The organism is Maritimimonas sp. 2405UD52-3 (assembly GCF_056591715.1).
The window spans coordinates 1-57,671 of the sequence record NZ_JBWQOL010000007.1; the positions used below are offsets into that span (position 1 = coordinate 1).

Sequence of the window (57,671 nt, forward strand, 5' to 3'; positions counted from 1 at the left end):
GCACTTATCTTTTTTAGATAGGTGCTTTTTTTATGCAGAAAATTAAACTACAATAATTGCGTTATAAATTATATTTCTACTTTCTTTGTGTTTGGTTTGAATGAAAAGTTTTTCATAGTGGTATTTTTGATTTCTGCACTTGGTTTTTCGCAAGTTGGCGGTGAAAGTATCTTTAATTTTTTAAACGTAACTACTTCGGCTAGACAAGCCGCTTTAGGAGGAGAAACGTTGACATTGATAGATGACGTAAATCAACCTATTTGGAATCCATCCCTTATTAATCCTGAAATTGATAATCAAGCTTCTTTGAGTTATGTTGACTTTTTAACAGATGTAAATTATGGTTCCTTGTCATTTGCACATTTATTTAATAGACGATTAGGTGCTATACATGCGGGTGTTACCTACGTAAATTACGGAGAGTTAATAGCAGCTGATGAGCAAGGAAACGAAACAGGTAGGTTTAAGGCACGCGACCTAGCTTTTCAACTAGGTTATGCCCGTGAGTTACCTTGGAAAGATTTTTATGGAGGCATCAACTTAAAATTTATTAATTCAAGTATTGAAAATTATTCATCCAATGGTATTGCAGCTGATGTAGCTTTTACATATTATAATGAGTTTAAACCTTATATGTTTTCAGCTGTCATCAGAAATTTTGGGTATCAAATTGATGCTTTTGATGAAGAAAAAGAAGATTTACCTTTAGAGATTGCCTTAGGCGCATCTTATAAACTAGAGAATATTCCGTTGCAATGGCATGTAACTATAAATAGCTTACAACAATGGGATGTTTCTGCGCCAAACCCCTCAGATAGTCAAACGAGCATTGATGGAGAAACTTCAAATGATGATGCAACTTTTTTAGGAAATGCTATTCGCCATGTAGTAATTGGTGCAGAGTTTTTTCCTGATAAAGGATTTAACCTTCGGTTGGGGTATAATTTTAGAAGAGGGCGTGAATTACGATTAACCGAAAGTAGAACTTTTGCTGGATTAACTGCTGGATTTGGACTAAAGATGGGAAGGTTTAAATTTAATTATGCTTTTAGTAAATTCCATCCTGAAACTAATACGAATACATTTACCTTAAACATAGATTTGGCAAAAACCGGATTCAAACGCTACTAATTCATGAGTGAACATAAGAAGATCATAATTGCTATTGATGGTTTTTCATCTACTGGGAAAAGCACAATTGCTAAACACCTCGCTAAAGAGCTCAATTACGTATATGTAGACACTGGAGCTATGTATAGAGCGGTAACATACTATGCTATACAACAAGAACTTGTTGGTAGTGATTATCTGAAAAATCAAGAACTTATCAGTGAATTATCAAACATTCATTTAGAGTTTAAGTACAACGATACTCTAAAATTCTCTGAAATGTATTTGAATGGTATGCATGTTGAAAGAGAAATACGAACCATGGAAGTTTCTAAATTGGTAAGTAAAATCTCTACGATTTCTGAAGTGCGAAAAAAACTGGTTGAACAACAGCAACTAATGGGTAAAGATAAAGGTTTAGTAATGGATGGCAGAGATATAGGGACTGTTGTTTTTCCGAAGGCTGAACTTAAGCTTTTTATGACAGCTTCTCCTGAAAAAAGAGCAACACGTAGATATAAGGAATTATTAGATAAAGGCCATAAGGTTAGTTATGAAGAAGTGTTGGAAAATGTACAAAATAGAGATAGGATAGATTCTACCCGAAAAGATTCTCCGCTTACAAAAGCTAAAGATGCTATTGAATTTGATAATAGTGATATGGGCTTAAGAGAGCAATTTGAACGCGTACATAATTTGGCTTTATCAAAAATTTCAGAAGCTTAAATTTGCTTGCCTTAAAAAAAGGAATACTAATTTTAAATTGGTTGCAAATATAGTTTGCTATTAGCCCAGTCTATAGTTACTATATAGTTTTCTAAAAAACTGTTTCCAATTAACAAGTCAACTTCTTTTTCGATTATTAATTCAGGGTTTTTTACTTTGAAAGTATTGACTTTTAATTCATTTAATTTGAATTTTCGTTTACGAGAATGATTATTTACTGTTATTTCTTTTAGTGGGGTTTTACTATTTTCAAGGCGCTCTAGAAATTGATAATTTGCCGTAAAGCTGCCATAAGAACCAGTATCAAAAACAAAATTGTCAGTTACTCCATTTATGGCTAATTCAATTCTATTTAAACCCCAATTACCAGAACCTTTGGGTATCATAGAAATTTGATAAGCATTCTTAATAGATTTAAAGTTTTTAATTTCATTAGAAAACTTAATGATTTGTTTTTGATAATCTATTTGCCAATGAGACTTTCTCAAAACATTTGCACCAATAACGCCATAAATTTTTCTTCCATCAGGAAAAGGTGATTGTACAAAAGAGAGATCTTGCATGCCTACACCAATAGTTTGAAAATTTAAATCACCAATTTTCAAGTAAGGTATAATGCCATATTGTAATTTTATTTCTTTAAATGAGCTTCCACTTATTTTGTGTTTTTTTACTGGGGAAAATTCAATTTCTTCATAAAGGCTTTTATCGGTACTTGTGATATCCCAACCTGTATCAAATAAAAAGGTATAGGTCTTTTTATTTATAATCACATCTACAAAAAGATGTTTGCCAATGTAATAGAACGGAATTTCCTCATTATATTTTTCCTTAGATAGTGTTCCTTGGGTTGCTAAAGTCAAAATTTTAGAACTTGAACAACTCATCATGACTACAGCTGCAAGTACAAATATTAGCCTTTTCATTAAAGATATTTTTTGTGAAATTTTTATTTAATCTTTTGATCAAATAATATTCCAAATAAGTGATGTGCCTATACCGTATTGGCAACTGTATTTAGTTCATGTTCGTTTTTGTTTTAAAATCAGAATTTTTACCCATAGAATTTATTTTGTTTATAAAATCTTGCATCTCATTTGTTAAAGTTAATATATCGTGATTTTGCCAGTAACTTGGGTTGTAGTCACTTTTGATTTTGAACATATCTTTTTTTAGATTAATGTTGTTTTTTATACTGACATTTTTATTTAATGGACTGGAATTATAAATATATGTGAAGTCATAAATTTCTGTAGCATCATCTCTAATAACTTCTAGTTTGGCAACTATTTTTCCTTTATTCAGTTGTAGTTTACCAGTTTTTTTGTTTCTCTCAAAGTTAGATTTCCAGTTCATTTTTGTTGTCCTGTATTTTATATCTTTTACATTTTTATAAATCAAATTGTTATTTATGTAGGTAATGTTTGCTTCTTTAAAAGTATTATCTTGATTTAAAATATAATATCCTTTATAATGCGTTTTTTCTTTTTCTTTTGGTTGAAGAGTTATTTTTTTTGAATCCTTATCGGTAGTAGATTCATATGTTATATTGAATTTATCTTGATCAAAAGATAGTCTGATCAAATAGGTAAAAAAATCATTAAAATTGAACATTAGTATATCAAGATCTTTGTCGTCAAAACCAGCTTTTCTAATATTATCTATTTGAACTTTATAATTTTTCTTTGGCATAGGTTTTGACTCTGTGTCGAAAAGTGATTTTTTCTCTACTCTTCCAGAAAAGTCAATAATCTTATAGAGTTCATTATTTTTTCTGATTACCGCCCTCAAAAAAAATTCTTCTTTGTGAGGTTCTAACTCATAATCTGTCAAAACTGTTTTTAGCATTTGAGAATAAAGCCCATCTTTAGTTATTACAATTTCATCCAATTCATATATTAAAGGTTTCATATAAATGGTATCATTCGTTTTTAGAAAATCGTAATCAATTTTCAATATTTCATAAGCAACACTTTGAATAGTAATTTTATCCTCAGTTTTTTCAAATTCAAATACTCCATCTTCATTACTTATAGAGTGGTTTTTAATATCCTTGATCGTTGCATAAGGTATAGGCTTATTTTCTTCTTTATTCCATAAAATATTAAAAGTGGTCTGACTAAATAAAAAATTTGAATTTATTAGAAATAAGAGTAAAAGAGTTAAAAATTGTTTTTGATTTATTAAGAAATTATCTTTTGGCTTTGATATAAACTTTGTTTTCATAAATTTTAATCTAAAAAAATATTAAATTCTATTATTCTTTTAACCTTTCAACTATCATTGATGAGAAGTAGTTTATACCGGTTTTTATACATTCTTCATCTACAGCAAAGTTGGGAGCATGCGGCATAGAAATAATACCTTTTTCAAAATTTGAGCCTCCTAGATAAAAATATACTCCGGGTATATGTTTTTGAAAAAAAGCAAAATCATCACCGCGACCATCAGGCATTTCACCATATAAAAGAACAGTATTTTCTTTCCCATAAATATCAGATATGTTTTTTACTGCCTTATTCGTTAAATTTTTATTATTAAAGATATTTGCTCTCCCAGTATCTATGTAATCAACTTTAATTAAATCCTTTGAAAATTTTGAAGCACCAAGTTTTTCTTTCAATAATGGTAAAATTGTATCCAATTTTTTCATCATACTTGAACTAATATAAGTACTCATTGATAATACCTTGTTGGTTTCTTCAACAGAGAAGTTTTGATTTACTGTTATATAATTTTTGAAAATTGTATTCGGACTTGCTATGCCAATATTTGGGTCTAATAAGTTTCTATTATCCCAGAATTTACTTTCTGGTTCAACATTTTGAAAACTAGATAATATATTTTAGTATCATTAATAATAGCTTCATTATCATTAGAATTTTTGTAGGATATCTTTATTATTCGGTATTCAGCAAACATCCACTCTGGTTTAGTTGAAATCATTGTTGATGGCATAGGAGCAATATGGGTAGCGTAAATTTCATCAGGATGAATAATATTCAATAATCCATCATCAATCATTGCCTTGGCTCCTCTGAAATTTTCTTCAGATGGTTGAAATATAAAATATACTGTTCCAGCTAAATTTTCTTTTTGGCTTGCTAGTACACTGGCTATTCCAAGCCCAATAGTGGTATGTACATCATGGCCGCAGATGTGCCGAACACCTTTATTTTTTGATTTAAAATCTACCGCATCTGGAATATCTGATGGCATTGCATCAATATCCGATCGCCATGCAATCTTCCTTCCTGATTTATTTCCTTTTAAAATACCAACAACACCATGACCACCAATATTAGTTTTTATCTCTAAGCCAATTGATGATAAATACTTAGTTATTTTCTCTGAAGTTCTTTTTTCTTGTTGAGATATTTCAGGATATTGGTGAAAGTCTCTTCTTATTTTGACGAGGCTATCAAAAATAATTTCTGTTTGTTCTTGTATCCTTTTATGTATGGATACGTTCTCTTTAGAAGTTTGACATGAAATAGAAAACCCAAAAAATAGAAAAAGAGTTATCAATGTAAATTGAAACTTAGTATTAATTAGATACATATTTAAAGTATTGATACCACAAACATGAAATATTTTGAGGTTAAGTGCATGTCACATTTGTGACAAAATTATTTTTTGGCAAGTTTACTACGTATTCTGCTTAGTGATTGGCGTTCAATACCTAAAAATGAAGATAAGTGAGAGAGGTTAATTCTATTTATAATATCTTGATTGCTCTTAACAAAGTTTAAATACCTTTCTTCAGCTGTATTAAATAAAAAACCTTCTACTCTGTCATTTAATATGGTTAAAACTTCTTCAGCAGTTAGACGGCCATATTTTTCTCCGTTTTTAAATCTATTATAACTTGCCTGAATAATTTCATAAGGTAATTTAATTATAACAGAAGGTTCTAAGCATTTCATAAAATATTTTGATGGCCGTTGTTTTATAAAGGCAGGATAGTCGGTAGCATAACTGTTTTCTTTTGCAAAGCCTGTTGTAATTTTACTTCCTTTATCATTAATATAATACCTTCTTAAAAGCCCTTTACAAATAAATCCCATTTCTTTTTGAACCTCTCCGCTTTTAAGAAAAAAGTCTTTTTTTTTATACTCATGTATTGATATGTACGGTCGTATAAAATCTATTTCTTCTTTAGTTGAATTAGAGAATAATTTGATGTAAGAATCATAGTAGTTTTTGTATTCTTTTTTCATTTTATTCTTATTTGGTAGTTTAAGTAAAATTCTATTTGAGGTGGATATTAAAAAACAGAAAGTAAAAGCAATCTAAGGCTATGGTATATTCAAATATTTATGCGTTTGCAAAGATATTTTCCACTTAGGATGTTGCATCACATAATCTACCAAAAGAGGTGTCATTTTTTCCTGATTGCTCCATTCTGGTTGTAAGAAAAGTTCACAATTATCATTTACTTCAGCTGCTTGCTCTTCTGCAAATTGAAAATCATTTTTATTATAGATGATCATTTTTAATTCATGAGCTTTCTCATAAATTTCATCTAATGGAAGCTTTGTTTTCTTAGGCGAAAGGCAAATCCAATCCCAGCTTCCGGTTAATTGATAAGCACCTGAAGTTTCTATATGTGTTTTAATTCCTTTTTCATTTAGCTTTTTGGTCAAATAGGTCATGTCCCACATTAAAGGTTCCCCACCAGTAATAACCACAGTGTCAGAATATTTTTGAGTATTGGCTACAATTGTATCTGCTTCAGTCGGTGGATGTAAATCTGCATTCCAACTTTCTTTAACATCACACCAATGGCATCCTACATCACAACCACCTATTCGTATAAAATAAGCTGCAGTGCCTGTATGATATCCTTCACCTTGAATGGTATAGAATTCTTCCATCAATGGAAGCATCTCTCCTTTGTCAATAAGTCCCTTTGTTTTTGTATCCATTTATTTTATTGCCGCAATCACATCAATTTCAATTTTGGCATCAATTACCAAATCGGCCACAAAAGTAGTTCTTGCAGGCTTATTTTTAGGGAAATATTGACGAAAAACTTCATTAAAATTAGCAAAATCATTTTTGTCTGTTAATATTACAGTGCATTTTGCCACATGTTCTAGATCTGACCCATTTGCTTCAAGGACCTCTTTAATATTTTCTAAGGCTTGCGTTGCTTCAGCTTTTATTCCGCCTTGAGCAATCTTTAAAGAGTCATTATTAAATCCTACTTGGCCAGTTAAAAAAAGTAAATCACCTACTCGAACAGCGTCAGAATATGGTGCACTCTTTCTGCGCTCAATTTTTGATTCTAAAAACTCAATTTTTGACTTGGTCACAAGAACTTCTTCTTGTGCATTGTCATCATTCTTATGCTGCTTTGTGCAAGCGGAAAATGAAATTAAAAATATAATGACAAATAATAAAGGTAATTTCTTCATCTTGTTAAGATTTAATTGCAACGAAGATACAAAATAGGCGTATTTTAATTGTAGCGGTTAATTTTTGATTTGGCGTATTAAATCTTATTTTTAACACTTGAATTAAAATCAATAATTTCTGATGAGTCAAAAGGAAGAATTCTTTAATTATATAAATGAAGGATACAAGGCTAAAGGCGATTTTCTCACTTTGGGTGCTGCTATGTTAGGTGAAGAAACGGTTACTGAAGCCTTTGTAAATGTACCTTTAAAAACCTTAAACAGGCACGGCCTTATTGCTGGAGCAACGGGAACAGGTAAAACAAAGACATTACAAGTATTGGCCGAAAACTTATCAGAAAAAGGGATTCCGGTATTGCTAATGGATGTTAAAGGTGATTTAAGTGGGTTGGCAAAACCAAGTCCTGGACATCCCAAGATTGATGAACGCCATGAAAAAATTGGATTACCATTTGAACCGAAGCCTTTTCCTGTAGAAATATTAACAATTTCTGAGCAAGATGGTACACGTTTACGTGCAACGGTTTCAGAGTTCGGTCCTGTTTTACTATCAAGGATTCTCGACCTTACAGAAACACAAAGTGGTATTGTAGCAATACTGTTTAAATATTGTGATGATAAAAAACTACCACTTTTAGACCTTAAAGATTTTAAGAAAGTGATTCAGTTTGCAACGGCCGAAGGTAAAGAAGAATTACAGACCGAATATGGGCGTATTTCCACAGCGTCCACTGGTGCAATTCTTCGTAAAGTAGTGGAGTTAGAACAACAAGGAGGTGATCTTTTCTTTGGTGAGCGTTCTTTTGATGTACAAGATCTCACACGTATTGATGAGAATGGAAGAGGAATGATATCTGTACTCCGTTTAACGGATATTCAGGATAAGCCTAAGCTATTTTCAACATTTATGCTACAATTGCTAGCAGAAATCTATAGTACATTTCCTGAACAAGGCGATTCCGGAAGACCGGAATTAATATTGTTTATTGATGAGGCACATTTAGTTTTTGAAGAAGCTTCCAAGGCTTTGTTAGATCAGATAGAAAGTATTGTAAAGTTAATTAGATCTAAAGGTGTTGGTGTGTATTTCGTCACACAGAACCCTAAAGATATTCCTGGTGATGTATTGGCTCAATTAGGGCTAAAAATTCAGCACGCTCTAAGGGCTTTTACAGCAAAGGATAGAAAAGCTATTAAGCTAACAGCCGAAAATTATCCTGATTCAAAATATTATGACACCAAAGAAGTGCTAACCAGTTTAGGTATAGGAGAAGCCTTGGTTTCTGCGCTGAATGAAAAAGGTATACCAACACCCTTGGCAAGGACAATGCTACGTGCACCAATGAGTAGAATGGATGTGCTTACTTCAAATGAATTGGTTGAACAAATAGGGAAGTCAAAAATTGCTAAACGCTATAATGAAGAAATTGATCGTGAGAGTGCTTATGAAATGTTGAATGGTAAGATTGAAGAAATAGCTAAAGAAGAAGAGAAAGAGCGTAAAGCAGCTGAAAAGGCAAAAGAGAGTAAAAGAAGATCAACAGGTTCTAGAAGAAGTACGCGTATGAACCCGATATTAAAAGTTGTAACCAGTGCTACATTTATTAGAGGTGTTTTGGGTGTTTTGAAAAAAGTAATAAAATAAGAAATGAAGAAAATAGGAATAGTACTAGCTTGTATCTTACTTTTTATACAATGTAAAAAAGAAGATAATTTTACTTTGGCTAAAAACCAGATAGGAAAACTTACCGATAAAACACAAGTGCTTGAGCTTAAAGAGATATTCGCCAAAGATTCATTGGTAACGAACCTAGGAGAAGGCGATTTTGCCAATGCAGAGTATGATGAATACAAGGTCTATGCAAAAGGAGGTAAGCATATGCTTACATTGATTCCTAAAGAGCAGCATGACTCTACTTCTACTATTGAAAGTATTCAGATTTATGATAGTAGGTTTAAAACTATAAAAGGTTTAAATCTCAATTCTACATTTAGTGAGATTATTGATAATTATACGGTGAACAAAGTTGAATCCACATTTACTACGGCAGTATTATTTATTGATGAACTAGATGCTACCGTTGCCATTGATAAAAAGGAATTGGGCATTAATGAATTTGGTATTGCCAAAATTCAATTAGAACAGATTCCCGATATGGCCAAGATCAAATATTTAACACTCTGGTTTGATTAACCCGCAAGTCGCGGGAGACAGGGTTTATTAGCAGGACTTACTTTTTTTTTACCTAATGGAGGAAAATGAACTACTTGAAAACTTACCAAAAAAGGCCAAGGAAAAGTATACTGAAAACAAAAAATACTTCGCTAAACTCAAGAAAAAGAACCCTAAGCGTTTAGATGTACTCATGCAAGAATTGCATGATGAGGAATTTAAACAGACCGACTGCCTGACCTGCGCGAATTGTTGTAAAACCACCAGCCCTATTTTTACGAATAAGGATATTGCACGCATTTCAAAACACTTTCGAATGAAAGAGCATCAGTTTGTGGAACAATATTTACAACGCGATGAAGATGATTTTATGGTGTTGAAAAACGCTCCATGTACTTTTTTAGATGAATCAGATAATACGTGCTTTATCTATGATGTCCGGCCTAAGGCGTGCGCAGAATACCCTCATACCAATAGAAGGAAGTTTATTCAATTAACGAATTTGACACTAAAGAATACTGAGGTTTGCCCAGCAGTATTTAATATAGTAGAAGATTTGAAAAAGAAATTACCTTTATAAACTAAGCAACCAAACCATTTTGCACTCATCTTATCACCAAACATAAGTATGAAAAATATTTTATTTCTTTTTATATCCATACTCATCTTTACTTCATGTGGTTCGGATGATAATGGTCCAATTGATGAGTTGAATAAAAATCGTTCATTATGGGAATCTTCTAATATTGCAGATTATCATTGGACAGAAAATGTAGGTTGCTTTTGTGCGGGTATTTTGGAAGTAGATGTTTTTGTGGTGAATGGAGTAAAGGATAAAGTTGAATTTGGTGAAAGCCAACTATCAGCAGGACAAACCTACGAAGATGTGTTCAATAGTCGAAAGTCTGTAGAGGAGGCGTTTGATTTTATCGAGGAGTTAATGCAGCAAGATATAGCATCTTTAGAAATAAAATATAATGATCAGTATGGCTATCCGGAGTCAATCTTTATTGATTATATAGCAGATGCTATTGACGATGAGGTGAGTTATTGGTATACTGATTTCACAATCGATAACTAATCGTAGATCAAGTACTTTGCTCTTATTTTCTTAAATTTTTCGATATCCTCTTGCCAGGTTCCACTAATTTCTTCTGCCGATAAACCTTGCTCTATTTGCTGTTGCAATTTTGTATTTCCGGCATGAATGGTAAATGTAGGACCAAAGAATTTTTCTGTTTTTGGCGTCTTGTTATAAGCATCAATTAACCATTTTAAATCAACCTTGCCTAATCTATTTTCATTTCTTAGATCAACTCCATTACATAGTTCCCCTTTATGTTTGGGATATTTTGATCCAAAATTAGGTTCTGGGGTATAACTAAAATCTGTTTTATGAAAGAAAGGTGCTCCATAGATTTGAAATTGCATTTCTGTACCACGCCCTGCATTGATGGTAGTACCTTCAAAAAGCCCTAAACTTGGGTATAAATTGATAGCTTTGTCACTGGGTAAATTTGGCGAAGGCCTGATAGGCAAGCTATATTCGGTTTGATGCATATAATGTTTTAAGGGAATCACAGTTAAATCGCATTTCAAACCATTTGCTAGCCAGCCTTCCTCATTAATCATCGTAGCATACTCTCCTATAGTCATACCATATACCAATGGAATAGCGTTTAGGCCTAAAAAACTTTTGTGCTTAAGCTCTAATGTGGGACCATCAACATAATGTCTATTAGGGTTTGGCCTGTCTAATACCATAACAGGAATACCTGCTTCTGCGCAAGCTTCCATTACATATTGCAAAGTGGCGATATAGGTATAGAAGCGAACTCCTACATCTTGAATATCAAAAACAATCAGATCTAATCCCTTTAAGTGCTCTTGTGAGGGTTTTCTGTTTTTGCCATGCAAAGAAATAATCGGCAAGCCAGTTTGAGCATCCTTTCCGTCTTCAACATGTTCGCCGGCATCAGCTTTTCCGCGAAAGCCATGCTCGGGGGCAAATACTTTTTTTATATCAACTTCTAAAGACCACAAACTATCTATTAAATGTACATAAGCTAAGTCATTGCGAGGTTTCACTTTTGAAGCCGTGGCAATCTCATCTTTAAAAATAACCGAAGTCTGATTGGCAACGACAGCAATTTTTTTTCTAAGTATAAGGGGTAGGTAGGTGTCTAAATCATTGGCACCAACAATTACTTGTTTGGTTTGAGGAGTGTTTATCTCTGGTTTTGAAGTACTTTTTGATGTTTGAGACTTGCATGAAATCATCCCCGAAAGGGAAATTAAAACCAAAAAGAAATATGTACTTTTGAGCGACATTTTTATCATCTGCATTGAATTACGAGTTATTTATAGCCAAACGAATTATTGGATCTAAACAGTATAAAAGTAGTGTTTCGTCACCAATAATAAAAATAGCGATTACGGCCATTGCCTTGGGTATCATTATCATGATGATTGCTATTGCTACAAGCCTGGGTTTGCAGCAAAAAATAAAGGAAAAAATTTCGGGTTTTAGTGGGCACGTACAAATCACTAATTATGAAGATAATAACTCTTTAGTGACGATCAATCCTATTTCAACAAAACAAGATTTTTATCCAAATTTCAATTCAGTAGAAGATGTTAAAAATGTGCAAGTCTATGCTACTAAAGGAGGTATTATCAGAACAGAAACTGACTTTGAGGGTGTCATTTTTAAAGGAGTTTCAATAGATTATGATTGGTCCTTTTTTGAAGATTACCTGATTGAAGGAAAGTTGCCAGCTCTTAATGATGCGTTTTCTAATGAAGTTTTGATCTCTAAAACTACTTCTGATCGTTTAGACTTAAAAGTAGGTGATACCTTTAATACCTTTTTTGTAAAACAAGACCCTAATAAGGCGCCAAATGTTAGAAAGTTCAAAGTAGCAGGTATTTATAGTTCAGGTTTTCAGCAGTTTGATGAAAGTTATGTGATTGGTGATCTAAAACATGTGCAACGCTTAAATAAATGGGAGCAAGATCAAGTAGGAGGTTTTGAAGTATTGCTTGATGATTTTGATCAGCTAAAAGAAAAGGGAGATGCCATTTATGCCAATATTCCACCCACATTAAATGCACAAACCATAGGCGAAAAGAATGCAGCAATTTTTGAGTGGATGGATTTATTTGATGTTAATACTTATGTTATTATTGGTATTATGATTTTAATATCGGGTATTAATATGATCACAGCGTTGTTAGTACTCATTTTGGAACGCACGCAAATGATAGGTATTCTAAAGGCATTGGGTAATGCCAATTGGAGTATTAGAAAGATCTTTTTGTACAATGCTGCCTATCTTATTGCTGTAGGCATGTTTTGGGGTAATCTCATTGGAATAGGGATTCTTTTAACACAAAAATATTTTGGTCTTATTAAGTTAAATCCTGAAACGTATTATGTAAATCAAGCCCCGGTTTATTTGGACTTCACATATATCTTGCTGCTTAATGTTGGCACACTTGTTTTGTGCTTATTAATGTTGTTGATTCCGTCTTATATTGTTAGTAAAATTAGCCCAGTAAGGGCTATAAAGTTTGATTAGATTAAACACCCCTAAAGTCCCCTCAAGGGGACAATACTAAAGATTGAAATGGGTGAATGTCCCCTAGAGATGACAGAAAGCGAAGCTTTCAGGGGTGTAATTCAACAAAGGAAAAACAGGGGCAAAAACCCACAAAATTTCCCTAAATTTGTGCTTCTTAAAATGATTCAACCCCTGGTGATTATCAGGGCATATTTATAAAAAAACTAACTAATGAAATACGATATTATTGTCTTAGGAAGCGGTCCTGGAGGTTATGTAGCTGCCATTAGAGCTGCTCAATTAGGTTTTAAAACCACTATAGTAGAAAAAGAAAGTTTAGGTGGTGTTTGTTTAAATTGGGGGTGTATTCCTACAAAAGCATTATTAAAATCAGCACAGGTATTCGAGTATTTAAAACATGCTGAAGATTACGGATTGTCTGTAAAAGATGCTACTCATGATTTTGATGCCGTTGTAAAACGTAGCCGAGGTGTTGCTGATGGTATGAGCAAAGGTGTACAATTCTTAATGAAGAAAAATAAAATAGATGTCATTGAAGGTTATGGTAAGTTAAAACCAGGTAAAAAAATTGATGTAGATGGTAAAGAGTATAGTGCAGATCATATTATCATTGCTACAGGAGCACGTTCTCGTGAATTACCTAGTTTACCTCAGGATGGTGAAAAAGTAATTGGCTACAGAGAGGCTATGTCACTACCAAAACAACCGAAGAAGATGATCGTGGTAGGCTCAGGGGCTATTGGTGTTGAGTTTGCTTATTTCTATAATTCTATGGGTACGGAAGTTACCATTGTTGAGTTTATGCCAAGTGTGGTACCTGTTGAAGATGATGAAGTATCTAAGCAACTAGAACGTAGTTTTAAAAAGAACGGAATTAAGATTATGACATCAGCTGAGGTAACATCTGTTGATACTTCGGGTAAGGGTGTTAAGGCTACTGTAAAGACTAAAAAAGGAGAAGAAGTTTTAGAAGCTGATGTGGTATTATCTGCTGTAGGAATAAAAACTAATATTGAAAATATTGGTTTAGAAGATGTGGGTATTGTAGTTGACAGAGACAAGATCTTGGTGAATGATTATTACCAAACTAATATACCCGGCTATTATGCTATTGGAGATGTCACTCCTGGTCAAGCTTTGGCGCATGTTGCTTCTGCCGAAGGTATTTTATGCGTTGAAAAGATCAAAGGTATGCATGTAGAAGCTTTAGACTATGGTAATATACCTGGGTGTACCTATTGTACTCCTGAGATTGCTTCAGTGGGACTCACAGAAAAGCAAGCTAAAGATGAAGGTTACGATATTAAAGTAGGTAAGTTCCCATTTTCAGCATCTGGTAAGGCAAGTGCTGGTGGTAATAAAGAGGGCTTTGTAAAAGTGATTTTTGATGCCAAATATGGTGAATGGTTGGGCTGCCATATGATTGGTGCCGGAGTGACCGATATGATTGCCGAAGCCGTATTGGGTAGAAAACTGGAAACTACCGGGCATGAAGTGTTAAAAGCGGTACACCCACACCCCACCATGAGTGAAGCGGTTATGGAAGCTGTGGCTGATGCTTATGATGAGGTGATACATTTGTAGAACTGTAGGAAATTGAAATTTTAAAAAAGCCAAAATGAAAATTTTGGCTTTTTTATTGTACTATAGTGTTATATTTTTCTGTTTTAAAGCCCATAATGAATAAAAGCAATATAAAACTCAGCATAAAAATACCGTTTTGTAAAAATAAGTAGAATGAGACGGGTATATCTAACAATTGAAGTAAGCCGCCAGCAAATACAATACTTTGAGCTAAAATTCCCCAAACTGCCAGCCATTTAGGTACTAAATTAGTTTTTAATAGGAAGTAATACAATACAGAGCCACCAATAGCATAGCACATGAGTAACACAAAGTGTGCAAAATAGTATCCTTCATAGTGCATAGCCACTATGGTATTAAAATAGTGTGCCTCAGTTGATGCAATACCTACATATTCGTTTCCAATAGTTAACAATGACCAATGAATTACATTGCTAATGGTAATTATTCCAAAGTTTATCAAACCTATGCTTACATAAGTAATGGCTAATCGAGTGCTGTATTTTTTAATGATAGGATAGAGATAAATGGCAATAAAAACCGAGATAGCACTTCCCAGCATATCCAAACCAATGGCCAACTTCATATGTCCTGCATTTTCAACTAGGCTATTCAAAAATTCTGCGATGTTATCTCTAGCGCCAGATAATCCTCTAATAGAAGTACCCCAAGCACCCGCTATGGTCGCTAGTAAAAATAGAAACCCAAGTAGCCTACCAGTATTTTTTGTAATCTGCATAACGATATATTGATGTTAGTTATATTTATTAGTAGTCAATGGTCCGTAATTGTTACTAACCCGATTGGTTGTTTTAAAAAGATTACCGTGCTTCACAAGTTATCACCTTATTTTACAAAGACACGTTTTTTAATCATACCTCCTTTGGTATCTTTAATACTCTGCATAAAGACAAAAGCATTGGTGTCTATTTTATCAATCTCAGTTTGTAGTCTTGCTATTTCTAAGCGGGTAACGATGGTGTACAATATATCAAGATCACGACGGTCTTCACCACTTTTACCATACCCCCCTTTTCCTTTGTAAATGGTTACACCACGCCCTAAGTTTTCAGTTATCATTAATCGTAATTGCTCACTTTCCTTAGAGATAATGGTGATACCTGTGTATTCTTCAACACCCTCAATCACGAAATCTACTGTTCTAGAAGCCGCAAAATAGGTAAGCATTGCATACAATGCCACTTCTATAGATAAGACATAAGCACCTACTAAAAAGATAATCACATTAAAAATAAGAATAACATCACCAATGGTCAATCCAGTTTTCTTACTTAAATAAATGGCCAAGACTTCAGTGCCGTCAATCACTGCGCCCCCACGAATAGCCATACCAATACCTGCACCCAAAAAGAAACCACCAAAAACGGCAATCAATAATTTATCTGAAGTGATGATAGGGTAAGGTACTAGATATAAAATGAGAGCCAGCCCTAAAATGGCTAGAATACTCTTGATGGCGAAACGTCGACCTATATTAAAATATCCTAAAATGATAAATGGTAAATTGACCGCTACTACCAATAATGAAAGTGAAAGAGTAGTAGTTTCTGAAATCAATAAGGAGATACCCATAGCACCACCATCTATAAAATTATTGGGTAGCAGAAATCCTTTCAACCCAAAGCCGGCCGAAAAAATACTGAGTACAATAAAAAAGATATCATGTGTTTTATGCCAAATGCTTACGCGTAACAGTTTAGCTTCCTTTGCTAATTTTCTGTTTGTAGTGATATCTCTTTCTTTTTTGAATTTTCGCTTTGCTAGTGCAATGCTTATTCGCTGCCATATTGATTTCATAGAAGGTACTTTAAATACTATTTTTTAGTTCATTTCAGATTGTTACTAAGTTACCTGATTTTATCGAAATTTGATTCATTAGTATTTTAACTGTTGATTAAGATTATAAATGAATGATAAGAGCTACAAAAGTCTGTGAGTATTAAGTCTACGAGCGAGTTAATTTTTAAAGCTTTAACAAAAGAATTAGGAGAATGGTGGGGACGCATGGATGCCATTGTAGAACGAGAAGGAGCTATTTTTATAGTCTCGTGGGGTGAACCCTAGTATATGTTTAAAGTCACTAGTTATAAACCTCGCGAAGAGCTAATCTGGGAATTTGTAGATGCAAATCAGATTATTGAAGGCTTAGAAGGAGTGCAAAAGGAATGGGTGGGAATTAGTTTAAAGTGGGTAATAGAACCTATAAATGTTCACAAAACAAAAGTTACCCTGCTGTACCAAGGTTTAATTCCAACTTTTATTTGTTACGATTTTTGCTCATCTACTTGGGATCATTCTATTAGTGTTAAATTAAAAAAGTATTTAGAGAATTTATAAAAAACCCAAAGTCAGGACTTTGGATTTTATTTTTTAGTTGATACCTTCTACAGTTTTTATAGGACGTACTTCAATACGCCAAATACCCTCCTCAAATCTGGGATCTCCCTTTGCAATTTCTATTGCTTCATCTAAGTTTCTTGCCAACAAGTGATAATATCCAGATATAACTTCTTTAGTTTCATTGTAAGGACCATCTATAATTTTACCATTTCTATATGAAAGCATTGTGCCTTCCATTTCTAATGGCTGAGCAGATTTCATTTTACCTTCTTGAGCTAACTTTTTAATAAAACTACCTACCTTTTCAATATGAGCCTGTAATTGCGCTGGGGATAAATCGGCCTTTGGGCTTTCTTCACTTCTAATAAATAACATAAATTCTTTCATAATTATAAATTTTAATTGTTTATACCCTTACAACAATTGAAATCAGGAAATGGGGACAAGCATGGTTAACTTTTTTTGCAAAGCATTAATATCTCTTTGGTTTTTTGATAGAGAGATTGCTTTATTAAGACTATCTGTGGCTTCTTTTATTTTAGATTCTTCAGTATATAAAGCTGCCAAAGTTGAGTGAAAAAGGTAATGATTGTCAATATCTGATTTAGTACTTAATGTTAACAAAGCTTTAATTGCTTCTTGATTGCCATGTACTTGCGCTAAGGCAACACTTCTATTTAAACGCGTTATTGGTGAGTCTTCTATAAGTAGTAGATGATCATATAAGTTTAAGATGGCATTCCAATCAGTTTCTTCGAGGTTACGGGCAACACAATGATGCGCAGAAATGGTGGCTAATATTTGATATGAAGAGAGTGTATTGGTTGATGTACTTTTGTTCAGGTAATGAACTCCTTTAGTTATGAGTGTTTTGTTCCACTTTTTGCGATCTTGATTCTTCATTTCAATAAAAGCGTTGTCATGGTTGAAACGAGCTTCAAAACGGGCAGCATTTAAATGCATTAAAGCTGCTAAAGCATAACACTCAGATTTTTCTTTTATATTTTTATTTGAAATTAGAATTTTTGACAAACGTATGGCTTCAAGGCATAGATCATAATGGATCAATTGATTTTTTTGTGATGGACTGTAACCTTCATTAAATAAAATGTAGATGACTCTAAGAACAATGGGTAAATTTTTATTGAAATCATTTGGGATGCTAAAAGAAATTTCATTTTCTCTTAATTGCTTTCGCCCTCTAACTAATCGTTTGTTAATGGTGTCTGAATTTGAAAAAAAAGCATTGGCTATTTCTTGAATGCTAAATCCACAGAGTATTTTTAATATTAGAGAAATTTGTGAGTTTTCTGATATTGTTGGATGACAACATACAAACATCATTTTTAATTGCTCGTCTGTAATAATGTCGTCAGAAATCTCTAATTTTTCAAGTTCATCAGCAGTTTGTTGAATATTAAGTGAATTTTCAAAAAAACTGCGCTGTAGGTTTTTGCGTTTTAAAATGTTAATTGTATGATTCTTGGCTGTGGTATACAACCAAGCTTTTGGGTTTTCTGGCACTCCTTTTATTTGCCAATTGTCGGCTGCTTTTAATAGCGTATCTTGAACAATATCCTCTGCTGTTTCTACATTGGCCGCGCCCAGGTAACGCGTTATAACTGATACTAATTTTCCATACTCATTCCTAAAGAAATGTTCAGTGAATTCATGAATGTATTGTTTTTTCTTATTCACTATTAAAAACCTATAATACTTCAGTTAAGCTTAAACGAAGTTCGACTTTTTATTTTGACAAACAAAAAGTAGTAATTTTAGCTCGTGAAAATGTTCCAAAAAGAATTTAAACTACCGGCATTTAAAAGAGGTTACCATTTGATTACTAATTTGGTGATTGAACAACTTCCAGAGTTAAGTCAAATTAATCAAGGCATGTTACAGGTTTTTATAAAACATACATCTGCTGGTTTGACCATCAATGAAAATGCTGATCCTACTGTTCGACAGGATTTCGAAAGTCATTTAAACGTAATGGTTCCTGAAAATGCATCTTATTATAAACATACTTTTGAGGGTTCAGATGATATGCCCGCACATTTAAAAGCATCCTTAATGGGAGCTTCAGTACAAATACCGATTACAGAAGGTAGCTTAAATCTGGGTATTTGGCAAGGCATTTACCTTTGTGAACATAGAGACCATGGTGGTTCTAGGAAATTGATTGTGACAGCTTTTGGAGTCTAGGCGTCTTGAACTATAAAAATGGCGTTTTTGTTGAGATCATAAAATCCAAATTCATGTGTGCCCCAAGCGGTGTTCATCCGTAATTTATCTTTTGAGACAGCACCTCGGGCAACAAACTCTTCAAAAACAGGTCGAATATTTTTTACAAAGATTTTAATTACTGAGCCACCTAGCAGTGGATCATCTTCAGTATCTGCATGCCATTGCAGAAGCAAAAGCAATCGGTTTTGTTTCAAAGCAATATACAAATCTCTGTGATATACAAAATATTGTGATTAGTTTCAAGAGGAAAAATACTATTTCTAAACAGGAAAAACCCTAATATGAAATAGGGTTTTTCCTGTTTTTTTTCTAAAAAGGGCGCGTTATATTTGTTATTATCACATAGAGTTATTAATAAAAAAGAACCTCTGCTTACAGCGGAAGTTCAACAAGACATATGAAGCATGTTTAACTAAAACCTTAATGCCAATGAATTAAACTGACAAACCACAAACAGAGGAGTGCAAAAATAAGCCTTTTTGAGTAAAATGCCTCTACTTGACTTTGCATAGATTTTACGGTTTCAAAAAGAGCTTGCAATTAATTTTTAAATTTCAAACAATGAAAAAATATAAAATTTTGAAACTGTTGTTAATTATGCTTTGCATTGGCATATCACCAATTTATGGCGTGGTTTCTGGCACAATAAATGAAGTGAAGAATGAAGACTAAAGATAATCTAGAGACACAAAAGGCCATTTGGAATAAAAAAGTATTCCATAATCTCGTTGAAATTGAGAGTGATAGATTGTATAAAGTAATGAATAATATGCCTCTTATTAACGAAAGAAAAGAAATTCGTCTTTCTTTTGACCCTGAATATGGTGACGGTTATAACGCACCTGGTTGTGTCAATATTGAATATTCAGGTATTTCTTATATGTATGCGACCATGTTAGGCTGCTGCTCATGGTATGGATGGCAATCAGGGTGTATGGATACTGGTGTTTGCAATGGCGGTAGTGGCGATGGATGTGATCCTGCTAATGGTCCTTGCGACTTTTAATGTTATTGGTGCGGGTGTAATTTTACACCTGTGCCTATTTTTTTGCAAAAACTTAAAAAATGAAATTCAAATTAGTTATTTTACTACTAACCACAATCTTTTCTAATTATTTATTTTGTCAAACAAAAGAGTTGTATATTGAATATGACTTCTATTTTAAGGATAAAATGGTTGAAAACAAACAAATTCAATTAAAAGCTACGAAGAAAGAATCCGCAAGTACTATCATAAGAACCATTATGGTAGGTCTTTATAATAGTGAGACTCGTCAAACTAGCGAACCAGTGCCAAAAACGAGCTATAGGTATATCTATAAGAATATTAGTACTAATTCAATGCAATACAGTGAATATGTACCAGGGCAGAGAGCTAAAGTTTATGTAAAAGAAACATTAGATCAATTTAATTGGAAGTTAACTAGCAATAAAAAAAAGATTCTTAATTATGTCTGTCAAGAAGCGATTACTACTTATAGAGGTAGAGATTATACAGCATATTTTACCACTCAAATACCATTTAAAGCGGCACCTTGGAAATTTCATGGTCTACCGGGTGTAATGCTTGAGGTTAGCACTATCGATGGTAACATAAAAATGGAAGCAAAGACTTTGAAGATACGAACCGTTGACAAACCAATCATTAATCCGTTCACCAAAGTAAAATTTATAACCTCTTGGGATACTTTTAAAGATATTTACAAAGAAAAACTGAAAAAATCTATAAATAGGGAACGAAGCATGTCATCATCTATTTCTTTAGGCTCTGAACATAATGATAATTTTTTTATTGGAGGGGTTGATATGAAAATTGAGATTATTGTTCCTAACAATGCTATACCTATAAAAGAACAACGACAGAGAGGTAAGCATAAAAAATAATTTTATTATTTAAACTTATCCTTTGAAAATTCTTATGAGGCTTTTTTTCTTTTGTTTTATCTGTTGTCAGCTTAATGCACAAAAAGAAATCACCATTACAGGTACGGTAAAAGATACTGCCAATAGACCAATACCCTATATAGATGTTTTATTAAAGAAAAATGATAGTACAGCTCAAGTACTAGCTTTTGGAATCACCGATAATGCTGGTAGATATAAGATTATCAAACAAGTAAGACTTAATGAGGTAGTTTTAGAAACTTCCTCTTTAGCACATGATACATTTAAGAGAATCTTAAATATAAATCAAAATACCCAAAAATTCATTGCAGATATTACGTTGAAAGAAAGGACGGAACCTTTGAAAGAAATAGAAATTAAAGCGACGGCCAGAGTTAATATAAAAAATGATACTACCTCCTTTAACCTAGAAAAATTGATCAATGGTTCAGAAGTTGTTTTGGAAGATATTTTAGCAAAACTACCGGGTCTTACCTTGCAGGAAAATGGAAGATTGAAATTTAAAGGGAAAGACGTCACTAATATATTGCTTGAGGGCGATAATCTGTTTAATGGTAATTACACGGTGGGAACGAAAAATATAAACGCTAAGCATATTAAAGGTATTGAAGCAATAGAAAATTTTGAAAATAACCCTATGCTACAAGGCTTAACTCAAAACGAACGAGTAGCTTTAAATCTTAAATTTCAATCTGGACTTTCTTTATCTGGAAATGCAACTTTAGGCTATGGACAGAATGAACGTTATTATATCAATGGAACTGCCATTACAATTACCAAAAAACTCAAAGGTTTTTCTGTAATTAGTTATAATAATACCGGCAGGAGTCGATCTGACAAACAGTTTAATGCTTTGGGCTTTATCTCAAATAGTAGTGATAAAGAAATAAAACCTTTCCATGCTCTTGGCTATCTAAGTAGTGATAAGAACCTTTCTCTGGCGAGTAACAGTATTAAAAACAATGAATTTTTTGGTAGTCTCAATATCTTACCGAAAATATCTAAAACCAAAACTTTACGCATAAACCTTGATGCTCTTTCGGATAGAGCTATTGAACAAAGTAGCTCCACTACTATAATTAATGCAGACCCAAATAATCCTATTATTATCGAACAGTCGAACGAAAAAAAGTTAAGACCGTTCTATTTTAATAGTAAAACTATGTTTCAAACGTATATTAATAAGAAAAGCTCTTTCTTTACTCAATTTAAATTTTCTAAATTACGTAATAAGGATGAGCAGCTAGGTGTTCGAAATAATATTGAACAAGGAGAAAATATATTAAACAAGGAACATTTCTTATCCAACGAAACTAGGTATACCTTAAGGGTCAATAATCAAAGCGCAATAAATATAAAAGGCACTGCTTCATTTAGTGAGAAGCCTGAAAATTTGGTCTTAGTTTCAGGTGTTGATTTTAACAATAATACCTCTATTCCTAATACCACTAACAGGCAATCGATTTACTCAAAAAAACAAAGTTTACGATTAGAAAGTAGTTATTTTAAAAGAGATAAAAACGATAATAAATTTAATATTAAAGTTAGCACTGATTATTTTGAAAATACTTTGCTAAGTAATTTAATCGATATTAATAATGTAAGTATTTATAAAAATAACATAGATTATGTAGTCTTTTTACCTCAAATTTCTACAGATTATTATTTTAAGATTAAAAAATTCCGAATTCGTCCTAGTCTAAGTACAAAATTATATGCTTATAATTATAGAGATAAGATATCGCTAGACAATAGAAATAGTGATTTGTTTTTATTCGACGCTACTTTATACTTGAATTATAAGTTCAATGAAAAGCATACAATGACCAGTAATATTAGCCATAACAATACCCCCCCCGGTCAAAAATATCTATACACCAACTTTATATTAAGAGCTAATCGTTTATTGCAAAACAATCTACTAAGTTTTAACAAACTCACGATTAATAATTTTACAATTGCATATCGCTATACAAATTTATTTAACGACACCAATGCTAGTATAGGCTTTAGTTATCAAAAAGATAATAATGCTTATTTATCTTCCAATATTATTACTCAAGATGTATCATTTGTAACGTATCTGCTTCAAGATAGGGGTTCTGAAAGTCGAAGTTGGAACCTCTATATTGATAAATATATCAGTCCTCTTCGTACAACATTCAGATTAAATGGCTCCTATAGAAACAGCAATTATTTTAATCTGGTAAATAGCTCAGACTTAAGATTAAATAAAGGTGAAATTATTAATTTAAATTTTGCTATGGGTACCTCTTATATAGGGAAATTTTTATTTGGCAATAAACTATCCTACAGCTATACAAATTTTGTTTCACAAGGCGTTCAAAGTTTTAAAAATGAAAGTTTAACTAATAACTTTGATCTTACTTTTGTTCCTCATGATAGATATAGCATCAAAGCTCATATAAACTATATTATTCCGAACTTAAATCAATCAACGAATAGAACACTAAATTTAAATGCTTCTACCAGTTATGAAAATAAAAAGAGAACCGTTACTTATAGGTTGGAAGGTAGGAACTTACTAGATAGGGAAAATGTTAATCAAATCAACAATACTGATTTTTCTACTACAAGTAATACACAATCAATTTTTGAAAGGTTTTTTTTGTTTTCTGTTAGATTTAGGTTCTAGTTTAGATATTAAATTCAAACTTGTTTGTAATTGAAATTACAAGGTAGGAAAAGTTGTAAAGTAGCAGGCTAAAGCTTGTTGCATTCTTAAGTCACTAATTGTCCGTTAATTTTAGTGTTATACTGTTTTTCAATTTGGTAAAAGTTTATATAAGTTTTATAAATACGTTGAAAAATTGCTAAAATCAATATAATTTCTTTTTTTGTTTAAAAATGAAATAAAAACCAGCACTTCTCGTACTTAATTTCGCATCATGATCAATATCTTGAGATGGTAATACAGGTTCTATTTGAAGTAATTCGGTTTTCACAAAGTCTACTTTGGAAACTTATTGAGTTTTTTATAATTCATTTCAATATTTTTATTGCTATTAGAAACCCCAATGAGTTTTAAAGATGAATCTGTTATTTCTACGTTCCAACTTTCGGCATTACTATCTTTAGCGTGTGGTAAAAAGGTAATTTCTGGTTTATGCCCATGCATATACCAATAACCGGTAGCTCGTTCTCCTTTAGAAGTTCTTTTCATATAAATACGATCCCATCGTATAAAAATATACTGTTTATTTTCAGGATCATAAGCTTCCGTTTTATCTTCTCCTTCTTTGATAACAGATTCTAAATTCCATAAACCTACTACCTTGTCTGCAGTACTTTTAGGTACTTCATCAATTTTAATGAGGTTTACCGTGACAATCATTCCTTTTTCTTCACGTAACCAATTCATCCCCTCGTCCGTAAGTTCAACTGTAAATGGGCCAAATTCATCAATAATACCATTGGTTTCTCTAGGAGAAAATAAACTTTTTTTCTTATCGAAAGTCCATGTTCCTTCTGCATTTTGAAGCCAACCGTTACCGGATTTGTAAGTACCATCTTTATTAATTTGTGTCCATTTAGCAACAGGGTTCATAGTTTGTGTACCTACTTTTACTTCCTTCACTTCCCAAAGTCCAGTAATATCTTGAGCAGTAATAGTATAAATAGGAATGAAGAAAAGTAAAACGATACTTTGAAAACTGCTTTTCATGGTGAAATTTTTTACGAACTATTCTAAGGCTAAGTTACGTAATTGCTCATAATACGGTAGACATTCTTCTAAAAGAGGCTTTAAACGTTCAGGAAACAAATCTGCTTTTGGTTTATAGGGAATATATCCTGTTGAGGTATGGATATTCTTATAAAAGTAAGGTGCCCAAATACCATCTTCTGGCCGGGCACCTGCCAGCCAATTAAGCATAGCGGTATCAAATTCAATTCCTGCCAGATGGCATAATTTTTTTAATACCTTTTCAGGATTCAGCAATACCTTTTTAGCATCAAGAACAATAGGTTCTATTCCTTCAGTTCTCAAATAATTGAGAAGTTCTACACTTAACGCATAACCAACATCAATCATTTTTGGATTTTTGATCACTTTTTCAAACGAAGGTAACATCTCAATAGGATCTCTTGTTAAAATAACATTTACACAGTCTTTCATAAAACTACGATCAAGATTGAGCAAATGATGTGTCATGTTTTTAAAAAACACTATTGGTTTTTCAAAATCTCCCATCATCATATCAATTACCTTATTACCATCATTTTCCATAGTGGCTATGATATCATCAGCTACCGGATGGTAATTTTTAGCTTCGGTTTTACTTAAATAGTGTGCATATAAGGGTTCATCAAAAACTTGTGTGTCTTTGCGCTGGGCAAAAGAATACATTAAAGTAGTAGAAATGTTTCGAGGGCCTGACCATAAACAAATACGCTTAGTTGACATTGCTGTATTTTTTTACTTCACTAGCGATCAATTGATGATAAAGGTCACTTAATTTTCGGGTTAATGGCCCATAATTTCCTTCACCTATTACTCTTCCATCTATTTTTACTACTGGTGTTAGTCCACCAAAAGTTCCTGTAACAAAAGCTTCATCTGCACCATAGACATCAAATAGTGAAAAGTTCTTTTCAAAGTACGTAATACCATTTTCTCTGCAAACTCTTAGAGCATTGGCTCTTGTAATTCCATTCATGCAGTATTGCCCAGTTGACGTCCAGACTTCATTGTTTTTTACTATAAAAAAATTGGTAGCATTGCAGGTAGCCACGAATCCATGAATGTCTAGCATCAAAGCTTCATCTGCTCCTGCTTCAATGGCTTGAATGAGTGCTTGTACTTCATGTAACTTGCTATGGCAATTTAAACGTGGATCTAAATAGTCTGGCGAGCCACGGCGAATAGTGCTTGTAAACAGAGAAATGCCTTTTTCTTTTGTGTCTTCATCAGCCTTTTTATGTTCAGCAATAATGACTAAATTGGGGTCAGATATTGTTAATCTTGGATCTTGTGATGGTGTTTTTTTAATACCACGCGTTACCATAATACGAAGATGTACATCTGTAAACATGGCATTAGCATTTAATGTTTTCCAAATATTATCTATCAGCTTCTTACGGGAAAAATGGAATTGCATTCCAACTGTGGCTGCTGCCTGCCAAAGTCTGTCTAAGTGCTGGTCTAAAAAAACTAAAACACCATCATGCAAGCGCAAGGCCTCCCAAATACCATCGCCAACAAGATAACCACTGTCAAAAACGGAGATTTTGGCTTCACCTCTATTAAGCAACTCATTGTTGATGAAAATTTTTATAGACGCATTTCGAGGGTCATCTATTGCATTGTGGGTACCATGAACCATAAGGATAGTTTAATTATGATCCGTTAAAGATAAGAATAGTAACTGCTAAAAAAAACTAGCTAAAAGCTAACAGATTAGGCTCAAGATATTCCTCTTCTTTTTCTTTTTTGAAGAAGTCTAGCTTATAATGTGTTCTTAAAATTTCACAGAAATCATTTCTTAATTCGGGAAATTCAGAAAGCATGCCTTTAAAGTCTATCGCAGAGGTTTTTTTCATAAAATGCTCAACCACTTTGGCTGAAGCAATAGTTAGTCGTTTATTGAACTTTGTACCATCACCATATTTGTTATCCAAATTAATGATAAGCTTACTAATATTTTTGATAGCCTGTTTTATGCCGTGTTTCTTGATGTGTATGTAAGCAAGTCTAAGATGGGCCTCATGAGTAAAATAGCATGCAGGAAGCGCGCAGTTCTCAAATTTTTCTTCAAACTCATCATTGGTTAGAAGATGATGTTTTTCAGTCATTAAGTAGGGGTTTTAGTTTACTTAAGCTCCCTCATAGCCTGCACGAATTTAAAGGATTCTTTTTATAAAATCAAAATAAAGTTTTCAACATGCTGTTTTTTAGTCATTTATATTTTGTTAGTCGTTTGAGCTGAAACAACCGTCAATACTAGGAATAATTAAAGATTATAATGTCATAAAATTTATAAATTATTTGATGTTGAAACTTTGAAATCACTTAGTATATTTGCCGCTTAAATTTTTAAAAATCAAAAATTAAATGGCAGTATTAGTTGGTAAAAAAGCACCAGAATTTTCAGCACAAGCAGTAGTAAATGGAGGTGTGTTTGAAGAAAATTTTTCCTTAAATCAGTTTATAGGTAACAAATATGTAATACTATTCTTTTACCCAAAAGATTTCACTTTTGTATGTCCAACGGAATTACATGCGTTTCAAGAAAAATTGGTTGAATTTGAAAAGAGGAATACAGCTGTAGTAGCTGTTTCAACAGATACTGAACAATCACATTGGGGTTGGTTACAATTACCAAAAGAGCAAGGCGGTATAAAAGGTATTACATATCCTTTGGTGGCCGATACCAATAAAACCATCTCTAAAAATTACGATGTATTGACGGGAGATTATTACTACGATGATAACGATATGTTGCAAGCAGAAGGTGAATTAATAGCGTATAGAGGGTTGTTCTTAATTGACAAAGAAGGAGTGGTACGCCATCAAATTGTAAATGATTTGCCATTAGGTAGAAATGTTGACGAAGCCATCAGAATGATCGATGCATTACAATTTAATGAAGAGCATGGAGAAGCTTGCCCTGCTAATTGGAATGCTGAAAAAGAAGGTTTAAAAACAACGCATGAGGGTGTAGCTGAATATTTAGCCAAGCATTTGAATTAATTTTCAATACATTATAATTTAAAGCCGACATTTATGTCGGCTTTTTTAATTTTTAATCATAAGCGTTAGTAGTTGCGTATGATTATTTCTTATTTTTAGACTTCAATCTTAAAAAATTAGCATGGCAACAATTACATTAAAAGGCAATACAATTCATACACTAGGAAACTTACCAGCAATTGGCTCACAGGCTCCAGACTTTTCATTGACAAAAACAGATCTTTCAAAATCGACTTTGAGCGATTATAATGGCTATAAAGTTGTGTTGAACGTCTTCCCTAGTATAGATACAGGTACTTGTGCGGCTTCAGTACGGCAGTTTAATAAAGAAGCATCTGAACTAGAAAACACAAAAGTGCTTTGTATTTCAAGAGATTTACCTTTTGCTCAGGCACGTTTTTGTGGAGCCGAAGGCATCGAAAATGTGGTAAATCTTTCTGATTATGGTACAGGAGCCTTTGGAAAGAATTATGGATTGGAAATTACAGATGGCCCACTTGAAAATCTGCATTCACGATGTGTTATTGTATTAAATGAAGGTGGTAAAGTTGTTTATACCGAGCAAGTTCCCGAAATAGTAGATGAGCCTAATTATAAAGCTGCTCTAGAAGCTTTGTTAGATGAATAGATAGTAGGAAGGTGAATTTAAACCAGGTAACCGTTCCTTCACTAGACGTGGCAAAGTCTATTTCTTTTTACGAAAAGTTAGGACTGAAACTAATTGTGAAAGCTTTACCTCATTATGCACGTTTTGAATGCCCTGATGGAGAAAAAGCTAGCTTTTCTATTCATCAAGTTGAAGAATTACCTAAGGGTGATGGTATCTACGTTTATTTTGAATGCAATGACCTTGATGATCATGTAGATAGTTTAGTAGAAAAAGGCTTACAATTTGATGAGCTACCCAATGACAAAGGATGGCTCTGGCGAGAAGCTAGACTGAAAGACCTTGATGGAAACCAGATCATTCTATATTACGCGGGTGAAAATAGATTAAATCCACCTTGGAGGATATAAAGAATAACCATTGAATACTAAGAAAGATAATTTTCTGACAGGTAGAATTAAGAGTGTAAAATATGCTTTAAAAGGTATCTGGCTTTTAATAACTACAGAGCCAAGCATAAAGGTGCAGGTTGTTATTGCTATTATTATGACCATCATTGGTTTTGTGATGCAATTATCCGCTTATGAATGGATATTACAATTTTTAGCTATTGGTTTAGTATTGGTAGCTGAGTCTGCAAATACGGCTATTGAAAAACTGGCAGACTTTGTACATAAAGATTATCATAAAGACATTGGTTTTATAAAAGATGTTGCTGCCGGAGCACCTGCATTTGCTGCAATTATTGCAGTTATTATAGGATGCATTATCTATATCCCAAAATTTTATTAAACTGTTCTTTATAAGCATAGCACTCTTATAATTTTATGTATTTTTGCCTGATATTGAAATTTTGATGGCTAAGAAGAAAAAAGCAGCCTCCAAAAAGAAAAGGGGTAATTCAATAATACATTTTTTTAAGAGTAAGCAAACACATCTTATTTTTGGTGTGTTTTTAGTACTGTTAAGTACTTTTTTGTTGATTTCGTTTATCTCTTTCTTTTCTAACTGGCAGGCTGATCAGAGCCAATTAGAAACGTTTACAGAAAGAACGGATTCTGCTAAGAATTTATTAGGTAAGGTGGGTGCTCAGGTAAGCCATTTTTTCATTTATAAAGGTTTTGGATTAGCGACCTTTATCTTACCTGTTTTATTATTCTTGACTGGTGGTGTTGCTATCTTTCATTTACCTTTAAAACAATTGCGAAGAATATGGTTTTGGGGTATTATCAATATTGTTTGGCTTTCATTGGCTTTTGGTTTTTTCTTTTCAGAAAAACCATTGTTTGCGGGTGTTTTTGGTTTTGAAATGAATGATTTTCTCAATGATTTTATTGGGAGGGTAGGTGTTTTCCTAGTGTTGCTGTTTAGCTTATTGGCTTATTTGATATTCAAATTTAAGATCACACCAGAATTGGTAAAAGAAAAAATACCAAAGAAGAAAGCGAAAGTCAAAACTGCAGATACATTAGATGATACTACTGAAGATGGTTACATAACGCAAGCTGTTCACGAAGAACCTACCTCAAATATTGAACTGAATGTTAGTGAACCCGAACCTTTAGTTGAAGAAAAAGTTGAGAAAGTAAAGAGCCCTGAGCTTGAATTTGAACGACAATTAGAGCAAAAAGTTGAGGTTGAAGAGTCTGCTCCCGAAGTAAAAGTTGAAGTAGAACAAACGTTTGAAGAAGACCAGCTTGTTGAGAATTTATCAAATAAATTGGTTGAGGACTTTGGTGAGTTTGACCCCACATTAGAATTGGGTAATTATAAATTTCCTGCGTTAGACTTGTTGAATGACTACGGAAATGAGAATATTACCATAGATCAGGATGAATTAGAGGCCAACAAAAATAGAATCGTAGATACCCTAAGTAATTACAAAATTGGTATTGCCAGCATAAAGGCTACAATCGGTCCAACGGTTACACTTTATGAAATTGTTCCCGATAAAGGTGTTAGAATTTCAAAGATTAAAAATTTAGAAGATGATATTGCATTGTCATTATCGGCTTTAGGTATTCGTATTATTGCACCAATTCCTGGTAAAGGGACTATAGGTATAGAAGTGCCTAATAAGAAACCTACTATTGTTTCAATGAAATCGGTGCTATCTACTCAAAAGTTTCAGAAATCAAAAGCTGAACTGCCATTGGCATTAGGGAAAACCATTTCTAACGAAACTTTTGTAATTGACTTAGCCAAGATGCCGCACCTACTAATGGCAGGAGCTACCGGTCAGGGGAAATCAGTAGGTTTGAATGCCGTATTAACATCCTTATTGTACAAAAAACATCCTGCTGAAGTTAAGTTTGTGTTGGTAGACCCTAAAAAGGTAGAATTAACACTTTATAATAAAATAGAGCGTCACTATTTGGCTAAATTACCGGATTCTGAAGAGGCTATTATTACTGATACGAATAAGGTAGTCAATACATTGAATTCCCTATGTATTGAAATGGATGACCGCTATAACCTATTAAAGGATGCATACGTTCGAAACATCAAAGAGTATAACGAAAAATTTAAAGCCAGAAAATTAAATCCAGAAAACGGGCATAAATTTCTGCCCTATATTGTATTGGTTATTGATGAGTTTGCTGATTTGATCATGACAGCTGGTAAAGAAATTGAAGCACCAATTGCCAGATTGGCTCAGTTGGCAAGAGCAATTGGTATTCATTTAATTGTTGCCACACAACGGCCTTCGGTAAATGTGATCACAGGTTTGATCAAAGCCAACTTCCCAACTAGAGTTGCTTTTAGAGTAACGTCAAAAATTGACTCACGTACTATTTTAGATGCGCAAGGTGCAGATCAGTTGATTGGTAAAGGAGATATGCTTATTTCTACAGGTAGTGAATTAACACGTTTGCAATGTGCTTTTGTAGATACACCAGAAGTTGATAAGATCACTGATTATATAGGCTCGCAGAGAGCATATCCTGATGCACATTTATTACCTGAATATGTTGGTGAAGAAAGTGGCACAGGTCTTGATATAGACATAGCGGATAGGGATAGTCTCTTTGTTGATGCAGCTCATGTAATAGTAAATGCGCAGCAAGGATCAGCCTCTTTATTACAACGAAAATTAAAGTTAGGATATAACAGAGCAGGTAGAATTATAGATCAGTTAGAAGCTGCAGGTATAGTAGGACCTTTTGAAGGTAGCAAAGCAAGGCAGGTACTCATTTCTGATCCTATGGCTCTGGAAGAATTTTTAAAAAACGAAAAAAATCAATTGAATTAAAATGAAAAAAATTGTACTCTTATTGGCAGTAGTTTTAGGAAGTGCAACATTATTTGCACAGAGTGACTCTAAGTCAAAAAAGTTATTAGATGAGGTGTCGACTAAAATGAATGCATATGAAAACATTTATGTTGAGTTTAAATATGTGTTAGAGAATAAAAGTGAGAATGTGCATCAGGAAACGAGAGGCACAGCAACAATGAAAGGTGATTTATACAATGTACATTTCTTAGGTACAAATCAAGTATATGATGGTAAAAAAGTATTTACTATTATCCCTGAAGACGAAGAAGTGAATATTACAGATGCTGATGCCGATGATGATAATACCTTAACCCCTTCTAAATTTTTCTCATTCTATAAAAATGGATTTGACTACTCTTGGGATGCGTTGAAGAATTTGAACGGTAGACAAATTCAGTATGTAAAGCTGACTCCAATAGATAGCAATTCTGAAATAAGAAGTGTGCTTTTAGGTGTAGATACGAAGACAAAACATATTTATAATTTAATTGAAGAAGGTAATAATTCTACCATTACCACCTTAACGGTTTCAAATTTTAAGGCAAATCAGCCCTTATCTGATAAGTTATTTGTTTTTGACGAGGCTAAATACAAAAAAGAAGGATACTTAATTAATAGATTATAGGTTTTCTTTAGGGAAGCGTACATATGAAAATACTCTATAGGTACATACTTAAAAGTTTCTTAGTACCCTTTCTAGCCACATTTTTTGTGGTTCTTTTTGTTTTAGTAATGCAAACTTTATGGTTGCAGTTTGACAAAATAGCCGGAAAGGGAATTGACATTATTGTCATCTTAAAATTTTTGGGTTACATCGCTCAAATGATGGTGCCTACTGCATTACCTATTGCCATTCTTTTGTCCTCTATCATGGCCTTAGGAAATCTCTCAGAGAATTATGAATTTGCTGCAATTAAATCAGCAGGTGTTTCATTACAAAGACTCATTAGACCATTGGTAATTTTAATGGTGATTTTAAGTGGATTGAACTTTTTATTCTTGAATTATGCATTTCCTAGAGCAGCATTTAAGTTCAAGAACCTACTGGTAGATATGCAAAAGACTAAACCGGCTTTGGCGCTGGTTCCAGGCACTTTTAACACTGAAATACCAGGTTATAGTATAAAGTTTGCAGAGAAATATGGTGAAGAAGATAATCTTCTTAAAGATGTGCATATCTATTATGATCTTGATAAAGGAAATGCAAATGTTAAGGTGATTAAAGCTGAAGAAGGCGAAATTTCCTCAGAAGATGGGAGTAAGTATATGACCTTAGTGCTCAAAAAAGGGTATCATTATGAAGATTTAATTGGTAAAAACAGATCGTATAATAAGACGAGAAACATGCCTTTTACTAAATCTTATTTTGATCAATATACCGTAAATATTGATATTTCTAAGTTAAGTAATATCAATGCTGCTGAGTATAAGGAAGACAGAGAAATGTTGAGTTTGAACCAACTAGATTATTATAGAGATTCACTCAAAATACCTTATGATGAATTCATAAAAGTTAAAGCAGAGAGCTTTTATAAAAAAAATGCAGTCAAAGACATGTACTCAGATTCATTGTTTAAGGCTGACTTAAACAAAAATATTCTTGATAATTTTGATACTATTGGTAAAGTTGCTGTATTAAACAATGCTATTTCGGCAAGTGACAGAACGCTAAAAGATATAAAAGGGTTTAAAAAAACTTTAAAGGATAAACAGCGTTTTTTAAATGTATACGATACAGAATATCACAAAAGACTTGCTTTTTCATTTGCATGTCTTGTATTATTCTTTATTGGCGCCCCTTTGGGGTCCATTATTAGAAAAGGTGGGTTTGGATTGCCTATGATATTGGCAATCATTATTTTTGTTATCTATTTCTTCCTGTCTACACTGGGTAAGAATATGGCGCATTCTAGTAAGATTACAGCCATGTTTGGAGGGTGGTTAGCCACCATTATAACATTGCCATTTGGTTTGTTATTAATTCGTAGAGCAACAAGAGATAAAGGGGTGTTTAATATTGATTTATTTTTACAACCCATCACAAATTTTTTCAAACGATTTCGTCGTTCTAAAAAGGCAAAGGCATGATAACAACAGAAAAAGACATACTACAATTAAACACTATTAAAGAAGCCATTGCCGATATTAAAAAAGGCAAGTTGGTAATTGTGGTTGATGATGAAGATAGAGAGAATGAAGGCGATTTTATTGCCGCTGCGCAGGCCGTAACACCAGAGATGATCAATTTTATGTCTATGCATGGTAGAGGTTTGATCTGTGCTCCCTTAACTGAAGATAGGTGTAAGGAGTTAGATTTGACCATGATGGTGCAAAACAATACGGTATTGCATCATACACAATTTACAGTTTCTGTTGATTTAATAGGTCATGGATGTACAACTGGTATTTCCACGCATGACAGGGCTAAAACGATTAAAGCACTGGTTGATGATACAACCAAACCATATGATCTAGGGCGCCCAGGGCATATATTTCCATTAAAGGCAATGAATGGCGGAGTACTGAGAAGAACGGGTCATACGGAAGCGGCGATTGACTTGGCACGCCTGGCAGGATTCAAGCCTGCAGGAATTTTAGTTGAGATCCTAAATGAAAATGGCACCATGGCACGTTTACCGCAATTGGTAGAGGTTGCAAAAAAGTTTGATCTAAAAATCATTTCCATTGAAGATTTGGTAGCTTACAGAATGCAACATGACTCTCTAATTCAAAAGGTTGAAGATTTTAATCTACAAACTCGTTTTGGTGAATTTCGTCTTAGAGCCTATGAGCAAACTACTAATAATCAGGTACACATTGCCTTAACTAAAGGAGAGTGGGAGGAAGATGAACCAGTGTTAGTACGTGTAAATTCTACCTTGATCAATAATGATATTATACGGCTCTTAACAGCAAAACCTGATGACAGCTTTAGTCAAACGTTTAAATTGATTAATGAGAACGGTAAAGGCGCAGTAGTGTTTATCAATCAGGAAAATCAATCATTTAACTTGGTAAATCGCTTAGGTATGATTAAAGATTTACAGGAAGAAGATGAGACTGAAGTACCAAGAATTAAACTAGATGAAAAAGATTTTGGTATTGGCGCACAAATACTTCATGATATTAATATCAGTAAACTGCGCATCATTTCTAATAGTCCAAATGTCAAGAAACGCGTAGGTATTATTGGTTATGGATTAGAAATTGTGGATCACGTAGGTTATTAATCTATTCACTACCTTCGTTTTGTGAGTTTTTTACGGAAAATATTATATCCTTTTTCGGTACTATACGGAGAGGTCACTTCTGCACGTAATAAAATGTATGATAAAGGTGTATTGAAGTCTACTAAGTTTGATATTCCGGTTATTGTGGTTGGAAATTTAAGTGTTGGCGGTACAGGAAAATCACCTCAGATTGAATACCTGATTCGTTTATTAAAGAGTGATTACAAAATAGCTGTTCTTAGTAGAGGTTATAAAAGAGTATCTAAAGGATTTATAGTTGCTGATAAAAATGTTACCGCAGAGAGTATTGGTGATGAGCCGATGCAATTTTATACAAAATACGGTGATGAGATCATTGTAGCTGTAGATGCCGATCGTGTAAACGGAATTACACAATTGAAAGAATTGAACAACCCAGATATTGTTCTATTAGATGATGCTTATCAGCATAGAAAAGTAGAAGCAGGTTTTAATATTTTATTGACACCTTATGACAAATTATATGTTGATGACACAATGTTACCAACTGGTGAGTTACGTGAAAAAGTAGAAGGAGCAAATAGAGCTCAAATAATTATTGTAACGAAATGCCCTGAAAGCCTATCTGAAGAAGAACAGTTTGAAATTACTAAGAAGTTAAACATAGAACTAGAGCAAACCGTTTTCTTTACCAAAATTGGATATAATGATACAGTTATTGGGGTCAATAAAGAAATACCTTTTAAAAATTTGAAAAACTATACAGTTCTATTGGTAACCGGAATTGCGAAAACAATACCGTTGACGGTTTTTTTAGAACGGCAAGAGATTAATTTTGAACATTTAGCATTTCAAGACCACCATAATTTTTCTGTTAAAGACCATAACAAAATTGAAAAGCAATTTTCTGAGATACAGTCTGATCAAAAACTTATCCTTACCACCGAAAAAGATTATGTACGTGCTTTTTCTGGCAAAGAGTATGTTTACTACTTACCTATAAAAACGGAATTCTTGGAACATGGTAAAGATTTTGACGCAAAAATAAAAAAGTATTTATCGAATAATAAGAACTAGATTCAGCTAATTACTAAATAAAGGTTTTACGTTTTCAATAGGTGTTTTAGAAAACCAGGTCATCGTATGATTTTGGAGAACTCTTTTAATTAATGTATCATTTTCTCTATCATACCATATAGCATCAAATGTTCCTTTTGTAGTTATAACCACTCTCCATTCTTCCTTAAGTTTTGAAGCATCGCTATAATCAGCAGATAAACTATTCCAGTCAACTGAAGATAAAACTTGTGGATCTAAGTGGGCAATCACTTCTTCTTCATCTAAAATGGCTAGCCATATAGGTACACTTAAATGTTCTATCGTATGATTTTTCCCTTTAGAGCCCCAACCAATTTTTAGATCTGCCCCATTACGAATTGCATTAATGACATTTAATTTCGAACCTATTATTGTGTTCCCTTGTTTATCATTTTTATAAATGATTTCCCAATCACTATTCTGATTTCTACTAATACAACCAGTCATAATGAACAGTATTATGACGATTAAAAAAAGATTTCTCACATTTACTTTAATTACTTTCTTTCCATTTTTCCCAATTAGGAGATTCTTTTCTCCAGAGAGGTAATGCTTCTAGTTTTCGCTTTCTATTTGGGTATAAAACGTACCAGGTTGTAGCTGAATGCCTATCTGTTCCACCACCAACTATGGTATCATTAAAACGATCAGTCATTAAACCTGTTGAATAACCATTAGTGCCAGCAATTTTTGTCCAAGTATTTTGCATTCTAAACCTAATTTTTAAAGAATCATTGTCTATTCTAGGTTCTTGTCCAAGTATTGAATTTATTTGGGTAAAAACTTCCTTACCTTCAAAGATGGTAAGAAAGCTTGCATCTGCAACATGTTCTACTGTATTACCTCCCCATCCAATACGAACAGGATAACCTAACCTAACTGCATCGATAAGTTTAGATTTGCTACCGAATAATGCTTTTCCACTTGCATCATTTTGATATACCTTTTGCCAACCATTGTAGGACTCATTATGTTTATTGCAAGAAAATAGAATCAAAATAAATGCAATAAATAAGGAGGAACAAATTCTATTCATTGTTAAGCAATTTACCGTATCAAAGGTATTAATTTAACTTTTTATCATTTATTCTCTTAAAAAATAAACCATTTATTCCATCAGTAACTATTCTAAAACCAATAACCTCACCAGAATTATCTCTATTGAAATTTAAAGCATTAAAGAACATTGAGGTACTAGTAAAAACATCTTTTTTTACAGGTTTAAACTTAATTTCTTGATGATTTAAATTTCTAGCAATTAGCTGACCTTCTTGTATGTGAAAAGAAAATAACACTGCATATTCTTCATTATAATAAGTTCCGGTATAAGCTTGCAAATCTTGTTTAGACGGATTTACCGGCTCATATCGTTCCATAATATCGGGTCGACTTTCATTATATGTAAAGTAGAGTGTCATGTCTTTGCCTTCTTTCTTAAATTTAAAAAGTCGTGTATCTTCCATTTTTGCATATTGCTGAAATGTGTTGTCTGATAGCGGAATTAAAGTCTGATATCTATCTCTACCATTAAACAACCATTTAGATCTTAGTGTATCGTTTTTTACAAATATTTCTGAGGCATACCCTTCTTTAAACCAATAATGTCCTTCAAAATATTTTAAATCCTTAGTGCTTAATTTCTTTATTTTTTTAGTGCTAAAATTTATGTTAGCAGGTAACGGATACATATCCTCAACTAAAATATCTATTAAGTCATGAGCCAATCCACCGTTATACTCATTATTGTTCCCTAAAACAAATGAGATAATATTTTGATCCAGATATCTAAATACATTGGTACCATAGGCACCTTGAAATCCATAATTCCAAAATATAGGAAGCCCTCTTTCTGGGTGTGTAAACTCACGACCAATTGCCATATCGCCCCAGTAATAATTAAATATTTCGCCATTATCTAGAGTAACAGGTGTATCTAATTTTTGTATTAAATGACCAAGCGTTCCATTGGGTTTTGAATAATTTAAATACCATATCGCAATATCTTCTGCCGAGCTATAAGCATTAATTGCGCCAATAACATTGCTGCGAACTTCCAATTTTTCATAATCCTTACCATCTTCTTTTTGATAGGGTAGCGCAACATTAGAAAGTATTGTATTGTAGTTATCTCTAATAATAGAATTCTTCATTCCAAGTGGTTCGAAAATGTTTGATTTTACAAACTCAGCAAATGATTGTTCTGAAATTCTTGCAACTATTTCTGCCATTAAAACAGATTCTGTAACAGATTCATGAAATGAAAATTGTGTTCCTGGTTTAGAGGAAAGTGCTTTTTGAGAAGCAATTAACTTGAGAGCATCTGCTTGAGTACGTATGGGATCAGATCCGTTTAACACAATATTAATACGATTAATGTCATATAATCCGCTTGTGTGGTTAAGCAGATGTTTTATAGTAAGTGTGTGCTTATATTCTGGAAGTTCAGGTAGGTATTTATGCACATTTTCCTTTAAGTTAAGTTTTCCTTGTGATTCTAGAAGTAATATGGCTAATGTGGTAAATTGTTTTGACAATTCCCCTAACTGAAATTTAGTTTGCGGTGTAATGAGCTCATTTGTTTGCAAATTGGCAGCGCCAAACCCTTTTAAAAAGATTACTTTTCCATTTTGGATTAGTCCTGCAGCTACTCCTGGTTTTGTGGTATCGTTCCATGATTTGAAAATGCTGTCAAATGGTTGCTTAGGTTGAGCAATCAAGCTTAAAGAGCAAATAAATAGTAAGAAGGACAGTGAAAATTTCATTACTCAGGATAGTTTTTAAAAGTGAATGACTTATGAACGATTTTCCATTGTCCGTTTATTTTTAGTAGTAACATATAATCCGTGTAGATGCGTTTTCTAGCGGGCATTAAAATTTCTATTCTTGCCATAGCTGCATCACCTTCATAATCAATAGAAATAACTTTGCCAATACGGTTACTTTTTCTTCCCTGTTTTACGTTGCCAACATATTGTTTACCAGACCAAGTTTGAAGGGAATCGTTTTTAACAAAGTAAAGATTGAAATCTTCATGAAAGGCACGCTTTAAAAGATCTGGTTCACCATTAGCTGTGCCATCAATATAATCGTAAAGAACACTATTAATTTGTTCGATTTCTGATTGTGCATTTATTGTTAAAGATGTAGTTATCAAAAAAATAAGAGTGAATAGTTTTTTCATTTTTAATGAATATGAATTATTATTTATTAGGTTTTTAGAGTATTTAACTTATATTTTGCAACTACTCTATTTATTTTTTACTAAATTTTTGTCGAAGGTTGTTTCCTTTTGGAACCATATATCACCAATTCCACGTGTAACTAATTTAAATCCATTTATGGCACCATTCTCATCTCTTTCGAATTTAAGAGATGAAAAATTCCTTCTGTCCCCTGTGAAATGGTCAGGTAGTCTTGGGTCTAAATGTACTGGCTCTATTCTAGGATGGGTAAGAATCAGCTTTTCTTCTTCTATACTTAGAGAATATGATGTATCCAAAGTGGCAGCATAATAATTACCTGTGAATACTTCCAGATTTTTGGTCCAACTGGCATTAGGATCATATGACACTAAATGAGAAGTATTATCTCCAACAATTACATCCAGAGTTTTAGGAACATCATTTATATTAAAATTTACCGTTACATCTCCCCAAGTAATCATCTTAAAGGAGTTTTTTGTTAAAGGTACAAGGGCACTTTCATTTCCCGACCCTCTAAAATATCTCAATGTATCATTTGCAATATGAATTTTTCTACTTGTAAGGTTGGTTGTATCCCAATAGTTGCCTTCAAATTTTGAAAGTTGTTTTTTTGACAATTTTTTAGAAGTGATTTTTTCAGATGTATTTGTTGGGTTAGTTAAAAAATCTTCAATATAAAGAGCGCTAGTTGCTGTACCTGCATATCCATTGTAAGCTCCGTCATTTCCCATAATAACTACCGCAAGATTATGGTCTGGGTAGCGGATTAATTTATTGGCATATCCTCCAGCTACCTCTACATGGTATAACTTTTTTGTTCCTCTATAATTCCAAAAACGATGTCCACCGGTATACAGAGCTCTATTAGCTTCTTCAACCTCTTTGTTATTTACAACTGATAATCCATCGAATTTTTCTACGATTTGTTTAGTACCTATTTTGGGATCTAGAAGTTCTTTTGCCCAAAGGCACATATCTCCCACTGTGGTATATACATCTGATAATATGGTTTGATTTGTGTTCATGGTTGAACTCATGAAGTCATTGTTCCTGGCATAATATCCTTGAGCCTTATTAGTAATTATAGCTTCTTGTATATCAAAAACAGCATTTTTCATTTCAAGCGGCTCAAAAATTTCTTCGGTTATGAAATTAGTATAGGGCATTTTACTAACCTTAGAGATAAGATCTTCTAGAATCATAAACCCAGCATCTGTGTGTCGTTGTACACTACCACTTATAGGTAGGGAGCTTGCTTGATTTAATATCATTGTGTATGCCTGTTCCTTATTAAATACATCATTAGATTTCCATCCGGCGAGTGCTTTAACAACTTCTATATTATTTAAGCCACTTGTGTGATGTATGAGTTGCTTGATACTAATGTTATATGGAAGAGAAGATAACTTGGGAAAGTACTTGCGAATATCATCTTCTAAGGAGATTTGTCCTTGATGCTCTAACAATAGCAATGCATAAACCGTAAATTCTTTGGCCAAATCACCTACATAGAACTTTGTTTCAGGGTTGATAGAAATTTGATGCTCTAAATTGGCGAGCCCGTATCCTTTTGTGTATTCTATTTTTCCATCATTTAAGATACCAACAGCTATTCCAGGCTTATTTTGATTATCCCATTCGGAAAAAACAGTATCTATTTGGTCTGATGTTATTTGCTTTTTTTTAGGCTCTTGAGAAAAAGAAGTAACACTTATTATAAGAAGTATGAGAGTTGTAAATAGCTTATTCATTTGCTTTGATTCTTAATGTTTCTATGATTTTTTTTGCCACTGAAGCTGCTGCTGTTGGATCTTGCCCAGTAATTAACCGTCCATCTACTTGATAAAAGTTATCCCAACCTTCTTTTGAATATGTGAAGTTTCCACCACGTTCTTTAATTATTTCTTCTATTGAGAATGGGAAAGTTTTGTAATAGTCTGCTTCTTTATTTTCAAATAGATCAGGGAAGCCATTTACCTGTTTTCCCTTGTACAAATAATTACCATTTTTATCTTTTAAGTTTACAATACCTGCCGTGCCATGACAAATTGCAGAAAGGATTCCATTGTTTTTATATACTGAAGAAGCAATGTTTTGAATGTCTTCATTCTCTGGAACTCCAAACATAGCGGATCCACCGCCTCCATAATACACCGCTTTGTAATTCTCAGGATTAATGTCCTCTGGCTTGGAAGTCGTCTTCAACTTATTCATAAAACCAGCATCGTATAGATACTTTTTTTGAATTGAGTCTGAAGTACGTAAATATCCAATAGGTATAGCTCCGCCCTTGGGACTTACAAAATCTACATTATAGCCTTCTTTGATCAAAACATCGTAAGCTAATACAATCTCAGCAAAGTGATTTGCTGCATTCATATCTGTTTCACCGTAAGTATCTTGATTAGAAACAATGAATAAAATATTGTTTTTTGAAGACTGTATTTGTTGCTTTTCTGCTTTTGCAGAACAGCCAAAAAATAAAAGTGTGAATCCAAAAATAATTAAATACCGCATTGCTGAAATTTTTAGTTCAGCTAATATGGTTTTTAGTAAATTAAAATGATTTTTAACTTATAAATTAGAAGTTCGGATTTATAAATTTGAACCGTTCTTGAATTTTGAAGGTGTGGCCCCCACCATTTTTTTAAACGTGGTAAAAAAGGTAGATTTTGAGTTAAACCCACATTCATAACCTATGGCCTCGAGTGTTAAGTTGTCACTTTGGTTTAACATTGCTTTAGCAGCTTCAATACGGTATTCATTAATAAAAACTGAAAAGTTCTTGCCCAAATTATCATTGAGTAGCTGTGAGAATTGATGTGTGGTTAGGTGTACTTTTTTTGCAACGTCAGAAGATTTAAGATTGGCATTTTTATAGAGCTCTTCTTCAGTCATTACCCTATTTAGTTGTTGTACCAATTCATTGGCTTTACTTGAATCAATCTTTTTATCGGCATACTTATTTTGAGAGTTTTGCAAAAGTGTGTTTCTGTTTTTACCAAAGAATAAGAATAGTATTAATAGGTAGAGTAAAAACGAAAACGCTAAAGAACCCGAGATATAGTTAATAAAACTGGTAAAATAATACGAACTGAGAATAAGTAGATTGCCTATTATAATACTTAGGAGCCATATATCTAATTTCTCAAGTTTCTCATTTTTATCAAAAAGCTTGTTAATAATTGGTTTAATTACATAAAGAGAAGCTAAAATGTATAAGAACCATTGAATGTAAATAGCTTTTATAATATAGGGCCTCCATAAATATACATTGTCTCTAAAAGGATATAGGTATCCTACTAATAATGCGATAGGCACTAATATTGAAATATGGTATCTCCATGTAGTTTTGATATTGCTTTTGGGTTCAACTACCGATTTGATGTAGAAATATAAAAAAGGACCAATAAAAAAGCAAGCAGTTAAGCCAAATTGTAAATAGTTAAATGAAAGATCATGATTGAAATAAAAGAATACTGATTTACCAACACGTATACTTATCATTAACAAGAAAAAACCTAAGAATTTATTAGAAATGCTTTTAGGTTTGGCAAACAACAAAAAATATAAGCTCAGAACAACTCCGTTAAAAGCTCCCAAGGCACTAAAGAAAAAAAGTAACTCTCTGCTGAATTCCATTTTAAAAATAATCTAGGCTAAGATATTAATTTAAGAAAAAGATATATTGATCTGTCGTGCATTTTAACGTAAACTCGTCAATTCGAGTGATCCGCCAACGGCGGATTGTATCGAGAATAGAGTTTTTAATATAAAACCTTGTTCTCGATACTTTTTCCAAGGAAAAAACTCGAACTGACGGTTTTGATAAGTACATTAGAAAAATACTTAGTTGCAGTATACATTAGAACTAAAAAACGCCCTCAAGCGAGGGCGTTTTAAATTAACTAACTCAAATAATTCATACAATGAAACAAATTTTACTTTGCTTATTTTATAATAAGCAATTCCCGTGCCAAACTTTTTTAGATCATTTTTATCCATAAAAAAACGCCTTTGTGAAGTAAAGGCGTTTTCTTTTAACTAACTCAAATAATTTATACAATGAAAACAAACTTACGTCTGCTTACAATTCTATAACGCAAAGATCGCAACAAAATTGTATGCCTCTCGTTAACAAAAGGTTAAACAGTGTTATAAAACTGTTAATTCAGCCTATAGTATATGTTTTTGTGCTTTATATGAAGATCTGACTAAGGCGCCACTTTCAACATGTCTAAAACCCATTTGTAGACCTATTTCTTCATATTTTTTGAACTGTTCAGGTGTAATAAACTCCTTTACAGGCAAGTGTTTTTTTGTAGGCTGTAAATATTGCCCAATGGTAACCACATCTACATTATTATTACGAAGATCTTCCATTGTTTGAATAACCTCTTCTTCGCGTTCACCTAAACCTAACATGATACCAGATTTGGTTCTATTAATACCTTGATCTTTTAAGTACTTTAAAACAGCTAAACTACGGTCATATTTTGCTTGAATACGCACTTCACGAGTTAAACGACGAACTGTTTCCATATTATGTGAAACAACTTCTGGAGCAACTTCTATAATTCTATCCAGGTTTTTATGAATTAATTGAAAATCAGGAATTAATGTCTCTAATGTAGTTTCAGGGTTTGCTCTTCGAATAGCTTTCACCGTTTCTGCCCAGATGATAGAGCCTCCATCCTTAAGATCATCACGGTCAACAGATGTAACAACAGCATGTTTGATCTGCATAATCTTAATAGAACGTGCTACTTTTTCAGGTTCTTCCCAATCTACAGTTTCAGGACGCCCCGTCTTAACACCACAGAAGCCGCAGGATCGTGTGCAGATATTTCCTAAGATCATAAAGGTTGCTGTACCCTCACCCCAGCATTCTCCCATATTTGGACAGCTACCACTGGTACAAATGGTGTGTAGGTTATACTTATCTACTAAACCACGCAGTTCAGTATATTTTTTACCTACCGGTAATTTTACACGCAACCATTTCGGTTTCTTTACAGGTGGTATTACAGATACTTCGGCCATACATAAAATTGGAGTTGCAAATTTACAAAGAATAAAATTTAAGTACTTCCTTAATTAGATTAGAGGTTTATTAAATACCAAATGCTAAATCCTATTAAAAAGATAATCCCTAGATAGCTTAGAATTTTCAACTTTAACGATGGACGCCACTCTTTAGGTGTATGCTTCCCAGAGATCAACATGAAATTTGCAATAGCATAAAAAGGTGCAGTTAAAAAGGATAAAATTGTCGCAATTTTAACCATAGTGATCATATTTGAAATAAAATAAGTCAAGATGATAATAGTACCAGAAGCCAATAGCAAAATCCATAGTAGATAATTGGATTTAAACTTTTTGTCAAATAGTAACTCTGTAGACTTAGCCATTGCACGTGGTGAAGCATCTAAAGTGGTAAGTGTGGTGCTAAACATGGTAGTAAAAGCCGCAATAGCAACAAAAATAGATGTTTCTTTACCTAAATTTTCTGTATATAAGTTGATCAATTGTTGGGCGAATTTTCCGGCAGAACTGTCAAATGTTTCTCCTGAACCAAACATTACTAAGGCACCTAAGGTAATAAAACAGATACCTAAAAAGACGGTTCCGACGTATCCAATATTAAAATCGAATAAAGCTTTCTTTATATTAAAATCTTCAACTGTCGCCTTTTGTTTTTCAAGTGCCCAAAGCGAGTGCCACGCTGAAATATCCAAAGGAGCAGGCATCCACCCTAAAAAGGCAATTAAAAAGGTAATTTCTAAGCTTCCTTTAGGCAAAACCTGAGTAAATTCAACAGAAGAACCTGAATTAAAAACTGCTATAATTACAGCTGCTAGCGTACTAATAGTAAGTGTAATGATAATAACCTTGATTAAATTATCTAATACCTTGTATTTACCAATCATCAGTATTAAAAAACAAATTATGGTGATAATTATGCTCCATATAACTGGGCTGGCAGTAATGCCAAATAAGTTTGCTGCTAATCCTGCTGTTACAATTGTCACTGCTGCTTGAATGGTAAACATGGTGGCAAAAGTCAATATATAATATGCCCATAAAACTCCACTGCCTAATCTTTTATAGCCGTCTATTAAACTTTCACCCGTAGCAGAAGCATAACGGGGACCATATTGAAAAAAAGGATATTTAAATAAATTAACTAGTAGTAATGCCCAGAGTAGTCCAAAACCAAAATCAGCACCGGCTCTTGTGCTCTGTACTAAATGTGAAACACCAATGGCGGCACCCGCAAATAGAAGACCAGGACCTAGAGATTGTAGTAGTTTTTTCATTGTCTAGCCATTCATAAATTCAACAAATTCCTCATCTGTCATATCTAAACTTTTCAAAATTTCAACTTGTTTTTGAAAAGATAAAGTAAATTTTAAAACTTTAAAATAAGTTGCTTTTTTGATATCAGAAGGAAATGACCAATGATTTTTATTTTTACCTACATAAAAACCTCTTTTCTTTAACTCATCTGCATGTTTTAAAACTTCTATAAATTCACTTACTTCATTTTCACTTAAGTTTATTTCATCATATGAAGTTCGTAAGAAAAATCCCCAGACTGTAAATCTATTATTTTTAGCTTTCGAAGACTTTTCACCGAATTTATTTCCCAGGAGTACGTCCATCACATAATTCTCATAGCTTTTTTCAAAATCTGATAAAAAAGTCTCCTGAAATTCCATAATTAAATTGAGCTTGGTTCTATGATCACTAAATATTTTTTTTATTTCTAATTTACTAAACTCTCCTTCGTCACATAAACTATCTAAATAAACACGATATTTAATGAATTCTTCTAAAGCTAATATCAATAAAGAGATGGCCGTTCCGTAGTTTTTAATTTCTGCTAACTTCTTTGCAGACTCTATTAACGATTCGCCGTTGAAGTAAATTTTTTCATATTTGTTTCTGATATTTTCCTCCATAAATTAGAGCATTATTTAGGTGAAAATAATAATTAATTATAAATGTCATTCCGCACTAGATGCGGAATCCATATCAACCCTTCGACTGCGCTGAGGTTGACAGTGGAGTTAAGATTTAGAATTCTTAATGATCTCGGCCAATAATTTCTTAGCGCGTAACAATTTTACTTTTACATTGTTCATGGGTTCACCTGTTTCTTGAGCAATTTCCTTATAACTCATTTCCTGAAAAAAACGAAGATGAATAATCTCTTGATAATGGGGTTTTAATTGTTTGATATACGCTAATAACTGTGCTAAGTTTTGCTCTATGATTAGTTTATCTACCGGAGTAGGCTCTCCATCCTTTACTTTATAAGCTTCAGAATTTTCTTTATGGATTGAAATCGTTTCCTTTTTCTGTTTACGAAGCTCGTCTATTAGTAGATTATTTGAAATGGTCAATATCCAGGATTTAAACTTGTATTTTTCGTTGAAGGTCTCAATTTTATCAAAAGCCTTTGCAAAAGAACGGATGGTGATATCTTCTGCTTCATTTTCATCAGTAGTCTTGCTTGAAATAAATCGATATACATCTTTCCAATAGGTATTTAAAAGAAGGGTGTAGGCAATTTCTTCTCCATCTTTAGCACGCTGAATTGCTTCTGCTATTTTTCCTTTTTCACCCATTACCAGTGTTTTGGTTTTTGAATACGATTTGCAAAGAATAATGCTAGTTGGGTAAAAACTAAAAGAATATCCAAAATAGGGGTAAGTACTACCAAATCTTGCTCATCTAATTTAGAAGCTGATTTTGATATGATACTGTATTGTATAATGAAACGGATAACGATCAATAAGATTACGAATTGCCAATTTAACGAAAAAGTCAATAATAATATTGCCAACAACCAAAATAAGAGTTGGCTTAAATAAAATATACCTAATAAAAATTGATGAATGGGCTTGTAATGTGAAGCTGTTGAAATGTGCCTTCGTTTCTGTTGAAACCAAGATTTAAATGATTTCTTAGGTTCAGAAATGGAAAAACTGTCCTTTGAAAAGCAAATGCTTGTATTTTCTTTGTTGGCTATTTGATTGATTAATAGATCATCATCACCGGATTTTACTTCTGAGTGCGATTTAAACCCTTTAATTTGTTCGAAGAGTTCTTTTTTATACGCTAAGTTGCGTCCAACGCCCATATAAGGTAATCCTACCTTTGCATACGAAAAATATTGAATAGCGGTAAGTAGTGTTTCATAACGAATGAGCTTATTTAAAAATGTGGGCAATTTCTCGTAAGCTCCATATCCTAAAACAATCTTTGTATCCTTCTTAAATGATGTGACCATTTTAGTAATCCAATTTGCTGAAGCTGGACTGCAATCAGCATCCGTAAAAAGTAAGTAGTCATTTGAAGCTGCTTCGATTCCTTTGGTAATCGCATTTTTTTTATTTCCTGTGTAGTTATAAGTAGCTTGCAAATAAATTGCCTTTAGATTTTTATAATCTTTTTGGAAATTCTTGATGATCTCTGTTGTATCATCTGTAGAAGCATCATTTATCAGTATGACTTCAAAATCTGGATAATCTTGCTTAAGAATTTTAGATAGGTTTTTTTTTAGATTCGCTGCCTCATTTTTAGCAGCAATGATTATAGAAACGGGTTTGGTAGTTCTTTTTGAGTCTACCTGATGTCCTAGTAAAAAAGCAAACTTCCCGTAGAGGAATAACCAATACAATAACTGGATAATAACTACAAAAGTAAATAGAATAAAAAGCCAGGTTAGTAGCATATGCTACAAACTTACTTATTTATGTTGAGGTTCAGCACAGGTATCAAATTGATCAGGAGTTTTGCCACAAAAACCACAGGCTTCACCATCTTTATTCAACATGGGGTTTTGACTTGCGCAAGTACCGGCAAATTCTCCATCTTTTTTTGCCCATATTTTGATAGCAATCCCTGCAAAAGCAATAGTTAACAAGCCTAATGTGATCAAAAATAACTTCATACATAAAAGTTTGTGCAAAGATACAAAAAGCAGTATGAAAGCTCATTGAAATATTATGCTATTTTTGTTGAGTTGTGACTTTAATGAATTTTAAGTGTCTCAATAATAATCAATTAATCTAAACCCTTATTATTATGAAAAAATATGTTGCTGAATTATTCGGAACTTTTTGGTTAGTATTTGGAGGTTGTGGTAGTGCAATTTTTGCTGCTGCATTTCCTGATTTAGGAATCGGTTTTACCGGAGTTGCTTTGGCTTTTGGTTTAACTGTTTTAACAATGGCCTATGCCGTAGGGCATATATCTGGAGGGCATTTTAACCCTGCTGTTTCTTTAGGATTGTGGTCTGGCGGAAAGTTTGAAACAAAAGAATTAGTGCCTTATATTATTGCGCAATTAGCAGGTGCTATCATAGCTGCTGTAGCATTGTATTTAATTATTACAGGTAAAAGTGATTTTACAGACATTGGAGGTTTTGCAGCGAATGGATATGGAAATTTATCACCAGGAGGTTACTCAATGACTTCAGCCTTTGTAGCAGAATTTTTACTGACGATGTTTTTCTTATTGATCATCTTAGGAAGCACCAATGAAAGAGCTCCAAAAGGATTTGCACCTATAGCTATTGGTTTAGGACTTACATTAATTCACTTAATTAGTATTCCTATTACTAACACATCTGTAAACCCTGCACGTTCTACAAGTCAGGCTATTTTTGCAGGAGGTGAATACTTAACTCAAAGCTGGTTGTTCTGGGTAGCACCTATTGCTGGTGCACTAGTAGCAGGAATTATTCATAAAGCATTTTTTGATAAAGAATAGTATATTCAAGATAGAGCAATTTTAAAATACCAGTCGTTTTCGGCTGGTATTTTTTATTTTAGCCTAAATTACCACCAAAGATTGACCAAAAAAGATTTGATAGAAGCTTTAAAGCAAGGCAAGCGTTATGCTTATGAAGAATTGTTAGATCAGTTTCAAGATGTGGTTTTCAATAGATGTTTGTCTTTTGTACCCAATAAAGAAGATGCAGAAGATATAGCACAGGAGGTGTTTGTAGAAATTTATAATTCAATTAATAAATTTAAAGGTGATGCAAAATTATCCACATGGATCTTTAGGATCACCACTAACAAATGCCTGGAATTCATCAGAAAGAAAAATGCAAAAAAACGTTTTGCTTTTATGCAAACTATTTTAGGAAATGAAACACCTGTTGATAAAACGAACTACTTTACTGAGTTTAACCATCCAGGTATTGAATTAGAAAATAAAGAGCGAAGTGAAATCTTGTTTAGAGCCATTGAGCAGTTACCAGAAGGTCAACGCGTAGTTTTTACCTTGCATAAGATTGATGGACTAAGTTACAAAGAAGTAAGTGCTATCACTAAGAAAAGTATTTCTTCAGTTGAGTCTCTATTATTTAGAGCAAAAAAGAATTTGCAGCAGCGTCTAGAAAATTTTTATAAAAATGATAATTAACACAAGTTTTTGACGGAAAATACATCTAAAAATTAGAAATGAATAAAGAACATAACATATACAAAGAAGTAGAAGCTACTTTTGATTCAATAGAGAATATTGAACAAGTAAAAGCATCACCTTTTTTTAAAGGGAAAGTGTTGAACAAACTATTTGCAGAAAAGCAAGAACAAGTGCAAACTTTGTTTCCTTGGTTTACTCCAAAATTGCAATTGGCTACATTGGCGGTTTTTGTTGTGATAAATATGGTTGCTTTATTACAAATGAATACAAATGAATATACCACCAATGTGACAGATTTTGCTGAAGCTTATGAATTATCTTTAGATACAGAATTAAACTTATTTGAATAATATGAAGAAAAATTTACCTATCTATATTTTACTGGCTTTTTTGATAGTGATGAACGGATTTTTTCTGTTTAATCATTTAAAGAAGTCTTCTAAAAAAAAATCTATAAAAGCGGTACAATTTGTAGAAAAACGACTGAACTTCACAAAAGAACAAACCGAACAGTACAAGCAATTGTTTTCTGAGCATCGAAAAATCATGAACGCGTTTGATGCTGATATAATGAATGCTAAAGAAGAATTTTTCAGTAATGTTTCTAATACTGTTTTTGAAACTTCCGCAATAGATTCAATGACTTCAGTGATAGCTAATCTTGGTAAAAAGAAAGATTTAGAATTGTTTCGTCATTTTAAGGAAGTTTACAAGATGTGCGATGAAAAACAAAAAGAAAATTTTCAAATTCTTGTAAAAGATGCCCTTAAACGAGATGGGAAAAGCAAAGGTAAAAGAAGGCATAAGAGACTTCATAGGTAGATAATTCTTTGCCTTAACCTTGTTGGAACTTTCAATTTTGAAAGCTCTTTTTTGATAAAATTGCGCTCTCATTTTTAAACCCATATGACCTCAGAATAGAATTATTCTGTTAAATAATTTGCTAGATTAATTTATATTTTTAATTTTGGTAAACCAATCTGGTTAACCAATTTAAATATGAACAAATTTTTCTTCCTCTTATTTTTCAGCTATTTTTTACTATTTGCTGGATGCAAACATCAAACCAATAATTCTGAAAAGGCCGAATTAAATAAAGTACCGAGCGAAGTAATATCATTTTTTCAGCATTGGAACTTAATTTTAGGAGATGGTTCAAATGTCGGGCAAGCAATTAATTACAAGAACAAGGATTTCTTTTACAGCGAAAATGATGAGCAAGGTGATTGGGTAGTGTTTAAAACACCAAATGCAGGAAGTACTCATGGTACTTCAAACAATACAAGAACCGAGTTAGCTCAGTTAAAAAAATGGTCACCTATGACGGATGCTAAAATGATCGCAACCCTCAAAGTTATGAATGTTTCGACCACAGGTGATGCCCGAGTTGCTTCTACCTATTCAGTAGTGGTTGGTCAAATTCACAGTGCAGATGGGCATGAGAACGAACCGTTAAAAATATTTTACAAAAAATTCCCTGGTCACAAAAAAGGCTCTCTCTTCTGGAATTATGAAATTAATACTGCTGGTGTTGACAATTCTCGTAGATGGGATTATTCGTATCCTATTTGGGGCTATGACTTTTCCGTTGTTGGAACTGATGAAAATATCTATCCACCAGAACCAGAAGATGGGATTGCTTTGGGCGAAGAATTCAGTTATGAAGTAGAAATAAGAGAAGGTATGATGTATCTTACTTTCTCTAGTGAAGGACATGAAACTAAAAGATTTACAAAAAATCTAATCTCATCTGAATATTCTAAACGTTCAGATATACCTGAACAAGTCAAAGATTTGTTTGTACCTATTGGTCAGGATGGAGTTGAGCGTGAGAATGCTTATGCCGAGGAAGGACTTTTTTTCAAATTAGGTTGTTACAATCAAACAAACGGGAAAGACCCCAAAGTAAATAAAGTGTGGTGTTCTGGTGCCGAAACTCATGGAGGAGATATTCAAAAACAGTATGCAGATGGAAACTATGCTGAAGTTTGGTTTAAATCAGCAAGTATCGAAATAAGTGAGGATGCAATCTCAAATGCAGGCTATTTCGAAGCTAACGATGGTTTAAGCAAGAAAACGGTCTATCCAAGTGAAGTGATTCCTTTCATGGATAAATTTAAAATATTGATGGGAGATGGCACTAATGTAGAAGACCTTGTCAACTTTGAAAACAAAGATTTTTTCTATACTGTAATTGATGGCACAAGACGTTGGGTAGCTTATAAAACACCAAATTCTGGAGTAACTTCAAAAAACTCTAGTAACACAAGAACGGAGTTACATGAAAAGCGGGAATGGACACCTGAAGAAGGAGGTAATCTTACAGGTACTTGTAAGGTTATGCAGGTTTCTGTTTCTGGCGATGCTAGAGTAGCTGCTTCTTATTCTGTTGTAGTTGGCCAGATTCATGGTGGTGAAGGCCATGAAAACGAACCCCTAAAAATATTTTATAAGAAGTTTCCAGGTCATACTAAAGGATCCGTATTCTGGAATTATGAGATCAATACAGCTGGTGATGATAATTCTGGAAGATGGGATTTTTCTACTCCTGTATGGGGCTATGATATGTCGGTAATTGGAAAAGAAAAAAGTGATTATCCAAATGAGCCTGCAGATGGAATAGAACTAGGTGAAGAATTTAGTTATGAAGTAAATGTTTATAAAGGTATTATGTACCTCACATTTAAAAGCGAAGGTCATAAAATCAAAACATTTACTAAAAATCTAATTGAATCTGAATATGTTAATAGAGCAGATTTGCCAGCTCAGGCAAAAAAATTATTTGTGCCAATAGGACAAGATGGTACTGAACGTGCTACTGCTTATAAAGGTGAACTTGGCTATTTTAAACAAGGGGCATATAACCAAACCAACGGAAAAGACCCTAAAACAAATATGGTTTGGTGTGCAGGTGCAGAAACCTATGGAGGTGATATTGCAAAGCAATATGAAAATGGCTGTTATACAGAAGTATGGTTTAGAGAGGCAACTGTTGGCCCGGGTGTACCGCTTAAGTGAAATAATCTAGGAGAAAAAGATAATTAAATCAAAAACAATTCAAAAATTATGCAACGATTTAGTGAAAAGTACATTATAACAAAAGAAATCGAATGGGAAGAACTCGGCGGTGGAGTATCAAGAAAGTTCTTAGGTTATGACAACCAAATAATGATGGTACAAGTAAGGTTTGAAAAAGGAGCATTAGGTACACCACATCAACATTTCCATACACAAGCTACTTATTGTGTGTCGGGTAAATTTGAATTCGAAATAGATGGTATAAAGCAAATCGTAGAAGCAGGTGACGGAGTGTATATTGAACCTAATTTATTGCATAGTGCTATTTGCCTAGAAGAAGGAATGCTAATTGATACATTTAGTCCTGTAAGAGAAGACTTTTTAAGTGGGGGAAAGGTTTCTTATTTTGGTAATCAAAAATCATAAAAAATTTGCAAATTCTATCTATAAATACTTCGCGTTGCTACCTAAATAAAAGAAGGAGTTATAATAGTTGTTGTTTAGCCCAATTCGGGAAGATTTTATGGAGTTAAAATTATGATTTCTAAAATTTTAACAATTAAATTTTACGAAAACCTTGTAGTTAACAAATATTTATATATATTTGGAAAACCAATCTGGTAAACCAATTTGGTAAACCAATAAAATTGAAAACAAAAAAAGGACAGGTGCACACCTATCCTTTCAAACTTACTTCTTTGGAGGGAAGTAATAAGCATGTAGTATTTATCAACATGCCTACTGCAAAAATAATAAATTGTTTGTTATTTTCTGTCATGGCCTGTTTTTAAGTGACTACGACAATTCTAATTCAGTTTAATTAAACAATGTATTATGAACTTAAAAACTAAGCTAATTTTAGTTGTTGCACTTTTGATCAACCTAACTCTTTTTGCGCAACAAAGCTTTTTAGTAAAAGGACAAGTAACTTCAGCATCAGATGATTCTCCTATACCCGGAGTGAATGTTATTGTTGAAGGCACTACAACAGGAACTACCACAGATTTTGATGGTAATTATGAAATTCAAGTAAAGAGTGGAAATGTGTTGCAATTTTCTTTTGTAGGATATGCTACTCAAAGTATAACTATTACAAACCAGACGACACTTAATGTTGTGCTTGTAGAAGATGCAAGCCAATTAGATGAAGTTGTTGTCGTGGGTTATGGTACTCGTAAAAAATCACATCTTACAGGTGCTATTGCACAGGTAAAAGGTAATGACGTTGCGGCTATTCAGGCTAATCGTGTAGACGATGCGTTAGCTGGTAAGCTTTCAGGTGTGCTTATTCAAAATCAAAGTGGTGAACCCGGTGCTGATCCTAAAATTCAGGTTAGAGCTGCGTCTTCTCTTTCAGGTGATTCAGGTCCACTAATCGTTGTAGACGGATATCCTATATCTGGTAACTTGGCTACTGTAAATCCTAATGATATTGAGAGCTTAGAGGTGCTCAAAGATGCCGCTTCAGCAGCTATTTATGGATCAAGAGGAGCTAACGGTGTTATTCTAGTGACAACGAAGAAAGGAAAATCAGGTCAATTAAGTTTTAGCTACAATGCCTTTTATAGTACTTCAAGAAAATATGTAGATGACATTGAAATGTTAAAAACATCTGGAGAATGGGCATCTGAATTACAAACAAGTGCTTATGACCTTTCTCAGGTAGATCCACAGTTATTAAATTACAGGTTAAATGCATTTGCTAACGCTCCTGATGTAATTAGTGTAGAAGATTGGTTATTTAAAAATGGATCTACTAACAGTCACGACCTTAGCGTAAGTGGTGGCTCTGAAAACACAAAATTTTTTGGGTCTATTGGGTATTTAAATACAGATGGTATTGCACAAACCCAAGGGTTTGAAAGGTATAATGCACGTATAAATCTTGATACTAATTTAGGTGATAAATTAAAAGCAGGAATTGCTTTAAACGGATTCTACAGTCATCAAGATATATTAGCTTGGGATCAAAGAGATTTGTTAAGAGCTTACAGTATTAGTCCTATTTATCACACAGAGGCTTCCATAGCCTTTGTACAACAATTAGATGGACAAAGACAAGCCCTTGCTGATGGGGGATTAACCATTGCTAATTTAGGCAGAACTTTCGACCGAGATAGAAGAGGTATTGGTTTAGATCCAACTAGTATTTATTTATTACAGCCAGGGGATATTGTACATGATTGGCATTATGGTAGAAACCAAAATGGTATTGGTGGAACAGGGGATGCTGGTGTGGCTGCCAAGCTAGATAACTCTGACCGATGGGTGAAAACCTATTTTGGTAATATGAATTCGTATTTACAATATAACATCATAGATGGTTTAGATATAAAAACGGTTTTTGGTGCAGATATGAGAGACAGAGAACAATATTTCTACAGAGGAATATTATCTGACGGTAGACAACGTTCTACAGCAACTAATTTAGATATATTATCAACTAAAGTTTCAACAATTCTAAGTGAAACTACTTTAAATTATGCAAAAGTAATTGGTAAACACGATATAGCAGCTGTTGTCGGTATAGAATTCCAAAATACTTATAGAAAAGGAACTTTTACAGAAGGAAATAATGTGCCTTTTGGAGTGCCTTTAAATTATGACTTATTTGATGCTGCAGATGTGCTTGTGACTCGAATAGATGAAACAATATCAAGAAGAAGTATTTTTGGTAGAATTCAGTATGCTTATGACAATCGTTATTTGTTCTCAGCATCTCTCAGAAGAGATGGCGATTCTCGCTTTGGAGCGAATAACAGGTACGAAGTATTCCCAGCAATGTCAGTAGGATGGAACATGCATAATGAATCCTTTTGGAATTCAGAAGCTTGGAGCTTATTTAAACTGAGGTTTAGTACAGGATCTCTAGGTACTACATCCTTTTTAGGTGCTTACGATGCTTTAAGTTTATTGAGCGTTGGTCAAACAAGTTTGGGGACAGGCTTCTTAATACCACAAAATTTAGCAAATTCAGACCTAACATGGCAAACCAATACAGAAACTAATTATGGTGTTGACTTAGGATTTAAAAATAATCGCTTTAGGTTTAGTGCAGACTATTATACGTCAGATATTGAAGATATGTTAATTAACCAATCTGTGTCTGAAGTTATTGGTACACCTCAAATAATATTGAATCGAGGGGACGTTACAAGTTCAGGATTGGAATTTGAATTAAATGCTAATCTAATTAATAGTGATGATTTCTCATGGAGTATTGGGGCCAATCTATCTACAGTTGAAACAGAAATTACCAGTTTAGGTGCTGTTGATGAGTTACCGCGTCAAGTTTATGGTGGTCCATCTGGGAGAGGTCCAGAATTTAGAAACTATGTAGGTGGTGAAATTGGTGAAATGTGGGGATATGAAGTGGTTAGCGAGGTTGAAGCTGTACATATGGCAGACCCAACTAGAGCCGTTGGAAATGGTAGTGGCTATTGGTATGTGGTAGATCAAAATAATGATGGTGAAATTACATATGAAGGAGATTACGTAAAATTAGGTTCTGCCAATCCAGACTTTTATTGGGGTTTAAATAGTAATATGAATTATAAAGATTTTGATTTGTCTTTCCAATTACAAGGGTCACAAGGTGCAGAAGTGTATAATATTGACCCGATTTATTGGAAAACACAATTTGGAAGAGCATTACAACCTGATTTTGATGCTAACGACGATGATATAGCAGATGCTAATGGTTTACATTATGAACAAACAAGAAATGCGCATGGATCCGGAATTCAAGATGCTTCTTATATCGCTTTAAGAAACTTGACTCTAGGTTATACATTTAAACCGGATCTTATTGAAAAAATCGGCTTAAATTCAGTTAGAATATATGGGGCAGCTACGAATTTATTTTACATTTTCGGGGACGATTATACTTCATTTAACCCAGAAGGTGTGGAGACAACCAACACTGGTTATGGGGGGCCTACGACTTATGGTTACCAAGAAGGTGCAAGTCCTATTGTAAGAAGTTTTACGTTAGGTTTAAATGTTAATTTCTAAATAAAGAAAAATGAAAAAAATAAAATATATAGGTTTGGGGTTAATTGCTATTTTGGCAATAACCGCATGTGATAATGACTTAGATCAAATACCACCATTACAAGTTGAATCGAGTACGTTAACAGATTATGCAAATATTTTAAATGCGGCCTATCAATACCAAACAGGCACATGTACACCATTAGCAGTGATGGGAGACTTTAGAGCAGATAATATGCTAATGGAAGAAGAACCTTATCCAGCATTTGACAGGTATGATAGTGATTTAGCTGGTGGTGATTTAGTTGAGCAATTTTTTCGCCCATTTTACAGTAATTTGTACAAGGCTATTTTAAGTGCTAATAATGTCATTCAAAATTCAATGGATACTAATGAGGTGGCAGAAGCTAAATTCTTAAGAGCTCTATCTTATTTTAAATTGGTTAAAGTTTTTGGTGATGTTAGCGTAATACTAACACCACAGCCAGATATTGAAGAAATTGGAAACATAGACTTAACAAGGCGATCATCAGCTAGTGTTTACACAGATATTATAATTCCAGATTTACAAGACGCTATAACAGATTTAACAAATAGTGTTGGTAGTGGTCGTGCAAGTGTATTAGCAGCGCAAGGAATTTTAGGAAAAGTATATATGTACCTGAGAGATTTTGGTAATGCTGAAACTCAGCTTGCAGCTGTTATTGCTGATGCTAGCGCACAAAGTGTAATGTTAGAGCCAAATTTTGTAGATGTTGTTACAGACGCAAGTTCAGAAATAATTTTTGCAACACAAAGGTCATCTTCAATTTCAGATGAATATAATTTCACTGAGTTTACTGGATGGTTTAAAGGTGATGATACTAAAGCACCACTTCCTTTGGATGCGGATTTAACGGCAGCTTTTGATGCAGCTGGTGATACGGTAAGAAAAGGACTTTCAATAGATATTGCAAATAGTGTTGGTATAAAGTATAATCTTTTCAATGACGATGGCG

Annotated in this window: 61 protein-coding genes (1 of these 61 running past the window's edge); 31 read left to right on the forward strand and 30 right to left on the reverse strand. The window is 33.3% G+C overall.

The genetic code is table 11. The features are described from left to right. Positions 1 to 117 precede the first annotated feature (117 nt). Positions 118 to 1,131 (forward strand): type IX secretion system protein PorQ, encoded by a 1,014-nt coding sequence (gene porQ / locus AC1EU5_RS14280; protein WP_480193090.1) that lies wholly within the window; start codon positions 118 to 120, stop codon positions 1,129 to 1,131. A gap of 3 nt (positions 1,132 to 1,134) precedes the next feature. Continuing rightward, a complete protein-coding gene (cmk, locus tag AC1EU5_RS14285) occupies positions 1,135 to 1,836 on the forward strand; it encodes a (d)CMP kinase (RefSeq protein WP_480193091.1) in 702 nt (233 codons plus the stop codon). 32 nt (positions 1,837 to 1,868) lie between these two features. Here cmk and AC1EU5_RS14290 read toward each other — a convergent pair whose 3' ends face one another. The 7 genes from AC1EU5_RS14290 to AC1EU5_RS14320 form a co-directional block, all read right to left on the reverse strand. Further along, on the reverse strand, positions 1,869 to 2,762 hold the full coding sequence (locus tag AC1EU5_RS14290; RefSeq protein ID WP_480193092.1) for an aspartyl protease family protein: 894 nt from the start codon (positions 2,760 to 2,762) through the stop codon (positions 1,869 to 1,871). A 91-nt stretch (positions 2,763 to 2,853) separates the two neighbouring features. Further along, positions 2,854 to 4,062 carry a peptidase associated/transthyretin-like domain-containing protein gene (locus AC1EU5_RS14295; protein WP_480193093.1) on the reverse strand — a complete coding sequence of 403 codons (1,209 nt, stop codon included), beginning with the start codon at positions 4,060 to 4,062 and terminating at the stop codon, positions 2,854 to 2,856. A gap of 31 nt (positions 4,063 to 4,093) precedes the next feature. Then, complete coding sequence (locus tag AC1EU5_RS14300) at positions 4,094 to 4,489, reverse strand: M20/M25/M40 family metallo-hydrolase (RefSeq protein WP_480193094.1); 396 nt, start codon at positions 4,487 to 4,489, stop codon at positions 4,094 to 4,096. A 125-nt stretch (positions 4,490 to 4,614) separates the two neighbouring features. Further along, positions 4,615 to 5,397, reverse strand: a complete 783-nt coding sequence (locus AC1EU5_RS14305; protein WP_480193095.1) for a M20 metallopeptidase family protein — start codon at positions 5,395 to 5,397, stop codon at positions 4,615 to 4,617. Between the two features lie 68 nt (positions 5,398 to 5,465). After that, a complete protein-coding gene (locus AC1EU5_RS14310) occupies positions 5,466 to 6,056 on the reverse strand; it encodes a Crp/Fnr family transcriptional regulator (protein WP_480193096.1) in 591 nt (196 codons plus the stop codon). Between the two features lie 78 nt (positions 6,057 to 6,134). After that, positions 6,135 to 6,764, reverse strand: coding sequence for a 7-carboxy-7-deazaguanine synthase QueE (locus tag AC1EU5_RS14315; protein WP_480193097.1), 630 nt, complete (start codon positions 6,762 to 6,764; stop codon positions 6,135 to 6,137). Further along, positions 6,765 to 7,256 carry a RidA family protein gene (locus tag AC1EU5_RS14320; protein ID WP_480193098.1) on the reverse strand — a complete coding sequence of 164 codons (492 nt, stop codon included), beginning with the start codon at positions 7,254 to 7,256 and terminating at the stop codon, positions 6,765 to 6,767. Between the two features lie 121 nt (positions 7,257 to 7,377). Between AC1EU5_RS14320 and AC1EU5_RS14325 the strand changes: the two genes are divergently transcribed. From AC1EU5_RS14325 to AC1EU5_RS14340, 4 genes are read left to right on the forward strand one after another with little or no spacing between them, the layout of a single operon-like run. Continuing rightward, the gene (locus tag AC1EU5_RS14325) at positions 7,378 to 8,901 is read left to right on the forward strand and encodes a helicase HerA-like domain-containing protein (protein ID WP_480193099.1); all 1,524 of its coding nucleotides are present in this window, start codon (positions 7,378 to 7,380) and stop codon (positions 8,899 to 8,901) included. Positions 8,902 to 8,904: 3 nt separating this feature from the next. Then, a complete protein-coding gene (locus tag AC1EU5_RS14330; RefSeq protein WP_480193100.1) occupies positions 8,905 to 9,450 on the forward strand; it encodes a hypothetical protein in 546 nt (181 codons plus the stop codon). A gap of 55 nt (positions 9,451 to 9,505) precedes the next feature. Further along, positions 9,506 to 10,009: a YkgJ family cysteine cluster protein gene (locus AC1EU5_RS14335; RefSeq protein WP_480193101.1), complete on the forward strand. Its 504-nt coding sequence runs from the start codon at positions 9,506 to 9,508 to the stop codon at positions 10,007 to 10,009. Positions 10,010 to 10,057: 48 nt separating this feature from the next. Beyond that, positions 10,058 to 10,510: a DUF6174 domain-containing protein gene (locus AC1EU5_RS14340; protein ID WP_480193102.1), complete on the forward strand. Its 453-nt coding sequence runs from the start codon at positions 10,058 to 10,060 to the stop codon at positions 10,508 to 10,510. On the opposite strand, the gene AC1EU5_RS14345 is transcribed toward AC1EU5_RS14340, so the two are convergent. Further along, the gene (locus tag AC1EU5_RS14345; protein WP_480193268.1) at positions 10,507 to 11,769 is read right to left on the reverse strand and encodes an exo-beta-N-acetylmuramidase NamZ family protein; all 1,263 of its coding nucleotides are present in this window, start codon (positions 11,767 to 11,769) and stop codon (positions 10,507 to 10,509) included. The genes AC1EU5_RS14340 and AC1EU5_RS14345 overlap by 4 nt on opposite strands. Positions 11,770 to 11,774: 5 nt before the next feature. Here AC1EU5_RS14345 and AC1EU5_RS14350 point away from each other — a divergent pair, with 5 nt between their 5' ends. Together AC1EU5_RS14350 and lpdA are read left to right on the forward strand one after the other, a co-directional pair. After that, on the forward strand, positions 11,775 to 13,010 hold the full coding sequence (locus AC1EU5_RS14350; protein WP_480193103.1) for an ABC transporter permease: 1,236 nt from the start codon (positions 11,775 to 11,777) through the stop codon (positions 13,008 to 13,010). Positions 13,011 to 13,223: 213 nt separating this feature from the next. After that, the gene (gene lpdA, locus AC1EU5_RS14355; protein WP_480193104.1) at positions 13,224 to 14,597 is read left to right on the forward strand and encodes a dihydrolipoyl dehydrogenase; all 1,374 of its coding nucleotides are present in this window, start codon (positions 13,224 to 13,226) and stop codon (positions 14,595 to 14,597) included. Between the two features lie 52 nt (positions 14,598 to 14,649). On the opposite strand, the gene AC1EU5_RS14360 is transcribed toward lpdA, so the two are convergent. Beyond that, a complete protein-coding gene (locus AC1EU5_RS14360; RefSeq protein ID WP_480193105.1) occupies positions 14,650 to 15,336 on the reverse strand; it encodes a DUF4386 domain-containing protein in 687 nt (228 codons plus the stop codon). Positions 15,337 to 15,443: 107 nt separating this feature from the next. Further along, positions 15,444 to 16,415, reverse strand: a complete 972-nt coding sequence (locus AC1EU5_RS14365; RefSeq protein WP_480193106.1) for a YitT family protein — start codon at positions 16,413 to 16,415, stop codon at positions 15,444 to 15,446. A gap of 135 nt (positions 16,416 to 16,550) precedes the next feature. Here AC1EU5_RS14365 and AC1EU5_RS14370 point away from each other — a divergent pair, with 135 nt between their 5' ends. Both AC1EU5_RS14370 and AC1EU5_RS14375 read left to right on the forward strand, forming a co-directional pair. Further along, positions 16,551 to 16,682: a hypothetical protein gene (locus tag AC1EU5_RS14370; protein WP_480193107.1), complete on the forward strand. Its 132-nt coding sequence runs from the start codon at positions 16,551 to 16,553 to the stop codon at positions 16,680 to 16,682. 3 nt (positions 16,683 to 16,685) lie between these two features. Then, positions 16,686 to 16,955 (forward strand): hypothetical protein, encoded by a 270-nt coding sequence (locus AC1EU5_RS14375; protein ID WP_480193108.1) that lies wholly within the window; start codon positions 16,686 to 16,688, stop codon positions 16,953 to 16,955. Between the two features lie 33 nt (positions 16,956 to 16,988). Here the strand turns inward: AC1EU5_RS14375 and AC1EU5_RS14380 are convergent, their stop codons facing one another. Then, a complete protein-coding gene (locus AC1EU5_RS14380; protein ID WP_480193109.1) occupies positions 16,989 to 17,345 on the reverse strand; it encodes a YciI family protein in 357 nt (118 codons plus the stop codon). Positions 17,346 to 17,387: 42 nt separating this feature from the next. Further along, positions 17,388 to 18,656, reverse strand: coding sequence for an RNA polymerase sigma factor (locus tag AC1EU5_RS14385; protein WP_480193110.1), 1,269 nt, complete (start codon positions 18,654 to 18,656; stop codon positions 17,388 to 17,390). A gap of 84 nt (positions 18,657 to 18,740) precedes the next feature. Here AC1EU5_RS14385 and AC1EU5_RS14390 point away from each other — a divergent pair, with 84 nt between their 5' ends. Beyond that, positions 18,741 to 19,163 (forward strand): secondary thiamine-phosphate synthase enzyme YjbQ, encoded by a 423-nt coding sequence (locus AC1EU5_RS14390; protein ID WP_480193111.1) that lies wholly within the window; start codon positions 18,741 to 18,743, stop codon positions 19,161 to 19,163. On the opposite strand, the gene AC1EU5_RS14395 is transcribed toward AC1EU5_RS14390, so the two are convergent. Next, positions 19,160 to 19,384, reverse strand: coding sequence for a hypothetical protein (locus AC1EU5_RS14395; RefSeq protein ID WP_480193112.1), 225 nt, complete (start codon positions 19,382 to 19,384; stop codon positions 19,160 to 19,162). The genes AC1EU5_RS14390 and AC1EU5_RS14395 overlap by 4 nt on opposite strands. A 482-nt stretch (positions 19,385 to 19,866) precedes the next feature. Between AC1EU5_RS14395 and AC1EU5_RS14400 the strand changes: the two genes are divergently transcribed. From AC1EU5_RS14400 to AC1EU5_RS14410, 3 genes are read left to right on the forward strand one after another with little or no spacing between them, the layout of a single operon-like run. Next, positions 19,867 to 20,211: a hypothetical protein gene (locus AC1EU5_RS14400; protein WP_480193113.1), complete on the forward strand. Its 345-nt coding sequence runs from the start codon at positions 19,867 to 19,869 to the stop codon at positions 20,209 to 20,211. Between the two features lie 59 nt (positions 20,212 to 20,270). Next, positions 20,271 to 21,089 carry a GLPGLI family protein gene (locus AC1EU5_RS14405; protein WP_480193114.1) on the forward strand — a complete coding sequence of 273 codons (819 nt, stop codon included), beginning with the start codon at positions 20,271 to 20,273 and terminating at the stop codon, positions 21,087 to 21,089. Positions 21,090 to 21,123: 34 nt separating this feature from the next. Next, positions 21,124 to 23,766, forward strand: coding sequence for a hypothetical protein (locus tag AC1EU5_RS14410; protein ID WP_480193115.1), 2,643 nt, complete (start codon positions 21,124 to 21,126; stop codon positions 23,764 to 23,766). A gap of 315 nt (positions 23,767 to 24,081) precedes the next feature. Here the strand turns inward: AC1EU5_RS14410 and AC1EU5_RS14415 are convergent, their stop codons facing one another. Genes AC1EU5_RS14415 through AC1EU5_RS14430 form a run of 4 tightly spaced genes read right to left on the reverse strand, consistent with a single transcriptional unit; the run spans position 24,082 to position 26,924 of the window. Further along, positions 24,082 to 24,795, reverse strand: a complete 714-nt coding sequence (locus AC1EU5_RS14415) for a hypothetical protein (protein WP_480193116.1) — start codon at positions 24,793 to 24,795, stop codon at positions 24,082 to 24,084. A gap of 18 nt (positions 24,796 to 24,813) precedes the next feature. Further along, the gene (locus AC1EU5_RS14420) at positions 24,814 to 25,536 is read right to left on the reverse strand and encodes a sulfotransferase-like domain-containing protein (protein ID WP_480193117.1); all 723 of its coding nucleotides are present in this window, start codon (positions 25,534 to 25,536) and stop codon (positions 24,814 to 24,816) included. Beyond that, on the reverse strand, positions 25,526 to 26,455 hold the full coding sequence (locus AC1EU5_RS14425; protein WP_480193118.1) for an aminotransferase class IV: 930 nt from the start codon (positions 26,453 to 26,455) through the stop codon (positions 25,526 to 25,528). Before AC1EU5_RS14425 ends, AC1EU5_RS14420 begins: the two co-directional genes overlap by 11 nt. Positions 26,456 to 26,510: 55 nt before the next feature. Continuing rightward, entirely contained in the window at positions 26,511 to 26,924 is a 414-nt protein-coding gene (locus AC1EU5_RS14430; RefSeq protein WP_480193119.1) for a hypothetical protein, read from the reverse strand. Between the two features lie 259 nt (positions 26,925 to 27,183). Here AC1EU5_RS14430 and AC1EU5_RS14435 point away from each other — a divergent pair, with 259 nt between their 5' ends. From AC1EU5_RS14435 to lpxK, 9 genes are all read left to right on the forward strand, one after another. Then, on the forward strand, positions 27,184 to 27,822 hold the full coding sequence (locus AC1EU5_RS14435; protein ID WP_480193120.1) for a peroxiredoxin: 639 nt from the start codon (positions 27,184 to 27,186) through the stop codon (positions 27,820 to 27,822). A 121-nt stretch (positions 27,823 to 27,943) separates the two neighbouring features. After that, a complete protein-coding gene (tpx, locus tag AC1EU5_RS14440) occupies positions 27,944 to 28,450 on the forward strand; it encodes a thiol peroxidase (RefSeq protein ID WP_480193121.1) in 507 nt (168 codons plus the stop codon). An 11-nt stretch (positions 28,451 to 28,461) separates the two neighbouring features. Continuing rightward, entirely contained in the window at positions 28,462 to 28,839 is a 378-nt protein-coding gene (locus AC1EU5_RS14445; RefSeq protein ID WP_480193122.1) for a VOC family protein, read from the forward strand. A gap of 10 nt (positions 28,840 to 28,849) precedes the next feature. Next, the gene (locus AC1EU5_RS14450; protein ID WP_480193123.1) at positions 28,850 to 29,221 is read left to right on the forward strand and encodes a diacylglycerol kinase family protein; all 372 of its coding nucleotides are present in this window, start codon (positions 28,850 to 28,852) and stop codon (positions 29,219 to 29,221) included. A gap of 64 nt (positions 29,222 to 29,285) precedes the next feature. Then, positions 29,286 to 31,682 (forward strand): FtsK/SpoIIIE family DNA translocase, encoded by a 2,397-nt coding sequence (locus tag AC1EU5_RS14455; RefSeq protein ID WP_480193124.1) that lies wholly within the window; start codon positions 29,286 to 29,288, stop codon positions 31,680 to 31,682. A 1-nt stretch (position 31,683) separates the two neighbouring features. Further along, a complete protein-coding gene (lolA1, locus tag AC1EU5_RS14460) occupies positions 31,684 to 32,331 on the forward strand; it encodes an outer membrane lipoprotein periplasmic chaperone LolA1 (protein WP_480193125.1) in 648 nt (215 codons plus the stop codon). A gap of 23 nt (positions 32,332 to 32,354) precedes the next feature. Then, positions 32,355 to 33,794 carry an LptF/LptG family permease gene (locus tag AC1EU5_RS14465; RefSeq protein ID WP_480193126.1) on the forward strand — a complete coding sequence of 480 codons (1,440 nt, stop codon included), beginning with the start codon at positions 32,355 to 32,357 and terminating at the stop codon, positions 33,792 to 33,794. Next, positions 33,791 to 34,936: a 3,4-dihydroxy-2-butanone-4-phosphate synthase gene (ribB, locus tag AC1EU5_RS14470; protein WP_480193127.1), complete on the forward strand. Its 1,146-nt coding sequence runs from the start codon at positions 33,791 to 33,793 to the stop codon at positions 34,934 to 34,936. The genes AC1EU5_RS14465 and ribB overlap by 4 nt, the downstream gene beginning before the upstream one ends. Before the next feature lie 21 nt (positions 34,937 to 34,957). Next, the gene (gene lpxK / locus AC1EU5_RS14475; RefSeq protein ID WP_480193128.1) at positions 34,958 to 35,992 is read left to right on the forward strand and encodes a tetraacyldisaccharide 4'-kinase; all 1,035 of its coding nucleotides are present in this window, start codon (positions 34,958 to 34,960) and stop codon (positions 35,990 to 35,992) included. Positions 35,993 to 35,998: 6 nt separating this feature from the next. Here the strand turns inward: lpxK and AC1EU5_RS14480 are convergent, their stop codons facing one another. From AC1EU5_RS14480 to AC1EU5_RS14540, 13 genes are all read right to left on the reverse strand, one after another. Beyond that, a complete protein-coding gene (locus AC1EU5_RS14480; protein WP_480193129.1) occupies positions 35,999 to 36,460 on the reverse strand; it encodes a hypothetical protein in 462 nt (153 codons plus the stop codon). A gap of 46 nt (positions 36,461 to 36,506) precedes the next feature. Further along, a complete protein-coding gene (locus tag AC1EU5_RS14485; protein ID WP_480193130.1) occupies positions 36,507 to 37,049 on the reverse strand; it encodes a hypothetical protein in 543 nt (180 codons plus the stop codon). A gap of 28 nt (positions 37,050 to 37,077) precedes the next feature. Continuing rightward, positions 37,078 to 38,775: a serine hydrolase domain-containing protein gene (locus tag AC1EU5_RS14490; protein ID WP_480193131.1), complete on the reverse strand. Its 1,698-nt coding sequence runs from the start codon at positions 38,773 to 38,775 to the stop codon at positions 37,078 to 37,080. Next, positions 38,775 to 39,194, reverse strand: a complete 420-nt coding sequence (locus AC1EU5_RS14495) for a nuclear transport factor 2 family protein (protein WP_480193132.1) — start codon at positions 39,192 to 39,194, stop codon at positions 38,775 to 38,777. Before AC1EU5_RS14495 ends, AC1EU5_RS14490 begins: the two co-directional genes overlap by 1 nt. A 66-nt stretch (positions 39,195 to 39,260) precedes the next feature. Next, on the reverse strand, positions 39,261 to 40,967 hold the full coding sequence (locus tag AC1EU5_RS14500) for a serine hydrolase domain-containing protein (protein ID WP_480193133.1): 1,707 nt from the start codon (positions 40,965 to 40,967) through the stop codon (positions 39,261 to 39,263). Then, complete coding sequence (locus tag AC1EU5_RS14505; protein ID WP_480193134.1) at positions 40,960 to 41,733, reverse strand: type 1 glutamine amidotransferase domain-containing protein; 774 nt, start codon at positions 41,731 to 41,733, stop codon at positions 40,960 to 40,962. The genes AC1EU5_RS14500 and AC1EU5_RS14505 overlap by 8 nt, the downstream gene beginning before the upstream one ends. Positions 41,734 to 41,811: 78 nt before the next feature. Beyond that, entirely contained in the window at positions 41,812 to 42,858 is a 1,047-nt protein-coding gene (locus tag AC1EU5_RS14510) for a helix-turn-helix domain-containing protein (RefSeq protein ID WP_480193135.1), read from the reverse strand. Between the two features lie 534 nt (positions 42,859 to 43,392). Then, complete coding sequence (gene lipA, locus AC1EU5_RS14515) at positions 43,393 to 44,259, reverse strand: lipoyl synthase (protein WP_480193136.1); 867 nt, start codon at positions 44,257 to 44,259, stop codon at positions 43,393 to 43,395. A 59-nt stretch (positions 44,260 to 44,318) separates the two neighbouring features. Further along, positions 44,319 to 45,536: an NRAMP family divalent metal transporter gene (locus AC1EU5_RS14520; RefSeq protein WP_480193137.1), complete on the reverse strand. Its 1,218-nt coding sequence runs from the start codon at positions 45,534 to 45,536 to the stop codon at positions 44,319 to 44,321. Between the two features lie 3 nt (positions 45,537 to 45,539). Beyond that, complete coding sequence (locus AC1EU5_RS14525) at positions 45,540 to 46,181, reverse strand: AbiV family abortive infection protein (protein ID WP_480193138.1); 642 nt, start codon at positions 46,179 to 46,181, stop codon at positions 45,540 to 45,542. 108 nt (positions 46,182 to 46,289) lie between these two features. Continuing rightward, positions 46,290 to 46,850, reverse strand: coding sequence for an RNA polymerase sigma factor (locus AC1EU5_RS14530; RefSeq protein ID WP_480193139.1), 561 nt, complete (start codon positions 46,848 to 46,850; stop codon positions 46,290 to 46,292). Then, the gene (locus AC1EU5_RS14535) at positions 46,850 to 47,959 is read right to left on the reverse strand and encodes a glycosyltransferase (protein ID WP_480193140.1); all 1,110 of its coding nucleotides are present in this window, start codon (positions 47,957 to 47,959) and stop codon (positions 46,850 to 46,852) included. The genes AC1EU5_RS14530 and AC1EU5_RS14535 overlap by 1 nt, the downstream gene beginning before the upstream one ends. A gap of 15 nt (positions 47,960 to 47,974) precedes the next feature. Further along, a complete protein-coding gene (locus tag AC1EU5_RS14540) occupies positions 47,975 to 48,178 on the reverse strand; it encodes a membrane or secreted protein (RefSeq protein ID WP_480193141.1) in 204 nt (67 codons plus the stop codon). 134 nt (positions 48,179 to 48,312) lie between these two features. Here AC1EU5_RS14540 and aqpZ point away from each other — a divergent pair, with 134 nt between their 5' ends. From aqpZ to AC1EU5_RS14580, 8 genes are all read left to right on the forward strand, one after another. After that, entirely contained in the window at positions 48,313 to 48,999 is a 687-nt protein-coding gene (gene aqpZ / locus AC1EU5_RS14545; RefSeq protein ID WP_480193142.1) for an aquaporin Z, read from the forward strand. An 81-nt stretch (positions 49,000 to 49,080) separates the two neighbouring features. Then, positions 49,081 to 49,659, forward strand: a complete 579-nt coding sequence (locus AC1EU5_RS14550; RefSeq protein ID WP_480193143.1) for an RNA polymerase sigma factor — start codon at positions 49,081 to 49,083, stop codon at positions 49,657 to 49,659. A 38-nt stretch (positions 49,660 to 49,697) separates the two neighbouring features. Further along, positions 49,698 to 50,012: a hypothetical protein gene (locus tag AC1EU5_RS14555; RefSeq protein ID WP_480193144.1), complete on the forward strand. Its 315-nt coding sequence runs from the start codon at positions 49,698 to 49,700 to the stop codon at positions 50,010 to 50,012. A 1-nt stretch (position 50,013) separates the two neighbouring features. After that, entirely contained in the window at positions 50,014 to 50,484 is a 471-nt protein-coding gene (locus tag AC1EU5_RS14560) for a Spy/CpxP family protein refolding chaperone (protein ID WP_480193145.1), read from the forward strand. Between the two features lie 177 nt (positions 50,485 to 50,661). Continuing rightward, positions 50,662 to 52,680 (forward strand): polysaccharide lyase family 7 protein, encoded by a 2,019-nt coding sequence (locus AC1EU5_RS14565; RefSeq protein ID WP_480193146.1) that lies wholly within the window; start codon positions 50,662 to 50,664, stop codon positions 52,678 to 52,680. Between the two features lie 48 nt (positions 52,681 to 52,728). Then, a complete protein-coding gene (locus AC1EU5_RS14570; protein WP_480193147.1) occupies positions 52,729 to 53,106 on the forward strand; it encodes a cupin domain-containing protein in 378 nt (125 codons plus the stop codon). Between the two features lie 408 nt (positions 53,107 to 53,514). After that, a complete protein-coding gene (locus AC1EU5_RS14575) occupies positions 53,515 to 56,694 on the forward strand; it encodes a SusC/RagA family TonB-linked outer membrane protein (RefSeq protein ID WP_480193148.1) in 3,180 nt (1,059 codons plus the stop codon). Positions 56,695 to 56,704: 10 nt separating this feature from the next. Further along, positions 56,705 to 57,671, forward strand: the 5' portion of a protein-coding gene (locus AC1EU5_RS14580; protein WP_480193149.1) for a RagB/SusD family nutrient uptake outer membrane protein. Its footprint extends 383 nt past the window's final position; 967 of the gene's 1,350 nt are visible here — the first part of the coding sequence; its start codon is at positions 56,705 to 56,707; its stop codon lies off the right edge, out of view.

Coding starts and splice junctions, on each gene's coding strand:
- cmk (WP_480193091.1), top strand. CDS start 1,135: ATGAGTGAACATAAGAAGATCATAATTGCTATTGATGGTTTTTCATCT.
- AC1EU5_RS14290 (WP_480193092.1), bottom strand. CDS start 2,762: ATGAAAAGGCTAATATTTGTACTTGCAGCTGTAGTCATGATGAGTTGT.
- AC1EU5_RS14295 (WP_480193093.1), bottom strand. CDS start 4,062: ATGAAAACAAAGTTTATATCAAAGCCAAAAGATAATTTCTTAATAAAT.
- AC1EU5_RS14300 (WP_480193094.1), bottom strand. CDS start 4,489: ATGAAAAAATTGGATACAATTTTACCATTATTGAAAGAAAAACTTGGT.
- AC1EU5_RS14305 (WP_480193095.1), bottom strand. CDS start 5,397: ATGTATCTAATTAATACTAAGTTTCAATTTACATTGATAACTCTTTTT.
- AC1EU5_RS14310 (WP_480193096.1), bottom strand. CDS start 6,056: ATGAAAAAAGAATACAAAAACTACTATGATTCTTACATCAAATTATTC.
- AC1EU5_RS14315 (WP_480193097.1), bottom strand. CDS start 6,764: ATGGATACAAAAACAAAGGGACTTATTGACAAAGGAGAGATGCTTCCA.
- AC1EU5_RS14320 (WP_480193098.1), bottom strand. CDS start 7,256: ATGAAGAAATTACCTTTATTATTTGTCATTATATTTTTAATTTCATTT.
- AC1EU5_RS14325 (WP_480193099.1), top strand. CDS start 7,378: ATGAGTCAAAAGGAAGAATTCTTTAATTATATAAATGAAGGATACAAG.
- AC1EU5_RS14330 (WP_480193100.1), top strand. CDS start 8,905: ATGAAGAAAATAGGAATAGTACTAGCTTGTATCTTACTTTTTATACAA.
- AC1EU5_RS14335 (WP_480193101.1), top strand. CDS start 9,506: ATGGAGGAAAATGAACTACTTGAAAACTTACCAAAAAAGGCCAAGGAA.
- AC1EU5_RS14340 (WP_480193102.1), top strand. CDS start 10,058: ATGAAAAATATTTTATTTCTTTTTATATCCATACTCATCTTTACTTCA.
- AC1EU5_RS14345 (WP_480193268.1), bottom strand. CDS start 11,769: ATGATAAAAATGTCGCTCAAAAGTACATATTTCTTTTTGGTTTTAATT.
- lpdA (WP_480193104.1), top strand. CDS start 13,224: ATGAAATACGATATTATTGTCTTAGGAAGCGGTCCTGGAGGTTATGTA.
- AC1EU5_RS14360 (WP_480193105.1), bottom strand. CDS start 15,336: ATGCAGATTACAAAAAATACTGGTAGGCTACTTGGGTTTCTATTTTTA.
- AC1EU5_RS14365 (WP_480193106.1), bottom strand. CDS start 16,415: ATGAAATCAATATGGCAGCGAATAAGCATTGCACTAGCAAAGCGAAAA.
- AC1EU5_RS14375 (WP_480193108.1), top strand. CDS start 16,686: ATGTTTAAAGTCACTAGTTATAAACCTCGCGAAGAGCTAATCTGGGAA.
- AC1EU5_RS14380 (WP_480193109.1), bottom strand. CDS start 17,345: ATGAAAGAATTTATGTTATTTATTAGAAGTGAAGAAAGCCCAAAGGCC.
- AC1EU5_RS14400 (WP_480193113.1), top strand. CDS start 19,867: ATGAAGACTAAAGATAATCTAGAGACACAAAAGGCCATTTGGAATAAA.
- AC1EU5_RS14405 (WP_480193114.1), top strand. CDS start 20,271: ATGAAATTCAAATTAGTTATTTTACTACTAACCACAATCTTTTCTAAT.
- AC1EU5_RS14410 (WP_480193115.1), top strand. CDS start 21,124: ATGAGGCTTTTTTTCTTTTGTTTTATCTGTTGTCAGCTTAATGCACAA.
- AC1EU5_RS14415 (WP_480193116.1), bottom strand. CDS start 24,795: ATGAAAAGCAGTTTTCAAAGTATCGTTTTACTTTTCTTCATTCCTATT.
- AC1EU5_RS14420 (WP_480193117.1), bottom strand. CDS start 25,536: ATGTCAACTAAGCGTATTTGTTTATGGTCAGGCCCTCGAAACATTTCT.
- AC1EU5_RS14425 (WP_480193118.1), bottom strand. CDS start 26,455: ATGGTTCATGGTACCCACAATGCAATAGATGACCCTCGAAATGCGTCT.
- AC1EU5_RS14430 (WP_480193119.1), bottom strand. CDS start 26,924: ATGACTGAAAAACATCATCTTCTAACCAATGATGAGTTTGAAGAAAAA.
- AC1EU5_RS14435 (WP_480193120.1), top strand. CDS start 27,184: ATGGCAGTATTAGTTGGTAAAAAAGCACCAGAATTTTCAGCACAAGCA.
- tpx (WP_480193121.1), top strand. CDS start 27,944: ATGGCAACAATTACATTAAAAGGCAATACAATTCATACACTAGGAAAC.
- AC1EU5_RS14455 (WP_480193124.1), top strand. CDS start 29,286: ATGGCTAAGAAGAAAAAAGCAGCCTCCAAAAAGAAAAGGGGTAATTCA.
- lolA1 (WP_480193125.1), top strand. CDS start 31,684: ATGAAAAAAATTGTACTCTTATTGGCAGTAGTTTTAGGAAGTGCAACA.
- AC1EU5_RS14465 (WP_480193126.1), top strand. CDS start 32,355: ATGAAAATACTCTATAGGTACATACTTAAAAGTTTCTTAGTACCCTTT.
- ribB (WP_480193127.1), top strand. CDS start 33,791: ATGATAACAACAGAAAAAGACATACTACAATTAAACACTATTAAAGAA.
- AC1EU5_RS14480 (WP_480193129.1), bottom strand. CDS start 36,460: ATGACTGGTTGTATTAGTAGAAATCAGAATAGTGATTGGGAAATCATT.
- AC1EU5_RS14485 (WP_480193130.1), bottom strand. CDS start 37,049: ATGAATAGAATTTGTTCCTCCTTATTTATTGCATTTATTTTGATTCTA.
- AC1EU5_RS14490 (WP_480193131.1), bottom strand. CDS start 38,775: ATGAAATTTTCACTGTCCTTCTTACTATTTATTTGCTCTTTAAGCTTG.
- AC1EU5_RS14495 (WP_480193132.1), bottom strand. CDS start 39,194: ATGAAAAAACTATTCACTCTTATTTTTTTGATAACTACATCTTTAACA.
- AC1EU5_RS14500 (WP_480193133.1), bottom strand. CDS start 40,967: ATGAATAAGCTATTTACAACTCTCATACTTCTTATAATAAGTGTTACT.
- AC1EU5_RS14505 (WP_480193134.1), bottom strand. CDS start 41,733: ATGCGGTATTTAATTATTTTTGGATTCACACTTTTATTTTTTGGCTGT.
- AC1EU5_RS14510 (WP_480193135.1), bottom strand. CDS start 42,858: ATGGAATTCAGCAGAGAGTTACTTTTTTTCTTTAGTGCCTTGGGAGCT.
- lipA (WP_480193136.1), bottom strand. CDS start 44,259: ATGGCCGAAGTATCTGTAATACCACCTGTAAAGAAACCGAAATGGTTG.
- AC1EU5_RS14520 (WP_480193137.1), bottom strand. CDS start 45,536: ATGAAAAAACTACTACAATCTCTAGGTCCTGGTCTTCTATTTGCGGGT.
- AC1EU5_RS14525 (WP_480193138.1), bottom strand. CDS start 46,181: ATGGAGGAAAATATCAGAAACAAATATGAAAAAATTTACTTCAACGGC.
- AC1EU5_RS14530 (WP_480193139.1), bottom strand. CDS start 46,850: ATGGGTGAAAAAGGAAAAATAGCAGAAGCAATTCAGCGTGCTAAAGAT.
- AC1EU5_RS14535 (WP_480193140.1), bottom strand. CDS start 47,959: ATGCTACTAACCTGGCTTTTTATTCTATTTACTTTTGTAGTTATTATC.
- AC1EU5_RS14540 (WP_480193141.1), bottom strand. CDS start 48,178: ATGAAGTTATTTTTGATCACATTAGGCTTGTTAACTATTGCTTTTGCA.
- aqpZ (WP_480193142.1), top strand. CDS start 48,313: ATGAAAAAATATGTTGCTGAATTATTCGGAACTTTTTGGTTAGTATTT.
- AC1EU5_RS14555 (WP_480193144.1), top strand. CDS start 49,698: ATGAATAAAGAACATAACATATACAAAGAAGTAGAAGCTACTTTTGAT.
- AC1EU5_RS14560 (WP_480193145.1), top strand. CDS start 50,014: ATGAAGAAAAATTTACCTATCTATATTTTACTGGCTTTTTTGATAGTG.
- AC1EU5_RS14565 (WP_480193146.1), top strand. CDS start 50,662: ATGAACAAATTTTTCTTCCTCTTATTTTTCAGCTATTTTTTACTATTT.
- AC1EU5_RS14570 (WP_480193147.1), top strand. CDS start 52,729: ATGCAACGATTTAGTGAAAAGTACATTATAACAAAAGAAATCGAATGG.
- AC1EU5_RS14575 (WP_480193148.1), top strand. CDS start 53,515: ATGAACTTAAAAACTAAGCTAATTTTAGTTGTTGCACTTTTGATCAAC.